This window comes from Streptomyces sp. NPDC004542, from assembly GCF_040610035.1.
GTDB lineage: Bacteria > Actinomycetota > Actinomycetes > Streptomycetales > Streptomycetaceae > Streptomyces.
In genome coordinates this window covers 1-56,422 of record NZ_JBEXLP010000040.1, presented here as the reverse complement: position 1 = coordinate 56,422, position 56,422 = coordinate 1, and the positions used below count along the sequence as shown (strand labels likewise).

Sequence of the window (56,422 nt, the reverse complement as noted above, 5' to 3'; positions counted from 1 at the left end):
TCGCCTTGTCGGTGTCGAAGGTGACCCGGGTCCTGGCGTCGTCGAACCAGGTGCCGCCGAGCTGGGTGTAGAAGGCGACGAAGAACCACCACTGGACGTTCTGGTCGCTGTGCCACATGCCGATGGTCTGCAGGCCCTTCTTGGTGGCCTTCCTGGCCTCCTTGAGGACGTCGAACCACTCCTCGGTGGAGGTGATGGGCACCATCCTGCCGTCGTCGCCGAGCAGGCCCGCCCGCTTCAGTACGTCCTTGCGGTAGTAGCAGAGCTGGACGTGGATGTCGAGCGGCAGGGCGTAGAGCGTGCCGTCGATGACCGCCCGCTTCCACAGCGCGGGGTTGAAGTCCTCCTTCCGCACACCGTACTTGGCGAGCAGGTCCAGGTCCCAGGGGTCCAGCAGGCGGCCGGGCGAGAAGCCGGCGACCCGCCCCAGGTGCATGACCCCGAGTTCCGGGGCGCGGCCGCCCGCCGCGGCCATGGCGAGCTTGGTGTAGAAGGGGCTGCCCCACTGGAGGGTCGAGTCCTTCACGTCGATGCCGGGATGCGCCTTACGGAAGGCATCCAGTATGGCGATCATGTTGTAACCGTCGCCGCCGCTGAAGAGGTTCCAGTACCGCACCCGGGTCCGCGTGCCTGCGGCGAGCGCGTCGGCGCCCGTGCCGAGGGCCGCGAAGCCGAAGCTGCCCACGACCGCCGAGCCGCCGGCGGCGGCGAGAAGTTGCCTGCGGTTCAGGCCAGGTTGTCCCATACCCCGCCCTAACTGTTCGATATGTCGAATAGCGCTCGTAACTTCGAACGGACCGTAAAATCGAAGCGCGCCCGCGTCAATGGGTCCGGCAGGAACTCACCACGTCGACTTCCGGTCGTTCCCGGTTGAACTACGGTCGCGCGAGCGCATGACGCGGACACATCCGAACGCGTAATCTCGGACGGGCCACCGTCCGTCGGCGAGGAGGGGGAGCGATGGACATCGCGGGCGTGCTCCGGCGCTTCCGGCCCCGTTCGGCGATGCGCGGCCTCGCCGCCGACCTCGCCCGCGCGGTCCGCGAACGGCCGCACGCCCCTTCCGGCGTGCGCGAGTTGTGCCAGGTGCTGTGCGAGGTGATGAGCGCGCGGCGCTCCGGGCGGCCCGTCGAGCTGCGCTTCGAGCGCTTCCCCGACGAGATCGAGGTCACCGGCCTGTGGGTGGAGTTCCAGGACTTCGACCTGGTCATCGTGGAGGAACGGGCCGAGGCGGTGCAGCAACTGGTCATCCTGGGGCACGAGTTGTGGCACATGCACGCCGGACACCGGCACCACCACCGGGTGGGCGCGGCGGCGGCCCGCGCCCTGGCCGACGGGCCGGGCTGGCGCGACGTCGCCCTCACGGTCGCGGCCCGCAACGGCTCCCGGGAGGCCGACGAGGCCGAGGCCGACGACTTCGGGCACCGGCTGGCGGCCCTCTTCCGCCCCTACCTCTCCGGCAGGGGCCCGAGCACCCCGGTCGACCCCGTCCAGCGCACCCTGGGCTACCGGGGGCACGGAGGAACCGCCCGGTGACCCTGCTGGCCCTGGACCCCTCCGGACTCCTGGGGGAGCTGTACATCTCCTTCTGGATCCCCACCGCGGTGCTCACCGCCGCCCTGGTGATCAAACTGCCCACGATCATCCGGCTGTGGCGGGACCCGCTGCTGCGCGCGGTCGGCGGACTGCTGCTGCTCGCCTGCGCGGTGTTCGTGTTCTGCACGCCGTCGACGATCGCCCGGGTCAACCGGCTGGTGGGCGTGCCCAACATCTCGGCGCCCTGGTGCTACTCGCTGCTCACCGCGTTCTGCGGCTCCTGCCTGCTGCTGATCATCGCCTGGCGCAACGGGCTGTCCGACCGCACGGCGGAGACCCGGCGCGCGATGCGCTGGGTCATCTGCGTCTACTCGGGGGTGATCGTCGCGCTGTGGGTGCTGTTCGCGCTCGCCGACGCGCCCGTGGAGCGGCTGCGGGACCTGGACACGTACTACGCCAACACCCCCTTCATGCGCGAGGAGATCCTGCTCTACCTCGTCGCGCACGCCGTGGCCTGCGTGATCACGTCCAAGCTCATCTGGAACTGGGCCCGCGCCGACGGCCTCGACGCCTGGCTGCGCTGGGGCCTGAGGTCGCTGGGCGCCGGCTACGTGACGAACCTGGTCTTCGACAGCTCCAAGCTGATCGCCGTCACCGCCCGCTGGACCGGTCACGACCTGGACTGGCTGAGCACCAACCTGGCCCCGCCCGTCGCCGCCCTGTCCGCCATCCTGATCGCGGTCGGCTTCATCCTGCCGCACGCCGGCCAGTACCTGCACGACCGCTGGCGGGTCCGGCTCGCCCACCGCGAACTGCGGCCGCTGTACCAGCTGATGCGGACCGTGAGCGGCGAGGGCGTGCCCTTCGTGCTGCGCGCCACGCCCGAGCTGCGGCTGACCCGCCGGGAGACGTTCATCCGGGACGCGCTGCTGTCGCTGGCCCGGCGCGTCGACACCGACCTCGGCAGACGGTCGTACGACGCGGCGCTCCGCCTCGGGCACCCGCCGGACCGGGCGCGGGCGCTGGCCGCCGCGGTGGTCGTCCTGGACGCCGTGGAGGCCCGCGGCCACACCCCGGAACCGGCCGATCCGGCGGGCTCCCCCGACACGACGAACCTGCTCCAGGAGATCGGGGCCGTGTCCCGAGCCCTCCGCCGTCCCGACGCCGTCGAGGCGGTCCGCGCGCACGCGGCCGCCCCAGCAGAGAGCGTGCCCGTACATGAGTGACCGCACCACCACCGCCGTCGTCCTCGGCGGCTCCCTGGCCGGCCTGCTCGCCGCCAGGGCGCTCGCCGGCCCCGCCGACCGGGTGGTCGTCGTCGAGCGGGACGCGCTGCCGGACGGGCCCGCACCGCGCCAGGGGCTGCCGCAGGCCCGGCACGTGCACCAGCTGTGGTCGGGCGGGGCGCGGGCGCTGGAACAGCTGGTGCCCGGGGTGATCGGGCGGCTGCGGGCGGCCGGGGTGACGCGGCTGCCGGTGACGACGGACATGGTGGCGCTGTCGCCGCACGGCTGGTTCCGCCGCTGGGGCGAGTCCGCGTTCATGCTGCCGTCGAGCCGGGACCTGCTGGACTCGGTGGTCCGGCAGCAGGTGCTGGCCGACGGCCGGATCGAGCTGGTGCAGCGGACGGAGGCGCTCGGACCGGCCGGCACCGGCAAGGCGGTGACCGGGGTACGGGTCCGGGCGGACGACGGCTCCGAGCGGACGCTGCCGGCCGACCTGGTGGTCGACGCCACGGGACGCGCGTCCCGCGCCCCGCGGTGGCTCGCCTCGCTCGGCCTGCCCGCGCCCGAGCGGCGCGAGGTCGACTCCGGCATCGTCTACGCCAGCCGGCTGTTCCGGGCACCGGACCAGGCACGGGACGGCTTTCCCGTCGTCCACGTGCAGGCGGACCCGCGGGACGGGCGGCCCGGGCGCGGCGGCGTCCTGATGCCCATCGAGGACGGCAGGTGGATGGTCACCCTGTACGGCAGCCGGGGCGGTGAACCGGCCGCCGACGCCGCCGGCTTCCTCCGGTACGCCCGCGAGGAGCTGAGCCATCCGATCGTCGCCGACCTGCTGGCGAACGCGGAACCGCTGAGCGAGGTGGCACTCACCAGGACGACCGCCAACCGCCGCTGGTTCTACGAACGGATGCCCGCCTGGCCGGAGGGTTTCGTGGTGCTCGGGGACGCGGTGTGCGCGCTCAACCCGGTGTACGGGCACGGCATGTCGGTGGCGGCGCAGTCGGCGGTGGTGCTGCGGGACGTGGTGCGGCGCCACGGAATGCGGTCGCCCGGCCTGTCCCGGCGGATCCAGAAGGCGGTCGGCCGGCCCGTCCGGGCCGCCTGGGACCTGTCGACCGGGGTGGACGTCTTCTACCCCGGGGCGACGGAGGGCGGCCCCACGCTCCGCGAGCGGGTCACGGCGGCGTACGTACGGCGGCTGCTGCACACCGCCACCGGGAACGGGCGCATCGCCCGCCGGGTGACCGACGTGACGGCCCTGGAACGGGGGGCGGAGGTGCTGCTGGCGCCGAGCGTGGTCCTGGCGGCGGCGGTGGGCCCGCTGCGGCCGCCGCTGGCGGGCCCACCGCTGACCACGGAGGAACGGAAGGCGGCCGGGCTCTGAGGACCCGGCCGCGGCCCCCGAGGGGGCGGCCCGGTTCAGCCGCCGAACGCCGGCTGCGCCAGGCCCTTGCCCGCCCCCGGCACCACCAGCACCGACCCCGACAGCGGATGCGGCGCCGCCAGCCCGACCCGGGCCGTCGTGATGTACAGGTCGCTCAGATCGGCGCCCCCGAAGGCACAGGCGGTCGTCCGGGGAGCCGGTACCCGGATCACCCGGTCCAGCTCACCGCCCGGCGTGTACCGCCGTACCGCCCCGCCGTCCCACAGCGCCACCCACACGCAGCCGTCGGCATCCACCGTGAGCCCGTCCGGATAACCGGCGCCGTCCTCGATCTCCACCAGCGGCCGCCGCCCGGACACCCGCTCCCCGTCGACGTCGAAGACGTCGATCCGCCGCGTGGGGGTGTCGATGTAGTACATGAGGCGGCCGTCCGGGCTCCACCCCGTGCCGTTGCTCACGGTCACGTCCGGCAGCACGGTCGTCACGGCACCGTCCGCCGCGACCCGGGCCAGCGTGCCGCCGCCCGTGGCCTCGTCGTAGCGCATGGTGCCCGCCCACAGGGACCCGTCGGGCGCGACCGCCGCGTCGTTGCCGCGCCGGCCGGGGACCGGTTCGTGGTGCAGCCAGCGGAAGGTGTCGTCGGGGTCGAGCAGACCCACGCCGTCCCGGAGGTTGAGCACCAGGCCGCCGCCCGCCCGGGGCTTGACGGCGCCGACGTGCTGGGGGGCCGTGCGGACCGTGCGCCGGCCCGACGCGGGGTCGTAGGTGTGCACCCGGGACTGCAGGATGTCGATCCAGATCAGCCGGCCGGTCACCGCGTCCCACGTCGGCCCTTCGCCGAGCTCCGCCTCGGCCCGTACCGCGACCTCGTACGCCGTCATGCCACGCTCCTGTGTCCGAGCCGCTCCGACAGTTCCGCCGCACCCTTCGCCGCGAGCTGCTCCAGCTCGTCCCGGCGGTCCTCGCTCCAGCGGATCATAGGCACGGAGATGGACAGGGCCGCCACCACCTGCCCGGTGCGGTCGCGCACCGGTGCGGCGACGCAGGACACGTCCGGGTTGGACTCACGGTTCTCCACCGCGATCCCCCGCTGCCGGATCCCGGCGAGGGCCTCGCGCAGGGCGCCCGGATCGGTGATGCTGTTGGGGGTCATCGCGGCCAGCTCGGCGTCGTCCGGGATCCGCGCGGCCAGCTCCGGCTCGGGCAGCGAGGCCAGCAGCATCTTGCCGACCGAGGTGCAGTGGGCGGGCAGCCGGCGCCCGGCGGCCGACACCATGCGCACCGCGTGCGTGGAGTCGACCTTGGCGATGTAGATGACGTCGGTGCCCTCGAGGATCGCCACGTGGACGGTCTCGTCGCAGGTCTCGGCGACCGAGCGGGCCACCTGCTGGCCCTCGGCGGCGAGGTCGAGCTGCTCGGCGTAGCGGCTGCCGAGCTGGTACGGGCGTACGCCGAGCCGGTAACGTCCGGGCTGGCCGGTCACGGGAACGATGTACTGCCGGGCGGCGAGCGTGGTCACCAGCTCGTGCACGGTGGTGCGCGGCAGCTGGAGCTTGCGCACTATGTCGGGGGCGGAGAGCGTCCCGTCCCCGTCGAGGAAGAGCTCGAGAATGTCGAGAGCCCGGGTCACGGCAGGTACGAGGCGTCCCATGTCCGGCCCCCTCCCTTGGGTTTCAGCGCCCGTTCGAGTCCCGGCGTTCGAGATATCAACAGGCGATCGGCATGACGAACACAGGCTACGCATGGACACTTGCCCGGGCAATGGGCGGGAACGGGTACGCGGCACCATGGGCCGCATGGACCTCGACTTCCAGCTGGTACTGCTGCGCCGCATGGCCGACCACAACCCGGACCTGGTGGAGGACGCCCGCCGTGAGCTGGGCGCCTCGGTCGCCCAGATGCGGGAGACCAACCGGCGGTGGCAGGCGATGGTCCGGTCACCCCGGTCCCGCTCGGCGTCCTCCCGGTACCGGTCCGTCCTCGGCCCCCCGGAGTCGGAGGGCAAGCGCGCCCTCGGCGACCTGGAGTGCCGGGTCTGGCAGTGGCCGCTCCCCCTCTGGCCCGGCCTGCGCTTCGAGGTGACGGTCTCGCCCGAGGGCGCCGTCTGGAACGAGTGGCTGGTGCGCGCCCCCGGAGCCGAGGGCCCCGCCCTGCGGACCGTCGAGGACCTCGTCCCCTGGTCCTGCACGGTCGACGAGGCGGCCCGCGCCTTCGCGCCCGCCCGTCCCCTGGAGGGCACCGCCCCCACGCGCTGGGGCCTGGCCTTCGAGGCCCCGGACGGGCGGGGCGTACCGCGGGCGGTGGTCGCCGAGTTCACCTGGGGGCTGCTGCAGCGGACGGCGGTCGCCGGCGCGGACCGCTGAGCGAAAGCGGGGGCACGAGCGGGAGCGGGAGCACTCCAGCCCGCCGCCGTCAGGACGCCGCCGCCAGGATCGTCTCGACCACCCTCGGCAGGGACCGCGGGTGCAGGAAGAGGAACAGGTTCGGCTCGACCAGTTCCAGCTCCATCACCCGGGGCTCCCCGTCCGCCCCGTCGGCCAGGTCCACGCGCGCGTACAGCAGCTCCGGCCCGCCCGGTACGGCGGCCAGCGCCCGCTCGGCGACCGACAGTTCGGCCGGGGTCGGGGTCCACGGCTCCAGGGCGGGGTGGGCCACCTTGTCCGCGTCGTAGGCCGTGCCGGGCGCCAGCACCGCCCGCTTGCGGCTGGCGTGCAGCAGCCGGCCGCCGAAGAACTGCAGCGCCCGCTCGCCGCTGACGTCGATGTGGGTCAGGTAGGGCTGCACCATCGCGGTCAGCCCCTCCTTGTGCATCCGGGCGAGCTGCCGCAGGGCCGTGGTCCGCTCGGCGGGCGTGTACCGGGCGGCGAACCTGGCGCCGGCCCCGAAGGTGGGCTTCACCACGAAGTCGTGGTCGCCGGGGAGGCTGTCCGCGGTCACCGCGTCGCCGGGTGCGAGGTACCGGGTGGGGACCACGGGCACGCCCGCCGCCGCGAGGTCGCCGAGGTAGCGCTTGTCGGTGTTCCAGCGCACCACCGGCACCGGGTTGGCCAGGCGGGTCACCTTCGCGCACCGCTCGGCCCAGGCCGTGAACTCCGCCGTCCGCCAGCTGTAGTCCCAGGTCGAGCGGATGACGACCAGGTCGAAGCCGCCCCAGTCGGTGCCGGGGTCGTCCCAGGTCACGGCGACCGCGTCGGCCCCGGCCGCGCGCAGGCCCCGCACCAGCCCCGGCAGATCGCGGTCCTTGCTCGGCTCCGCTCCGGGGTCGTAGGTGGCGAGTGCGATGCGGGGCACGGTGGCTCCTTCGGTGCCGTAGGGGACGATCGCCCCGCAGGCTAACAACCCCGGCCGCGCCCGGGACAGGCGGTCGGCCCTCCCCCTCGGTGAAGCCCCGGGCGTCGGTGGCGGGAACCGCAGTGACCGACGGCGCGGACCCGGACCGCGCCGCGCACGCCCTGACCGGCGCGGCGGGCGCCTGGTGCGGGAGACGGGGCCGCCTGGTGCGGGAAGGGGGCGTTGGTGCCGAGCGCCCCCGACAGCCGAGCCGTGCCCCGGGGGATCCGGGGCATCGCGGACCGCGGAAGCGGGGACATCGCCAGTCCTCCTGCGCCACAATGGAGCTGACACCGGATCAGCGCACGGGGGAGCGATCGGCGCCATGAACAGACTGGTGGAGTTCAGGACCGAGGAAGGCGCCCTCGTCGTCGTGGAGACCGCGGAAGCGGCGACCGGATCCCGGCTCGTGTCCCGCGGCGAGGGACCGGCCGCGCAGACCGCCCGCACCTTCGAGAGCGCCCTGGACGGGGTGCGCGCGGCGGCCCGGTCCGCGCTGCGGGTCTTCCGGGACGGCACCCTGCGGCCCGACTCCGTGGAGCTGGAGTTCGGCGTGAAGCTGAGCGCGGAGGCCGGCGCGGTGATCGCCAAGGGCACGGCGGAGGGCCAACTGGTGGTCCGGCTGAGCTGGTCACCGGGCGAGGGAGCAGCGGAGCGGCCGGCCACGGTCCCGCCGGCCCCAGGACAACCCGCCCGGCCCTGAGGGCGCGCTGCCTGGCGCGCGACGGCCCAGCGCCCTCGCACCCCCCACCCGGCCCCCTCCAGAAGGCGCCCACCCCCCGTGTCCCCGCAGGATGCTCAGAGGAAGCCCGCGCACCCGGAAGGATCTGCCGTGAGCGTCAGTCTGGAGCAGTTGCGCCGCTGCCATTTCGCCGTGGACATGGGAGCGGCCCGGACCCGCGTGTACGTGAAGGGGCCGGGGCTCGTCGTCGACGAGCCGTCCGTCGCCGCCGTGAACACCCGTACCGGCTCCCTGATAGCCGTGGGCGAGTTCGCGGAGCAGATGACGGGGCGGACGCCGGACTACATCCGGGTGGTGCGGCCCGTCTCCGGCGGCACGGTCGTCGACATCGAGATGGCCCAGCGCATGCTGCGCCATCTGCTCGGCGACAGGATGCGCCGCAGCCTGCGCCGCCGGCCCCGGCTGCGGGCGGCGGCCTGCACGCCGCACGACGCCGACCCACTGGCCCGGCGGGCGACGGTCGAGACGCTGGTCGGATTCGGCGCCCGGCGCGTGGAGCTGGTCGACACACTGATCGCCGCGGCCGTGGGGTGCGGTCTGCCGCTGGAGCGGCCCGAGGCGACCATGATCATGGTGTGCGGGGCCGCCGCGACGCAGGTCGCCGTCCTGTCCCTGGGGTCGATCGTCACGGCCCAGCGGATCCCGGTGGGCGGTGAGGCCGTCGACCAGGCGATCCTGCAGCACCTGCGGCACGCGCACGCGCTGATGCTGCCCAGCCAGTCCGTACGGCCCCTCCAGCTCGCCCTGTCCGGCCACGGTCTGACCCCGCGCGGCCCGGCGTCCACCGAGATCCACGGCCGGGACGTGGTCACCGGCCTCGCCCGCAGTGTGCGGGTCGACACCGCCACGGTGCGAGAGGCCATCCGGAGCCCGCTGACCGCCGTGCTCGACGGTATCGGCAAGGTGCTGCGGGAGTGCCCGCCCGACCTGGTCGCCGACCTGGCCGACCGGGGGATCATGATGGTCGGCGGCTCCGCGCTGCTCCCCGGCCTCGACCGGATGCTGATCGAGGCGACCGGTATGCCGGTGCACATCGCCGAACGGCCCGAACTGTGCGCCGTCGAGGGCATCGGCGCCATGCTGGAGGGCAGCGTCCCTCCGCTGGTGCTGGATCCGCTGGCCGCCTGAGAGGGCCGCCGGGATGTGGTCGGGGTGCCGCTGCGGGGCCGCCTACGGAGCCAGGTAGCAGCGGATCGTGGTGCCGTCCTCCCCCGTGTGCAGGCGTACCAGGTCGGCCAGCAGGTTGACCAGCAGCAGGCCGCGGCCGCCGCGCTGGTCGCGGCTCGCGGGCCGGCGGCCGGCCAGCGGATCGGTCAGCCGGCCCTTGTCCCGCACCTCGCAGACCACGTACCCGTGCTCCGCCCAGACCCGCAGACGGCCCGAACCGCCGCCGTGCACCACACTGTTGGTGGTCAGCTCGGCCGTGATCAGCGCCAGGTCCTCCAGGCGGATGCCGGTGAGACCGAGCCGGCCGCCCTCGGCGGTGGCGGTGTGCCGGGCCTCGGCGAGGGTCTCCTCGCCGAAGTCGGAGGACAGCCCGTCGGCGACGGCCGGCAGCGGCTCGTTGTAGCGGGCGACGACGGCTTCGGGGGCGTAGGCGTCGCTGTCGCGGCCGTCGGTGGCGCCGGCCGGGATGACGACCGGGTGGGTGGCGCAGGCGTCCGCGAGGACCTGCTCGCCGAGGCGCACGGTGTCGTACGGGCACACGATGGTGGCCTCGCGGCCCTGGAACGCCGCGTTGATCAGTGCCTCGTGCTGGACACAGGCGGGGTACTCGGTGGCGCTGCGGCCCGCCCAGACCGGCTCGCCGATGATCCGGACCCGCCGGCCGGGCGGCTGGGCATCGGCGAACGCGTGCAGCACGCCGGGGATGATGCGGCCGGGGTTGCGCCCGGCCTCGCGCATGTCCAGGAACCGCACGGACTCCGCGTCGGCGCCCAGCTCGTCCTGGATGAGCCGCAGGTTCTCGCCGGGGACGGCCACCGCGACCGGTTCGCCGCCGGCGAGTCCGTCCCGGATGAAGGGGACCGTGCCCGCGAGGTACTGCTGTTCGTCCGCGTAGAACAGCGCGTGATGCCCGAAGGGTTCGGCCTCGGCGGTCATGTGTTCGACACCTCGATCGTCCGGAGGCCGGGCCAGAACAGTTCCAGGAGGCGCGGCAGGGTGGGCGGCGGCCGGTCGACGACGAGCCGACAGCCGTCACGGAGCCGCTGGGCGGCGCCCGCGAGCGCGTCGACACCCGCGACGTCCACGAACGTCACCTCCGAGAGCTCGAAGCAGTACACTTCCTCGTCCTCGCGCACGGCTTGCTCCAGCGTGTGTTCCCAGACCCCGCGCGTGGCCCAGCTGACCTCGCCGGTCGCCTGGACGCCGGCCCTTCCGGACAGCGGACGCACCCGCAACTGCGGCACCTGTACCTTCGGCGCGACACTGCCCTGCGGGGCGGGTCGCGCGGGCTCGGGGATGCTCACGCCGTCTCCTCGGTACTCAGGACCACGGGCCCCCAGTATGCGCCGTCGTCGGCGCCCCGGTTCCCCGGACCGCCGGTAATCACCGGTTACCTCCGTTTCTTCTCCATTCTTCTCTCCGTATCCGAGTACTCCGCGGCACGGGGGGCACGCGCACAGTGGCTTGCGCTTCGACACGGCACGCACGCGGCGCTCGCGCAGGAGCACCGTCCGCGACGAACAGGGACCCAGACATGACCTCGGCGGCACGCGCACCTCTTTACCGGCGGCCGGCCACGCTGGTCATAGACGCCCGTACGGAGACGGGCCGGGCCCTGCTGTCCCCGCGGGGCGAGCTCGTCCGCGGCTGCGTCGACACCCTCGCCACGACGCTGGCGGCCCTGCCGGCGGGCGTGGTCCGGGTGGAGCTGGACATGTCGGCGGTGCACTTCATGGACAGCACCGGGCTGGAGTTCCTCGAGCTCCTGAACGAGTACGGCTGGGACCATGGCCTCCCCGTCTCGGCCACCGCCTGGGACGGCCAGCCGCGCCGGATCCTGGAACTGGCGGGTCTGGACAGCGCGGACCCGCTGCACACAGGCCCTCAGGACCCGGGCCCCGCCCCGGGCCCGGAGCCGCCCGCCCCTTCCCCCTCCCTCAGTTCCTCGGCGGTGTCGCGGGAGCGCGCGGAGCGGATCCGCGTCCTGGAGGAGGAGATGGACCAGTTGCGCCGGGCGATCGCGTCCCGCCCGCTGATCGACCAGGCCCGGGGCGTCCTCATGGCCGTCCACGCCTGCACGTCCGACCAGGCATGGGACATCCTGCGGGAGACCTCCCAACGGTCCAACACCAAGCTGCACACCGTCGCGGAGGCGGTCACCGCCAGCATCACGGCCGACGGCCCGCCGTTGCCTCAGTGCCTGCGCGGCGCCCTGCGCGCGGCGCTCCTGCGCCACCGCGCCCACCGTTGACCAGCAGGCCGGCGGCTCGGCGGGCCACGGATCAGTACGGCAGGATCCGTCCCGACGGCGTCCTGCGGTCGATCTCCTGGCCCCGGGGCGCTGCGGGCCGGCGGCTGACACGCACACGGATCCGGCGCTCCATGACGCCCTCCCTGCTGTCTCTTCACTGCCTCGGACGTGCTGTTCCAAGCCTCGTCCTCGCGCCCGCCGGGCACATCGCCCGCGCGGGCACCCGCCCTGGTCCCGGAGGATGAGCCGTGGGCGTCCGGCTACTCCGCGGGAAGGAGGGCGGGGCGCCTGGATCCGTGCCGTGCTCACCGGCTCGTGAGCAGCTGCGGTGACAGGATCTTGATCATGGAGTCGGCCCAGCGGATCTGCCGGAGTGTCCGGGGGTGGCAGGCGGAGACCAGTTCGAGGAGCCCGTTGTCCCTGGTGGCCCGTGCGGCCTGGGCGAGCATCTCCCAGTAGAGGGAGTTGCCGGAGGCGGTCAGGCAGAGGTCGTGCAGGTCGTGCAGGAGCAGCAGTCCGGTCTCGGGACGGCGCGTGAGGGTGTCGGCGGCCACTTCGCGGAGGGTGGCCATGATGCCGTACGCCGGCCGGCCGGGCGTCTTCGACAGGTCCAGGCCGTAGTTGCGGCCGGTCTCGGCGATCCGGGCCCGGTGCTGGTGGGACCAGCCGGCCAGGTCGACGGCGACGTGGTGGAACTCGTGCTCGGTGTGGTGCCGTTCGGCGGCGGCCAGCAGGTCCTTCTCCAGCTTGCGCTCGCCGTGGTCCAGGGCGCGCAGGGTGAGCGTGATGCCGTTCACGGGCGGTCCTCCTGCCGGTCCCCGGTGTGGGTGGCGTGGGCCTGGGGTCCCCCCTCGGTCGGCGGGATGCCGTTCGGGTGGAGCGGTGCGGAGGCGGTGGTGGTCGGGGCGGGCGCGGGTGTGCCGTCGCCGTGCGCGAACAGGCGGACGCGGGCGGCGGCCGTCTTGAACAGCGGCTGTTTGGAGACCGGGTCCCAGTCGGTGATCGTGGTCTCGTTGGCGGCCCGGCCGGTGACCCGGTCCGGTGGCCGGTGGCCCGCCGGGGTGTCCCAGTAGCCGTAGTGGAAGGGCAGGAACACCGTGCCGTCGCGGATGGCGGTGACGCGCAGCCGGGCGCGGACCGCGCCGCGGGGCGTGGTGACCTCGACCAGGTCGCCTTCCGCGAGCCCTCGGGCGGCGGCTTCCGCGGCGGACAGCTCGGCCCACATCTCGGGCGCGGCGGCGTTGAGTTGGGGGACGCGGCCGGTCTTGGTGCGGGTGTGGAAGTGGTAGAGCGTGCGGCCGGTGGTGAGCTGGAGCGGGTAGTCGTGCGTGGTGATCTCGTGCGGGGGGAGGTACTCGGCGGGTTTGAGGACCGCCTTGCCGTCGGGGTTGAGGGAGCGGTACTCCACCGGTTCGGCGGTGGCTCCGGTGACCAGGTCCCTGCCGTAGCTCTCGCAGTGGTCGGGGTGGGCCCAGGTGATGCCGTCGGTGTAGAGGCGTTCGGTGCCGTCGGGGGCGTCGGGGGTGCAGGGCCACTGGATGCCGGACGCGCCGCGGAGGCGGTCGTGGCTGAGGCCGGTGTAGTCGCAGGGCCGTCCGGCGCTGCACCGCTGCCAGGCCTCGAACGCCGTCCGCGGGTCCCGCCAGGTGATCAGGGGGCCGCCGTCCTTGTCGCGGAAGTCCATCCTGGCGGCGTAGTCGAGGAGGATGTCCAGGTCGGGGCGGGCCTCGCCGGGCGGCTCGACCGCCTTTTCCGCCAGGTGCACGGTGCGGTCGGTGTTGGTGAAGGTGCCGGTCTTCTCGCCCCAGGTGGCCGCGGGCAGCACGACGTCGGCGAGTTGGGCCGTCTCCGTGAGGTACAGGTCCTGTACGACGGTGAACAGCCGCTCCTGTTCGAGGACGGACCGGATGCGGTTCAGGTCGGGCAGGGAGACGGCCGGGTTGGTGCCGGTGATCCACAGCATGCGGACGGAGCCCTGCTCGGCGTAGCGGAAGATCTGCAGGGCGTGGGTGGGCGGGGCGTAGTGCGGGATGGTCTCGGGTGTGACGTTCCACAGGCGGGCGAGTTCGGCGACGTGCTCCTCGTTCTGCCAGTTCCTGAAGCCCGGCAGGTCTCCGTCGGCGCCGCACTCGCGGGTGTTCTGCGCGGTGGGCTGCCCGTTCATCTGGAGCAGCCCGGCGCCGGGGCGGCCCAGCATGCCGCGGATCAGGTGCAGGTTGTTGACCTGGACGGCGGCGGCGGTGGCCTGGTGGGACTGGTAGACGCCCTGGAGCACGGTGGACAGCAGCCGCTCGGCACCGCCGAGGATCTCGCCGGCCTCCTCGATCGCGGCGGCCGGCAGGTCGCAGATCCGCGCGGCCCACCGCGGGGTGCAGTCCCTCACCCGGGCGGCGAGTTCCTCGTATCCGACGGTGTGGTCCCGTACGTAGTCGTGGTCGACCCGCTCGGTCCGGATGACCTCGTGCAGCAGGGCGTTGAGCAGGGCCACGTTCGTACCGGGCCGGGGCGCGAGGTGCACGGCGGCGCGGCGGGCCACGGGCGTGGGCCGTGGGTCCACGCAGATCAGCCGGGGCGGCTCGGGCCCCTCCAGCCGGTCCAGCATGCGCATCCACAGCACGGGCTGGGTCTCGGCGACGTTGTGCCCGAAGAGGGCGAGGACGTCGGCGTGGTCCACGTCCGTGCAGGACCCGGGCTGCCCGTCGCAGCCGAACGTCTCCTTCAGCGCCTCGGCGGCGGTCGAGGTGCACAGCCGGGTGTTGCCGTCCAGGTGAGGGGTGCCGATGCCGGCCCGGGCGATGACGGCGAGGGTGTAGTACTCCTCCAGGAACAGCTGCCCGGTGGTGTAGAAGCCGATGGACCCGGGTCCGCGCTCCCGGAGCAGTCGCCTGCTGTGGCTCACGATCCGCTCCATGGCGTGGTCCCAGTCGGTCTCCACCGGTCGCCCGCCCTCGCGGACCAGCGGCCGGGTGAGCCGGTCCGGGGAGGCGCCCGCCTGCCAGCCGAAGAGGTCCTGGGGCCCGAGCCGCCCTCTGTTGACCCGGTCCACGGCCCGCCCCCGCACCCCGACGATCCGCCCGCCGCGCACCGCGATGTCCATGGCGTCCCCGTGGGAGTGCAGCAGCGAGGCCGCCTGCACCCACCGCTCCACGTCGTCCTCGCCGACCCCGGCGGCCAGGTGGGTGTCGGTGCGTACGGGCCAGTCCGCGCCCGGCCCGTACGGCGTACGCACACCCCAGGGCTCGGCGATCCGGTCCACGGACCCGTCCATCACGCACCTCCGGCACCATCCGTAGGCGCCCCGAGTACCCGGCGGCACGCGTTCGGTACCGCCCTCGCACGAGACCGACGCCGTCCTCCCGCGCGCCGGCCGGCCCGGCTCGTCCAGGTGCGGATGTGCGCGGTGCGCAGGCCGGGCGGGGCCTGCGGCGAGAACGCGCCGGCCACGAAGGCGGCGGCCGCGCGGGCCCCGTGCCGCTCGTACTCGGCGAGCCGGGCCGGGATCTGCTGGGCCTCGGCCCCGGTCGCGCCGTGGGCCGGGCCGAGGCCGATCACCGACCGGACGGCGTGCGGGTGGCGGACGGCGAGCAGGTTGACCACCTGGAGAGGATGCCCGTGAGGATGCCGCCGCGCCAGTGCTTCTGGAGCGAGAACAGGAAGACCGCGAGCGGCATGGTGGACAGCGGGGCCCCGGTCAGTGCGCGCAGCGCGGCGACGGACACCCCAGACCGGTCTTCCGCCGTCAGGGCAGCACGGCGGCTTCCGCGCGCGACACAGCGACCTGCAGAGCGGCCAGCAGCGCGTCGCGGACCGAGCCCGTCTTCCGCGCGTCGAAGACGACCAGTGGTACGTGTTCGGCGATGTCCAGCGCCCACCGCACCTCCTTGAGGTCGTGCTCGACCTTCCCGTCGAAGGCGTTGACGGCGACCGCGAAGGGGACGTCCCGGTGCTCGAAGTAGTCCACCGCCGCATAGCAGTCGTCGAGTCGACGGGTGTCCACGATCACCAGGCTGGCGAGGGCGCCCTCCACCAGGTCGTCCCACATGAAGCCGAACCGGTCCTGGCCCGGGGTGCCGAACAGGTACAGCTTCAGTGTCGGGTCGATGGTCACGCGGCCGAAGTCCATCGCGACCGTGGTGGTGGTTTTGCCCGGGGTGTGGGTGAGGTCGTCCACTCCTGCCGCGACCTCGGTGATCGCGGCCTCCGTGGTCAGCGGTCGTATCTCGGATATCGAGGCGACGGCCGTGGTCTTGCCGACTCCGAAGCCGCCGGCGATGACCAGCTTGACCGGTGTCGGAGGCTGTTCAACTGGTGTCACGGAGTGTTCCCCGTGAGTCGGGAACGGCACGGAGACCATCGATAACCCTTCGCAGTACGGAGAGATCCTGGGCGATCGCGGCATTCGGCCGATGGACCGCGAGGTGCCCGGCGACACGCAGGTCCTCGACCAGCACGCGCACCACGTTGAGGTGCAGCCGTAGCCCGGCGGCGAGTTCCGCCACCGACAGCGGTCGTCGGCCGGCCGCGACGATGTCGTGGCGTTCGAAAGTGAGCGAGTTCAGGGCCAGGAGCCCGGCCGAGGTCGACACGATCTGGGTCTCCACCGGCATCGGCGGAAAGTCGCCGCCCGCCGACACCCGGCCGGTGGTCAGGAGGAACGGCCGGATCGCGGGGGCGCGGCGCCGCGGCTCCGCCGGGTCCTCGGGATTCTCTGCCGCCTCGTGCGATGGTCCGACGACGGACATCACGGTCCCTTCACGATGTGCCTGCACCCGTGCTCGGCCCGGGAAAGGTCAGCGGGCCGACGCCGTGCCGACACTGTTCTTCAGCTCCAGCACCAGTTGGGGGGTGAGCGCGGCCCCGGCCCGTTTGGCGAAAAGGGTCATGGCGTAGGCGATGTTGCCCAGCTTCGCGGCCTCGGAGGAGGTCACGATGCCGAGGACGGCACCTGCTCCGATGGCCGACACCAGCACATGGCCGTGCTCCAGGTCGAGGATGACCTTGTTGAGGGCGCCGAGACCGTAGTTTCCGGATGCGCCCGCGGCGAGGCTCGTCAGACCGGCCACGATCGCGGCGAGCCGTTCGGAGTCGGCCTGCTCACACTGCCGGGAGGTAGCGATCAGCAGACCGTCCGACGACACCGCGATGGCGTCGGACACACCGGCGGTGTCTGCGGCAAAACGTTCCAGCAGCCAGGTGAAATCGGCCGCGGCGGTCCGCAGGTCGGTCGGTTCCGGCTTCTCGGAACTCATGTCAGCTGTCGACGTGGGCACTGCCCGGCTCCTTCTGGGATTCCTGGTGCTGAGATGGTGCGGACCCCGTCGGAGCATGGTCGTAGTCCTGCTCCGCCCGGAGTACCGCGGCTTCGAACGCGTCGAGTTCCGAACGGACGGCCTCGGCGTCCAGGGGCTGCCGTGCGGCCGACGGTGTCCGGTCGACCGGGGTGGCGGTCCGGGCGAGTGTCGCTCCCCGCTGCCGCCGACGCAGCGGCCGGGAGGTACTCGGTGATGACGGTGTGTCCGGCGTGGCGTTCCGCTCCGCCTCGGTCCGCGCGGCGGGCTGTTCCACAGTGGCCGGCCCCGCGTCGGCGGGGGGCCTGACGCGCCGGGGCAGCTCACCGCGCGGCGACGGGGCCCCCTGCCGGTGCGGGCGGACGGTGGAAACAGCGGCCGGCGGGGGCGACGGGGCCGGCCCGGTGGTCTTCTCCTTCTCCGCCCTCGCCGACAACGGCGTCACGTTCGCGATCGGGCCCGCGGTCACGGGCTCCGGGGTGTCTGCGGGGCTCATGACCGACAGGAGCGCCGCGGGTACCCACACGGTGGCGGTGACGCCGCCGCCCGGTGTGCGGGTCAGGGTCACCCGCACACCCCAGCGCCGGGCGAGGCTCCCGACCACGAAGAGACCGAGTACCTCGGTCGGTGCGAGATCGAGCCGTTCCCGGCGGATCAGCCGGGCGTTCTCCTCGGCGAGGCGTCCGGGGTCCATGCCGAGGCCGTGGTCGATGATCTCGATCAGAGCGCCGCCGTCCTCGGCGATGTCGGCGCCGGGGCGGACCACCACCTCGACGGGAGTGTCGGAGGGGGAGAACGCGACCGCGTTCTCCAGCAGTTCGGCGAACATCAAGGTCAGGTCACCGATGACGTCGGGCACGACGGCGGACTCCGTCCCGGACCGCAGGGACACCCGCTCATAGCCCTCGATCTGGGCGAGCGAGGCCCGGACGACGTCGGCCAGCGGGATCGGCCGGGACTCGAAGCCGCTCTCCCGGACGCCGGCGAGCAGCATCAGACTGTCGGCGTTGCGCTGGAGGCGTACGGCGATGTGGTCGATGCGGTACAGCTGTTCGAGGAGTTGAAGGTCGGTCTCCTCCCTCTCCATCGCATCGATCAGAAACAGCTGGCGGGTCGTCAGGATGCTCACTCTGCGGCCGACGTTGCCGAACATCTCGGCCACGTTGCGGCGGCTCAGTACCTGTCGCTCCAGCAGCTGGGCCGCGGTCGTCTGTACCTGGTTGAACACCTCGGCCAGCCCACCGATCTCGTCGCGCACAGGGACGGGGATGGGCCGCGGCTGCAACCGGCTGATGTCGTCGGATTCGTCGTCCGCGACCCGGGCCAGTTCCTCGCCCGCCACGTCGACCACCTGCTGGGCGGCGTCGGTCAGGGCCACCAGGGGACGTACGACCGAGCGCCGGACCAGGACGGAGAAGGTCAGCCAGGCGACAAAGCCGAGTACGGCCAGACCGAGCAGGTACAGCGCGCCTCGCAGGGCGTTGGCGGAGTCGCTGTCGGCCTCGGCGGCGGTCTGCTCGATCAGTGACCGGGTGATGCCGAGGCGGGTCGCGGACTGGCGCGTCCCGTCGGCGATCGCACTGCGCAACTGCGCCGGTGTCTTGCCCTGCAGGGCCTCGGGATCGATCTGCAGCTGCGCGAAGGCGGCCTCGATGCCGTTCTGCTCGGCGCTGCGCTCGATGCCGTCCATGGCCAGCGCCTGAGCGGGTTCGGCGATCCGCTGGAACCGGCGGGACTGCTGGTCGTAGAGGGCGCGGGAGGCGACCGCGCGGTTGTACTCGTCGAGGGCGTTGGCGTCCCGGGTCTGCGCGGAGAACACCGCGCTCTCGAAGGACGCGTGGGCGGCGTCGGCGCGCAGCACCGTGTCGAGAAGTGCCGTGACCGTGGACGACGAGGTGCCGGAGTAACGGTCCAGACCGATGCCGTCGATCAGGTAGCCGACAGCGGAGGCGTAGGCGGGGTCGATGTCGGCGACGGCGACATAGCCGCGTTCGAGCCTGTCGCGCAGGACACCGAGGCCGCGGATGTAGTCGAGCGCCTGCACCTCCTCGCGCGGCAGGCCCGCGCCGAACGCCGAACGCACGGCGGTGACCTGCTTATCGGTGTTCCGCTCCGCCCGGCGGTAGTCGACGGTCGACGGCAGGGGGGCTCCGGGGCGGGCCGTTTCGTACTGCACGGAGAGCAGGAGCGCCTGCCGGTGTTCGGCCTGTACCTCGTTGATGAGCCGCGCGACCTGTTCGCTGTCGCGCACCAGGTCCGCTATTCGGCCCGCGTCCCGGGCCTGCCGGGCCTGGCTGTAGGCGCCGACTCCGAGAAGCACACCGACGGCCGCGATCGGAGCGATCACCAGGACGTTGAGCTTGCGGCGGAAGGGCCACCGGTCGAGGACGTTCGCCGCCTTGCGACCCGACCGCGAGTGCCGGTCGGTCGTCCCCGGTGGTTCGGGGGCGAGCGGCGGGTTCCGTCTGCTGGTGGACACCCGGGTCTCCTTCGACGATGAAATCACGCCAGTGTCTGAAAATCTGTGGCGTGAGCGTATCCGCAGGCGCAGCGACATCACAGGCTTATGATCATCAAAAATTGATTACGGATTTTTCACGTCCGATCGACACACCGTGATGTCCCGTCCACGATGGCCGTCGTGGCACCGCGCGCCGCCGACGAAAGTACTGCGCCGGGCGGAGGAATTGACGCGAACCGACCCGTTGAGCATGATTCCTCGGCAGCAAGCGTGCCGCCGCCCCTCCCACCCCGGGCCACCGCTCGGGACCGCCGCCACGCCGTGGTCCGCAGACCTGTCCGTACGAGGCGAAGCGGGCCCTTGTCACGGTGCCGCGCGCCGGAGCTGTCGCCCGCCCCGAAGTCCCTCCCCCCTCGCCCAGCCTCACCGCACCCTCATGCCCCGTGTTGGAGATCCCGTGCACCCCACCCGCAAGGCAGCCCTGACGGCGACCGCCCTCCTGGCCACCGTCACACTCGTCGCCGGCTGCGACAGCGGCACCGCGACCGCCGGATCCGTCGCCGCGGGCTCCGGTGACTCGGCCAAACCCGGCTGCCCCGGCACCCTCGCCCGGGTCAAGCAAGGCGTCAAGGCGGCCGAGGACGTCGACGCACCCTGGTCCGGACCGACCAACGGACCCGCGGTCGTCCCCGACCGGAACATCGTCTACATCGCGCAAACGCTCACCAATCCCGGTGTCGAGGGCGTCGCCAAAGGCGTCCAGGAAGCCGCCGGCATCATCGGCTGGCACGTCCGCACCATCAACGGCCAGGGCACGCCGGCAGGGCTCAAGAACGCCTTCGACCAGGCCCTCGCCCTCAAACCCGACGGCATAGTCATCGGCGGCTTCGATCCTTCCTCCACCGCCGAGCAGGTGGCACGGGCGGACGCCGCCCGCATCCCGCTGATCGGCTGGCACGCCGTCACCGCCCCCGGCCCCAGCAAGAACCCGAAGCTGTTCACCAACATCACCACACGGGTCGAGGACGTGGCGAGGCTCAGCGCCGACTGGATCATCGCGCAGTCCAACGGCCGTGCGGGCGTCGTGCTGTTCACCGACGCCACGATCCCGTTCGCGAAGCACAAGTCCGACCTGATCAAGAAGGAACTCGCCACCTGCTCCGGCGTGACGCTGCTGAGCTACGAGAACATCCCGATCCCCCGGGCCAACAGCCTTACCATCGACCGGGTCTCCTCCCTCGCCTCCCGCTTCGGCAACAGATGGACCTACTCCGCCGCCATCAACGACCTGTACTTCGGCTATGCGAGCTCCGCCCTGCGTGCGGCCGGAAAGGACGGTGCGGGAGCCCCATTCAACATCGGGGCCGGTGACGGCGCCCCGTCGGCCTTCGAGCGCATCAACGGCAGGGAGTTCCAGGCCGCCACCGTCCCCGAACCGCTGTCCGAGCAGGGCTGGCAGATCATCGACGAGTTCAACCGCGCCTTCGCGGGCAAACCGTCCAGCGGGTACGTGGCCCCCGTCCACATCACCACCACGGCCAACAGCGGCGGTGCGCCGTCCTGGGACTCCGAGGGCTACCGCGAGGCCTACCGCAAGATGTGGGACAAGTAGCCAGGCGCCGAATTCCGTCACCGCCTCCGGCAGTAGCGCTGCGACGCGTACGACGATGTCGCCGAGTGAGGCAACGCCGCCGGTATCGGTGCGGTCCTCGTCGAGTGCGCGGCGGCGGGCGGTTGCCGCGTCGAACAGGGCGCGGCCGTCGATGTCGTCGGCCAGGAAGCGGGGCGGGCGCTGGGTGACCCAGGTCAGCTCGGCGTCGTAGGCGAGGTCAGCGGCGATCTGTGCACCGGAGTTGCCACCGCCCACCACGATCACGCGACGGCCGGCGAAGTCCTGCGCTCGCCGGTATCCGACGGTGTGCAGCTGCCGACCGCCGAAGTCCCTGCGGCCGGGGACGGCGGGGAAGGGGCGCCACCAGGTGCCGGTCGCGCTGATCACCGCGCGGGCGGTCCAGGTGCCGGAGTCGGTCTCCACACGCAGGAGTTGGCCGTCTCTGTGGACGCCGCGGACACGCACGCCTCGCTCGACGGGAAGCTCGTATCGCTTCTCGTAGTCGGCGAGGTAGTCCACCACATGCTGCGCGTCGGGGTACGTCTTGCCGTTCTGAGATGGCATGAGGCGGCCGGGCAGTGAGGAGTACGCGGCCGGTGAGAACAGGGACAGGGAGTCCCAGGTGTGCTGCCAGGCGCCGCCCGGAGCGGCCTGGGCGTCGAGGATGACGAAGTCGAGACCTAGGCGGCGCAGGTGGTAGCCGGCGGCGAGGCCGGACTGGCCGCCGCCGATCACCACCACCTGGGAAGTACGCGTCACTCGGCGGCTTTGCGACCGGGCATGAAGATGAGGGCGACCAGTGCCAGCCCGACCACGGCGCCGACGAGTTGCATGCCGACGAACCCGACGAGCGAGCCGGGTGCGATGCCCGCGAAGGTGTCGGTGAAGGCTCGGCCGATGGTCACCGCCGGGTTGGCGAAGGACGTGGACGAGGTGAACCAGTAGGCGGCGCCGATGTAGGAGGCGACCGCGATGGGGGCGAAGCGCAGGCGGTCGGTGCGGGCCAGGCCGAAGATCAGCAGGATCAGCCCGGCCGTGGCGACGACCTCGCCGAGCAGCAGGTGGCCGGCGGAGCGGTCGTGGGTGGACCACTTCACCAGCGGCTCGCCGAACATCGCATCCGCCAGGACCGCACCCGCGATCGCGCCCATGATCTGGGCAGGGACGTACACGGCAGCCTCGCGCGAGGTGACGCCGGCGCCGCCGCGACGGGCGGTGAACCACTCGGCCAGGGTGACCACGGGGTTGAAGTGGGCGCCGGAGACCGGGCCGAGCAGGGCGATCAGCACGCCGAGGCCGAAGACGGTGGCCGTGGAGTTGGCCAGCAGCTGCAGGCCGACGTCCTTGGTCAGTTCGGTGGCCTGGATGCCGGAGCCGACCACGACCGCGACGAGCGCAGCCGTGCCGACCAGTTCGGCTGCGGCCCTGGCGAGCAGCGGAGGAGTCTGGGGCGGTGTGGCACCCGGGGCGGGCTGCGGCGCGGCGGCCGGGGCCATGGCGCCCTCTGTTCTGTCGTGCTCGGTGGCCTCGGTGGCCTCGGTGGCGGTCAACAGGACTCCTCGGTGCAGGTGGAACGGCGACAGGACGCGGCGATGGACGGGCGCCGGGGAAATCAGGGACAGGACCGCTTGACGTTGTTCTCGGCGGTGGCGCGCGCGGTCGCCGCGAGGTCGGCGAACTGACCGGCAAGCGAGGCGATGACGTCGGGCTTGAGCCGGTAGTAGGTGAACCGGCCGCATGGCTCCGTCTCCACGATCCCCGCCTCGCGCAGCACCTTCAGGTGGTTGGAGATGTTGGTCTGTCTGGCCCCCGTCTCCTCGATCAGGTGCGTGGAGCAGAGCGTCTCCTTGGCCAGCAAGGTGACGATCTGGAGGCGGAGCGGGTCGGCCAGGACCCGCAACAGATCAGTGTCGACTGACGTCAGCATGGACTGATACTCTCACATCACTCCCAGCTGATACCAGCATGGAGTGATCCTTGGGACCCGCATCCCAGCACGAGTGGGGACCCACGCCCGAAGGGGGGTTCCCATGACCGCATCCCCGCCCCCCGTCCTGCCCGACGAACGCCTCGCGACGGGTACCGCCCGGCTCGCGGTGCGCTGTCGCGGGCACTTCTCCCCGGAGACCATCCAGCGCCTGATCATCGACTCCTACGAGCGCCTCGCCGAGCACGCCCGCGTCCGCACGCACCTGGTTGTGCTGGCCGAGCACCTCGCCACAGAACGGCTGGATGCGCTGGCTCACATCGAGGGTGCGCCGGGCAGCGGCCTGCCGCGGGTGCTGTTCGTGTGCAGCCACGACGCCGGCCGCTCGCAGATGGCCGCCGCACTCCTCGCTCACCGGGCCGGCGGCCACGTGGTCGTGTCGTCCGCCGGTACACAACCGGCCGGTGAGGTCGAGCCGGTTGTCGCGCAGGTGCTGACCGAGGCGGGTGTCGACCTGGCGGAGGCGTTTTTGAAGCCGCTGACCGACGAGGCCGTGCAGGCAGCCGACATCGTCATCACGAGGGGCCGCGGCGACGCCTGTCCCGTGCTGCCGGGCCGCCGCTACCTGGACTGGCCGGTCACGGACCCCGAGGGCGCCCCGGTCGCCGTCGTACACGGCATCCGCGACGAGATCGACCCCCACATCACCGAACTGCTCGCCTGCCTGCCGAGCACCTGAAGCCACCCCCCTGCAACCTCTTGATCCGCTTACGAAGGAAGAACCGATGTCCTCCAGCCCGCTCGCCTCCGTGCTGTTCGTCTGCGTCCACAACGCCGGCCGCTCGCAGATGGCCGCCGGATTCCTCTCCCACCTCGCGGGCGACCGGATCGAGGTCCGCTCCGCCGGCTCCATCCCGGGCGACCAGGTCAACCCGGCCGCGGTCGAGGCCATGAAGGAAGTCGGCGTCGACATCTCCGCTGCCAAGCCGAAGATCCTCACCACGGAGGCTGTCCAGGCGTCCGACTACGTCATCACCATGGGCTGCGGCGACGCCTGCCCGATCTTCCCCGGCAAGAAGTACCTCGACTGGGCGCTGGAAGACCCGGCCGGCAAGGGCGTCGAGGCCGTCCGCCCCATCCGCGACGAGATCAGGACCCGCATCGAGGCCCTGATCGCCGAGATCGAAGCCCAGCAAGAGGCGTGACCTCAGCGACCGATACCGGCATACGCGAGGTCATCGTCGTTGGCGGCCACCGGGTTCGCGTGCGCGGGGCTGGTGGCGCGGCTGCACCGGGCCGGGTACCTCGCGGTGCCCAGCCCGGTTCCGGTGCCGGGGTGAGGCGGTAGGCGTCAGTGGTGGGCCCCGTGCAGCGGGTCGTGCCGGTGGTCGTGGCTGTGCCACCAACTGGTTCCGACTCGCGTGGCATCGGCGAGACGGGGGTGGTCGTCGTCGAGGTCGGCGTGTTCGTGCTCGACGACGACCACCGCCTGACAGCCGGTCGCGGCGAACGGCCCCGTGCTCCGGAGGTTACGGAGTACCCCCGGTCTGCCGCCCCCCTCGCCTGCCTCCGTCCCCGCAGGGCAGCGTCGACAAGACACCTCCGAGGCGGCCACTTCCGTTTCCCTGCGTCCCATCAGCGTCCCGACTCGGGCACTCAGCCCTCGGGAAGACGCCACCCGCCAATGACCTCTCCGGCATCAATGGAGCGCATCCGTATCCGCCCTGTCAGCCGAGGACGTAGGTCTCGTCACCGAAATCAGCGACGATCTTCAACTTGCCGCCGAGTGCCTTGACGTAGGCGGCGAGGGTGTCGACCTCGCTGCGCTCCAGCTGGCCCTTCTCGATGCGTGAGACGCGGGCCTGGGTGACACCCATGGCTTCGGCAACCTGAACCTGTGTGGTGTGCTGCCGCTTCCGCGACTCGGCGAGGCGGTGCACACGGGAGGCCAGGACCATCGCCTGCGCCCCCTTCTGAATCTGGTCCTTTTCGGCATCGGTGAAGGCGAAACCCTCGGTCAGTTCTCCCCAGGAGACAGCCTGCGGGTCCTTGAGGTGATCAGTCATCGCGCCCCGTCCTCTCCATCGATTCGCTTCAGATGCTCCGCGTACGCCTGCTCCGCCTGAGGCACCGCGACGCGATACCAGCCGGACCAGTTGCCCGCCTTGTCACCACCGACCAGGATCACTGCCTGGCGAAGAGGCCGATGACGACCCCCGCAGGGCCGTTTCCTCGTCAGGTAGTTCCCGAGCCCCCCGGACCGCGAACCAGACGTACCGGCGGCCGTGCCGCCCTCGCTGCCGGCCCGGTATTCGACTGGCCGCGAGGGGATGTCGATCCCTTGTCCACACGACAGGTGTATGCAGACAGCGAACCGCCTCAGAGACACCGTCGGCCAAGACCCGGCTACGCCGCCCCGGCCCCTGTACGGCCCCTGGGTTTCGTCATCAACCTCAAGGCAGCGACCCGGACGCCGAGCGACACCTTGGACCATCTACTCCGTCGCAGGCCAGAAGGGCTACAGCTCCCCGGCCACCACCCGACTCCAAACCCACGAGCAGCGGATTCAGTCCGTTCAGGCCAAGTTGGCGATCCGACGGGACAAATTGAACGTTTCCGCAGGTCAGGGGCCTACACAAGTGGGGCGGGTGGGACTCGAACCCACGACCGACGGATTATGAGTCCTTTGAAGATCTTGGCGACCCTTGTCAACGAGTGCCAATCTTGGCCGTTTTCGCAGGTCAGGCGCGTTTTGGCGCCTCAGTCATTATCGGCCCTTGCCGGTCTTTTCCGATCCTTGTGTCCAACCTGCGTCCAGAACGCGTCCCGGATGAACACCCTCCACCCCATCCCATGGACCCTTTCCCCCGAGATTCAGACCTCACCTGACACCCGGTCGAGCAGCTCGGCTGCGAGGCGTACGTCCACGTCCAGCGGGCGGTCGGGGTCGATCGGAAGGAGTGCGTCGGTCAGCCGGGAAAGAAACGCGGCGCAGGCCGGAGCCTTGGGGCGACGGGCGCCGACGTACGCGGCCTGGCGTAGTGCGAGGGCCAGTGAACCCTGCACGAGCCGAAGCAGCTCAGCCTGGTCCAGGGCGTTGAGCGCCGCCTGGGTACCGAAGGGGACGATGTCCTGATTGTGCCCGTTGGTCGGCAGGCTCTGAACCGACGCCGGCGTCGCGGTGCGCCGCATCTGGGCGATCATCGCGGTGGCCGCCAACTGCACACCCTGCACAGCATGCTGACGGCCTGGATCAGGGGCCAGCATGGGGGGCAGGCCACCATTTCGCTGGGGATCGACCAGCAGGTCGAGTTGACGCTCGGCCAGGTTTCCGACCTGGACGGCGACCAAAGTGAGCAGGTCTGCCGCAAAGGCGACAGGCTGGCCGAAGAAGTTGCCCCCGTGCGCTATTTCCCCCGTTTCCGGGAAACACAACGGGTTGTCGCTGATCCCGCCCAGATCGTCGCCGATCATTTCCCCGGCGTGCCGCAGGGCGGCGCCGGCGGCACCCAGCAGCTGTGGGGCGCAGCGGATGCTGTACGGCTCCTGCAGGGGGCGCTGCCCGGTCGGTACGGTTCCGCCGAGCAGATCACGCAAGGTGGCTCCGACGCGTACAGCGTCGGGGTGGCCGTAGACGTCCAGCATGGCTGGTGACCCCGCTCGCACCCACGGAGCCGAGTCGGGGTACAGCGGGTGAGAAGTCCGTACGCAGGACCGTGGCGAGGAAGTCCAGGACCCCGGGGGTGACCGCCGAGTGCCCGCGAGAGTGAGGCCAGGCGCACCAGCAGCATGGCCCGCACTACGGGCGACGGCAGATCATCGCCCTGACCGCAGGTGAGGTGGGCGAGCACGTTGTCGCACTGGTCGGCCGCCTCTGTCCGGCCTTTGTATCCGACGAGGGGCCCGAACCCGGTACTGGCTCCGTAGACCACCGCTCCGGAGTCGAGGCGCTGGGCGAGGAAAGCGTGGCACTCGGCGACGCGGACACGCGCCTCGGAGGCCACGACGACGTCGATCGGTCCCGCGGCACGTTCGAGGTCGGCGGGTGTGAGTCGAGTGGGGAGGGTGAGAACGCGAGCGGCCTGTTCGTTGCGCGGCATCATGTGACCGTCCGTCGAGTCGGGGTGCGGTCCGGTCGACCGTACAAGCGGGTCCCGCCTGGCACTGGCGTGTCGGAAAGCGCGACACAAACCCGCAATGTCAGCCCGTTTTGCCCGTGTTTACAAGGTCATTTGTTGATCAAAAATGAAGTTTTCATTGCTCCGCATTTCAACCACATGTGATCCATTCACAGGATCGCTGCCCCATGCAAGGATTCTTTCGTCCGGGGGTCGCCTGCCTGCCCGAAGGGAATCATCCCCTTGATACATTCAGGCCTGGAAGAAACATTCCATTTATCCGAGGCGCATGCGGAAAGATTGCGCCTGACTGATGGAAAGTTCACCGATGAGTTAGTCTCTGAAAGCCAGCAGAGAAAACTGGCGAGCCTGTGGGAGCGTGCTACACAGAGCCCTTACTACTCGTCACAAAAAGCGGTCGGAGAAAAGTCACTGGAAGCTCTCCCGGTGACGCCGAAGGCCGCGCTCAAGAAGGACCCGTCGAATTTCCTGCGACGCACCGATACCCCGTACCACAAGTATTACGAGACCTCGGGTTCCACTGGTGTTCCGACCCCTACTCCCCGGTTGGTGGAGGACTCGATATGGAACACCGTCTCGGTCGCCACGCTCTGGAGTCGGGTGCTGAGCCCGGGTGACCGGGTCGCCGCGCTGCTGCCGTCCGATGTGGCGCCCGTGTGCGACCTGGTGTCCGGCGCGGCGGAGTATCTGGGGTGCACCATGCTGCGGGCCTACCCCTTCACGCAGGGCATCTGCGACTGGGACCGACTGGAATCTCTGTTCGACGGCTATCGGCCCCAGCATGTGTTCGCGGCCCCCGGCGTGATCCTTCAGTGGACGCGCCTGCTGAAGCGGCGCGGAAGACTCGCCCAGGTCCGAGCCGGCGTCGAGTCGCTGATGTTGCTCGGCGAAGTGAGCAGCCGGTCACTGCGGGCGCGCCTCGCCGAGATCTGGGACGCGCGGGTGATCGACGTGTCGTACGGCAGCACGGAGACCGGGACCATCGCCGCCGGCTGTGAACAGGACCGGCTGCACCTGCTGTTGCAGAGCCACGTGGTGGAAGTGCTGGACGGCGACCGCCTGTCGGCAGCCGAGCCGGGTTGCACCGGAGAGTTGGTGGTCACCACACTCAACAACTACGCCCGGCCGCTGCTCAGGTACGCGACCGGCGACCTGATCACGGTGGGCAGCGGACAGGACTGCGGATGCGGACTGGGCCTGCCCGTGGTGACCGTCCACGGCCGGAACACGGAGGGCGTGACGGTCAGCGGTGTTCCACTGTCCGCGGGCGCCATCGAGGAGATCGTCTATTCGGCGGTCGGCGTGACGGGTTACCTGGTGCAGCTCAAGCGCCCCGAGGGCATCTCCGCCCGGCTGGTCCTGGAGCAGGACGTCGACTTCTCCGGCGATCCGGAAGAACTCCACGAGACACTCCGGAAAGAATTCGCCGGAATAGGCATCGAATGGACACAGATCGTCTCCGTGGAGGAGCTTCCGTCAGTGAACAAGTCCGGCGGCAGCCAGAAGAACTGGAAACGCACCAATATCCAGTGGGTGGGGTAGGAAATTGCTTTTCGACGCGTTACGGACATCTGACGGCGGGGCTCGGCAGGGCGGTGCGGACCTGTGGTGCACCTATGCGGCCGTCCGTACCCTGACATGGCTCGGCGAAAAGCCGACGGATCCAGAGGGAACAGCACGTTTCCTTCTCTCCGCACAGAACTCGGACGGCGGATACGCCTGGCAAAAGGGTCTGGCGTCGGACGTCTGGGCCACCTACTACTGCACGCAGGCGCTCACCGACCTCGGTACTGGTATTCCGTCCCGGCCCGAGCTGGAACAGTGGCTCGCCACCGCCCGGGACGCGTCCGGCGGCTTCGCGATGACCCCCGGACAACGGGCCGATGTATGGGCCACCTACTACGCCGCCCGCACCTATGCCGAGATCCTCGGCACCGACATCCCCCAGCGGGACGAGTTGCGGAGCTGGCTCGCCGGACTGCAGCGGCCCGACGGCGGTCTCGGCTGGTATCCGGGATCTACGGACTCGGATGTACGCGCGTGCTACTACGCGGCGACCGCCTGGAGGGCCGGCTTCGGTGACGCCCCACCACCATGGGATCTGCCCGCGCTGGTCGGCTGGCTCAACGGCCGTCAGACACCCACGGGCGGGTTCGTCTTCCACGAGTCGGCCCATGCGGACGACCTATGGGCGACGTTCCGAGGCGTGCGCGCCCTGGCGGCGCTCGGGACAAGTCCCGGCCGGGAGGCGGACTGCGTCGACTGGATCACCGCTCGGCAGTCCCCGGGTGGGTCCTTCACTCGCTGGGACGACTACCCCGATGCCGACGTGTGGGCGGCGTTCAGCGCGGTCGGTGCTCTGCAGACGCTCGGTCGCGGCCCGCGCGACAGCGGCGCGGTGGTCGCCTTCCTGAAGGAATGCGAGCTGCCGGAAGGCGGCTTCACCTACCGTCCTGTTTCCTCCGCCGGGGACAGCCTGGCCACCTCCGCGCTCTTGCTGGCGCAGTCGGCAACGGGGGTGGACGAACCGTCGGAGGCTCCGGCGCACTGGCTGCACGCGGCCCATCTGCCGTACGAGGACGGCGTGATGTACATGCCTGGGCGGGGAGCGGAGGTCCGTTGCACCCTGTGGGCGGTGTCCGCGCTCGCCACGGCGGATCAGAAACAGCTCGACGCGGAGCGGCTGGTGTCCTGGCTGCGGCAGTTGCAGAACAGCGACGGAGGCTTCGGTTACTGGCACGGCCGTGCGTCGGACATGGTGGCGACAGTGTCGGCCGTCGACATCCTTGCGGGCCTCGGCCGCCGCACTGACGAACTGGACGCCTCCGCCTTGCGCGCCTTCCTCGATTCGTGCCGGGCCGAAACCGGCTATCGCTACTCCCCGGGCGCCGCCGTGACCGCCTCGACCACCGCGCAGGGACTGAGACTGCTGCACCGGCTGAACGGCACGACCGGCGGCACGGCGGAAGACCCACGCAAGGCAGCCGACCTTCTGCTGTCGCCATACGCCTCGCGGCTGGGGGGCTACGGCGCGACGTCACGTTCCGTCCCGGACCTGGTCTCCACCTACCAGGTCGTCCTGACGCAGCAGACCCTCGGCCTCGCCGTGGACCAGCCCGCGCTGGACCGTTTCCTGGACCGAGTACGGCTGGCCGACGGGGGCTACGCCTGGAGCCCGCTCGGCAATCGCAGTGGCGGCCCGCTCGCCACAGCCCTCGGAACGCTGCTGGTGAGGGACACCCCACTCCCTGCGCTCAACCTGTGAACCTCCCGCCCGCCCCGAGCGACCTTGGCCCCGCGCCCGTTTCGAAGGACAGTCATGCCCACTATCGCGGTCGACACCTCCGTGGACGATCCCGCTCTGCGCAAGCACTTCACCAAGAGCATCAGCCTCTGGCTACGTGCGCAGGACGTCGACATCAACCACGTCATCACCCGATTCACCCACGCACAGGAAGGTGACCTCTTCAGCGGCCCGTTCCCTCTGGCAGCGGATTTCGCGTTCGTACGCCTCACTGTCGACCACTCCCGCAGCGAAACGTTCCGGCAGGAACTCGCACGCCGCGTCGTACAGGAACTTCGTCCGCGTATCAGGCCCGACCGCATCTTCGTTCAGTTCGATCTGGTCGACCCCCGACTCCACGTCACCGGTGCGTCCCTCGTCGAAACAGCCGAAGGAGCAGTCCATGAGTAACCCCGACCAGGCTCTGCGCGCGGAGGTGAGGACAGCCGTCGGGGAGATCCTGAAGGTCACCCTCGACCCGTCCCAGGACGACCAGCCCCTCAGCGTCCTTTACGAGCACTACGACAGCCTCGCAGTCATCGACTCCGTCGGCGTGGTCGAGCAGCGCACAGCAGTCTCCATCGACCTCGTCGAGGACGACCTCAGAGTGACCTTCGCCAGCGTCACGTCGATCGTCGGCCTGGTCAGCCGCAAGCGGGCGGCTGCCTCGGTCTTGGAGAGCGGGTTCTGATGGCCGCCCCTCCCGCGGCCCGGCCCGCCCCGCAGCCTGCCCGGTTGGACCCTCAGGAGTGCCTCGACGGGGTGCTGTCGGCTCAGGAGACGCCGGTGGGCGCGGTGGTCGACTGGTCACGGCTGCGTGTCCTCGACCCCGGGGACCTGCTCGCGCTGCTCCCGGCCGAGGTCCCCTTCGCCACCTCCGGGTCGACCGGGCCGCCGGCTGTGTGGCTGCGCGGGCGGGGCCAACTCGTGGCCGAGACCGCCGAGCTGGCCCGCGCGCTCGCCGGTGCCGAACCGGACGCACTCGTCGTCCACGCACCGCTGCACCACCTCTACGGCATGCTTTTCGGAGCCCTGCTGCCGACACTGCTGGGCCGTCCTGCCTACTACACGCACACCACCGATCCGCTCCCGCGCTCGGCTCGACGGCTGCTCGTCGTCGGGGTCCCGTCGTCGTGGTGGCGCTTCGACCGCGCCCCCGCGGAACTGTCACGCTACGAGCGACTGACGGTCACCCACAGCACTGGACCGCTGCCATCGGCGGCCCACCGGGTGAGAGACCGCCGGCCCGAGCTCGGACTGTTCGAAGTGCACGGCTCGACCGAGACCGGAATGGTCGGACGACGTACGCACGAGCACGACGACTGGACGCTCGCCCCGGACGTGTCCCTGGCCGACCCCTCGGTGCCGGGCCAACAGGCGCTGCTGGCGGTGCGCAGCCCTCGGCTGGCCAGGCCGGCGGGCGGCGACTTTCCCTCGGAGCACGTCCTGGACGACGTGGTGGAGACGGTCGACGCCCGTACCTACCGGCTCGTCGGACGAGGCGGCAAGACCGTGAACATCAATGGCCGGAGAGCCGACCTGCGCGCCATTGAGGCCACTCTGCGGACAGCGGTGCCCACAGCGGCACCCGTCTGTCTCCTCGTCGACGATCCGGTGCGTGGCGAGTGGTACGAGGTTCGCACACACGGTGGGCCCCCGGAGCGGCAAGCCGTCGAGGAGGCCGCCCTCCGGCTGCTGCCTCCGTGGCAAGCACCACGCGCCGTCCTCATGACAGCCCGACCCTCGGCTACCTGACGCACCGGCACGACACCCGCCTCTGGCACTCCCCGAGCGCAACCCCCACGACCCCGTCCGGGAGGGACCCCCGATGCCCCCTGCCACCGCCGCCCTGCCCTCGGCGACACTGCGCGATGTCCTCGCCAGAGTCGTGGAGATACCCGAACTGCGCGCCACCTACGAGAAATTCCTGGACCTGGACTCCGTGACGCTCACGGACCTGCCCGTACTGACAAAGGAAACGCTGGCCGGTGCCCTGGACGGAGTGGTCCAGCAGGCCCGGTCCCGCCCGCACGGCGCGTACGTGTACGGCAGCGGCGGGACCACAGGTACCCCCCGGCTCAGCCTGGTGCCGACCGGCATGTTCGTCGAGGACATCGCCCGGCACTGGCAGCCGCTCGCCTCCGACGACATCCTCGTCAACTTCAACACGCCCGGCCGGATGTGGTCGTCGCACAACTTCTTCAACGCGGTCGCTCACCACGCGGGTGCCGTCACCATCCCCCTGGGAGCGGTCGCCAACGACGAACTCGCGGACTGGTTGGACTTCGTCGACCAGCTGGGCGCCACCGCCCTGGACGCCACACCCAGCCAGATAGCCCGGATTCTGGAGTTCTGCGACTCCACCGGCCGTCCGCTGCCCGCCTTCCGCAAACTGCTGTGGACGGGCGAGGGCTACAGCAAGCGGGCTGCCGAGATCACGCGCCGACTGATGCCCGACGGCCGGCTCTACGGCGTGTACGGCTCCACGGAGAGCTGGGTGATCGGGGTCAACGAGCCCGACTGTCCCACCGACACCTTCCACGTGGTGCCCTACCAGCACGTGGAGATCGAGGACGGGGCGGTGCTGGTCACCAACACCCATCCAGAAAGCGTCAACCCCATCCTGCGCTACCGGATCGGCGACCTGGGCCGGTTCGTCGACTGCCCCTGCGGACGCCCCGACCGCGCCCTGCAGATACTGGGCCGGGACGATCCGCAGCTGAAATTCGCCAGCATCCTGCTGCTGCCGACCGACGTCACCGACGTGGCGCGCGCTGTTTCCGGTGTCCGTGACGTGCAGTTGGTGCTTTTCCGCCACGGTCAGCCGGACGAGCGGATGGAGGTACGGCTCCTGGTCGAGTCGGAGACGCCCCGCGGGGACATCGAACACCTCGTCCACCAGCGCATCGTCACCCAGGTCTACAAGCTCGGCTTCGCCGTGGGTTCCTCCCCGAACCGCCTGGTCGTCCAGGTTGTGGACGAGCTCGTCACCAGCGTCCAGACGCAGAAGACACCCCTGGTCGTCCACGCGGAGAAGGCGGGCGTCGCGCCCGGTGTGCCCGCCGGGGACCAGGACTGACGTACCAGCAGTACAACACCCACTCACCCGAGAACACGGAGAAGAGACTCACATGGCACGTCTGATCGTGGTCAGCGGAGGCGGCACCGGTATCGGCCGGGCCGTCGCCGAAAAGTTCGCCCAGGACGGGGACGAGGTCGTCATCCTGGGCCGCCGGGCCGAGGTACTCGACCGTACGGCGGCGCAGATCACCGACGGGGGGGCCGCCGTCAAGGTGGTGCCGCTGGCGGCGGACCTGGCCGAGCCCGCCGAGGCCGACCGGGTCCGGGACGTCCTGGGCCGACAGTACGGCCGTGTCGACGTACTCGTGCACAGCGCGGGCGGCAACACCGCGCTGGGCGCCCCGCCCGCCGAGGGCAGCCCGGCCGCACAGGCGGCAGCGCACTGGACCGGCAACTTCCGCGCCAACGCGCTGACCACCGTGCTGCTCACCGAGGCTGTTCGGGACCTGCTCGTGTCACCCGGCGGGAGGGTCGTCCTGCTCAGCTCGATCGCCGCTTACCGCGGCTCGGGTTCCGGCTCGTACGGCGGGGCCAAGGCCGCGCTCCACCCGTACGCGTATGATCTCGCCGCCGCGCTGGGCGGGCAGGGCATCACCGTCAACGTGGTCGCGCCCGGCTACATCGCCGAGACGGAGTTCTTCCAGGGCGCCTTGTCTCCGGAGCGTGAGCGCACCCTGGTCGGCCAGACGCTCAACGGGCGGGCCGGCACCCCGCAGGACGTCGCCGAGACGGTCCACTGGCTGGCGTCCTCGGCAGCCGGCCACGTCACCGGCCAGATCGTCCAGGTCAACGGCGGCGCGGAGCGGGGCCGGTGACCATCACACCCCCTCCCGTCGTCGCCGACATCTCAGGCCCGGCGGCGCAAGCGTCCACCGGCGCCGGGGGACCGCCGCCTGATCCCGGCGGTCTGCCCGACCGGCCCCCGGCGGGATTGCGTCTGTCTCTGGCCGAGCGAGCACGATTCCTCACCACCGGAGAACTCAACCCGGTCACCTGGCGGGCCGAGGCACACCGGTGGGCCACCACCGCCGACGGGGTGTACAGGGCCACGACCGAACTGCGCGCGCTCCCGGCGACGGGCCACGAGCTGCGTATCGGCGTCAAGGACACCGTGGACGTGGCCGGCTTCGCCACCCGGCTGGGGCTGCGCCGCTACCGGCACCATCCCGCCCGCTCCGGCGCGCCGTTGCGTGCCCTGCGCGGCGCGTCGGTCGTCGCCAAACTCGTGACACCGGAACTGAGCATCGGCCAGGACCATGGATGCGCCAACCCTCTTTTTCCGGCCGTCGACCCCTCCGGGTCGAGCACAGGCAGCGCCGTGGCGGTCGCGGCGCACATCTGCGACATCGCGCTGGGCACCGACACGGTCGCGTCCGTGCGATACCCGGCCGCGGCTTGCGGGGTCGTCGGACTGCGACTGACCCACGACCCCCGGCTGCTCGACGGAGTGTTCCAGCTCTCCCCGCTGCTGGACGCACCCGGCTGGCTGGCCCGGACCGCCGACGACCTGGCCTACTTCTGGAACCGCGCGGGTCTGAGCGGACTCGGCCCGGCCCACGACAGCCCACCCGACCCCCCGGGACTGCGGATCGGCATCGTGCGCGAGGCCCTGGACAGCGCACTCGCCCCTGCTGTCCGCTCGGGGCTCGACCACCTGCGCGCCACTCTGGAACAGGCGGGCCACTCGGTGGTGACAGTCCGGCTGGACAAACTGTGGCACCACCGGGCCACGACATACGAACTGTGCGCGCGGACCGCGTGGGACCGCTACCAAGCCGTCCGCCAACGCCTCAACGACCACCTGGACGACTCCACCTTGCTGGCTCTGGAAGCCGGCGCCGAGATCGGGGACGAGCGGTACACCGAGATCCTCGACGCACTGCGGCTCACCCGAGAGGGGGTGCCGGCGCTCTTCACCGAGCAAGGCGTGGACCTGTGGCTGCTCCCGGTGGACCCCCGGCTGCCCCGGGCTCCTCATGAGTCCTCGGCCTCCGCCTCCACCATTCCGCGCCCGGACGACCCCGACTTCGACCAGCGGGTCGGGTTCTCCCCGGTGGCAAGCTTCGCGGGACTCCCGGCGATCACCTTCCCCGTCGCCGTGACCTCTGCGCCGCGTATCCCCGTACCGCTGCAGGCAGTCGGACCGGCGGGCAGCGAACCGCTGCTGATCCGCTTCGCTCAACTCGTCTCGAGGGCCGTCGGGGACCTGGGGATCTGGCCCGCTCCGGCAGACGCGCCGGGCAGCCCGGAGAGGAAGGTGCTGTGAGCCACCCTCAGGAACAGGCCCCGGCCACGTCGCCCGGTGTGCCGGTTGTCGCTCTCCGCCCGCCCGGTGCCGGACCTTTCGTCGGTGTGTGGGTGCCGAGCGTGGTCACGGTCATCGGGACCGGCCTCGCCGTCTTCGGACTGAGCTGGTGGATCAGCAGGGCACCGGACGGTGGCGCCCACCTGGGCGTCGTTGTCGCCGTCGCCAGTGCCGTCTCCCTCCTCAGCGTCCTGTTGCTTGCCGGGGTGATCGACTCCGCAGACCGCCGTCGTACCGTCATCACCCTTCTGTTGGTGCTGGTGGCCCCGCTGACGGTGCTCCTGCACCTGTTCGGGCTGAGCCCGGGCGGGACCTTCGCTCTCCTGGCCGCCGGCCTGTGCTACGTACTCGTCTATTCCTTGCAACAGATCTACATGGCCGCGGTCGAGAACATCGGCGCCGACTTGGCCCCGCCCTCCTGGCCCCCGGCTCGCACCGCGCTGCTCACCCAGATCCATCCTCAGGTCGCCCGTGTCATCGCCCCGTTGGCGGCGGGCGCGCTACTCACCTACGGCAGTCTGCGTTGGGTCTCCCTGGCCGCGCTGGTCTGCACGCTGCTCGCCCTGGCCGCCGTTCCGCTGCTCGGCCGGGCGGTGGCCGCCGCAGAGCTGACGGGCGGACCTGAGGCGAGCGGGGTCACCAGGGGGAATCCGCTGACGCTGCTGCGGGGCGTGTGGCGGGACGCGGCCGGATCGGTGCGGCTGATCCGCAGCCATCCGGAGCTGGTCTTCCTCGTCTTCTTCGGCGCCCTCGGCAACTTGATCGTGTTCCCCTTCTACTCCGTCCTGCCGGCCTTCAATGCCGAGTACCACATCTCCACCACCGCCCAGGCCGCTCTCTACAGCACCGCGTCGTCCGCCTACGGTGTCGGCATGCTGGTCGGCTGCCTGGTCCTGGTCCGCATACCGCCGCCGGCCGGCGCCCGAGCAAGCCTCAGGCTGGCCAGCATCGCCTTCGCCCTCATCCTGGCGGTACTGCTCGGCACCACCATCGCGCCCTGGCCCGCCACGGTCGTCGTCGCGATGGCGGCCACCGGCGGACTGTTCTCCATCCTCGTCGCCGTCGGCGGAGCCGTATGGCTGCGGCTGACGCCCGCCGCGATCCGCGTTCGCGTCTTCAGCCTGCGGCGCCTGACGGTGTTCTCCACCATTCCGCTCGGCTCGATGCTCATGGGCATCGGCGGCTCGGTCATCGGATACCGCGTGTTTATCCGAGGCATGGTCGTCTTCACCCTCATCGCGCTGGCCGTGGTCTGGACGCAGTACCGCCGCGCCGTATCCACCCCCCAGTCCACCGTCTGAGGAGAGCAGCACATGCAGACCTTGCTGGATTCGCAGGGCGGAGACCTCCGCAGCCTGCCGGCCGGCCCCTATCTGGACCTGGGGACCTGCGTCAACCGGTACGGCCCGCCGCCCTCGGTCGAAAGGGCGCTGCGCGGCATCGATCCCAAACAGATCCTGGCCCATCCCTACGGTTCCGAGGAAGCCTTCACCGAGGCTTACGCGACCTTCATGGGAGCCGAACCGCACCAGCTGATACCCGGCCGCGGAATCACCGAGTTCATCCGCGTTCTGGGCCAGTTGCTGCCGACCGAGCGGGTCGCCGTCATCACCCCCGACTACACGGACACCATCCGCTGGTTCCCCACCCACCTGGACCCGCCCCGAGGCGTCACGGAAACCGTCGAGACCCGCCTGGAACGACTCGAACAGGCGCTCGCGACCCACCCGTACGTCTTCCTGTCCAATCCCAACAACCCGCTCGGCCTCTACCTGCACCGCGACCGCCTGGAAGCACTGGCCCGTGCCCATCCGCAGTCCGTGCTGATCGTCGACGAGGCCTACATCGAGCTCATCCCCGAACACCGGGAACTGTCCATGGTCCGCAGCGGCCTGACCAACGTGGTCGTCCTCAGATCGCCCAACAAGCTGTTCGGCATAGCGGGCACCCGCACCGGCGCCCTGTGGACGCTCAACGCGGATATCGCGGCACGGGTACGGGAACGCAAGCTGAACTGGACGCTATCGCACGTCGACAGCGTCCTGGCCACCGCCGCGCTGGCCGACGGCGTCTGGGTGGAGAACACCCGCGCGGCCCTGCTGCGCGACTCCGCCGAGCTGGAGGAGATCCTCGCCGAACGGTTCGACGGCGTGGTGCGCGGCGTGCCGATCCACTACCGATTCGTCGCGGCCGACGACCCGCTCGAAGCACAGCGGTACTTCCTGGACCACGGCGTCGTCGTCCGCGCCTTCGACGGCGCGCACCCCGGACGCGTGTCAGGTCTGCGGATCACCGCCCCCACCAGCGCGGAGCTGGCGGAACTGCGCAGCTCCCTGCACTCCGGCTGACCGACTGTCCCGCACGGGAAAACCCCGCACCTCTGAAAGAAAAGGGAAACTGGTGCCCCAATCCGCCCTCACGCTGGACGACGTCCTGCGCCTTCTCACCGAGCACGAGGAGGACGCCGCCCGCACCCTGAACATGGTGCCCTCCGAGAACGCGACATCCGGCCTCGCGAAGCTCCCGCTCTTACTGGACCCATATCACCGCTACTTCTTCAACGAGAGCGGCGACGAGGCCCGCTGGCACTTCCGGGGCGCCGAACGGCTGCGCAGCCTGGAGACGGCACTCACCGTGCCCCTGCTGGAGGAACTGGGACGTGCCCGCTACGTCTCCACCAAACCGCTCAGCGGACTGAACGCCATGACACTGGCCCTCGGCACACTCGGCGGAGAACCGGGCTCGACGGTGGCCACCATCGCTCCTGAGAACGGCGGGCACTACGCCACTCCCAGCGTGGCGCAGCGACTCGGACTGCAAGTGGAGTACCTGCGCGGCCCCGACCCTCACAGCCTGGACCTGGACCACGCCGCCCAGGTGCTGAGCCGGGTGCGGCCCGCACTGGTCTACGTCGACCAGTCGCACTGCCTCTTCCCCCTCGATGTCCGCAGTCTCGTCGCCACGGTGCGGGCAGCCTCACCGGAAACGGTGGTACACGTGGACGCCAGTCACTGGTTCGGCCTGATCCTCGCCGGGATTCTCCCCAACCCCCTCGACGAGGGCGCGGACAGTTTCGGCGGCTCGACGCACAAGACGTTCCCCGGCCCCCAGAAGGCGGTGCTGCTCACCCGGGACCCGGCCATCGAGAAGCGGATCCGGGACACGCAGGACTACCTGATCAGCAGCCACCACTTCGCGGCCACCATCAGCCTCGGCATCGCTCTGCTGGAGTTCCGCGACTTCGGCGGCACCGAGTACGCGCATGCCGTGGTGGCCAACACCAAGGAGTTCGGCCGACTGCTCACCGAGCGCGGCCTGACCGTCGTGGCGGCCGACCGTGGCTATTCGGCCGGCCACCAGCTGTGGCTCGATACCGCAGCAGACGGCATCGCCCCCAGGACAGCGGCCGACCGCCTCGCCACAGCCGGCATCAAGGTCAACTTCCTGGACGGACTGCCCGGCTTCACCGGCCAGGGCCTGCGGATCGGCCTCAACGAGCCTACCTACCACGGCCTTTCGGGAACCGACCTGGTGGAACTGGCCGACTTGTTCGTCAGCGCCGTACAAAACGATGGCCCATACGAGGAGTTGGCCGACCGCACCGCCCTGCTGCGCCGCCGGCCCCGGATCGGCGCCCGCCTCGACGAGACCTCGCCGCTCTGGCGGACGGCCGTGGCTCTCGCCACCAACTCCCTGCGCACGGTGCCCGGGTCGGGGCTGAACTCCGTGGAGGCGGCATGAGCAGCCGCCCGGTGATCGGCATCGCCGCCTATCACGAGCAGGCTCGCTGGAACATCTGGAACACCGACGCCACCATCATCCAGCAGTCCTTCGTCCGTGGCGTGACCCGAGCTGGAGGGAGAGCCGTCGTGCTGCCCCCGGACGAGCGCGACGCCGACGTCCTGGACCGGCTCGACGGCCTGCTCCTGCCCGGTGGGGCGGACATCGACCCGGCGTACTTCGGACAGGACCGCCACCCGGCCACCGACCAGCCCAGCCAGGACAGGGACGCCGGTGAACTCCTGCTTCTGCGCGCGGCCCTGGAGCGTGACCTGCCCGTGCTCGGCGTCTGCCGGGGCCTGCAGTTACTCGTCCTCCAGTACGGCGGTACCCTGCACCAACACCTGCCCGACGTGCTCGGGCATTCCGGGCACCTTCCTCAGGAAGGCGTCCTGGGCGAGCACGAGGTGGTGTTCACCGCGGGCAGCCGAGTCGCCGCGGTGTACGGTCGCTCCGCCCGGGTCAACTCCCATCACCACCAAGGCGTCGCCGACCCCGGTCGACTACGTGTGTCGGGCCGCAGTCCCGACGGTCTGCCCGAGGCGATCGAGGACGCCGCCAGGCGTTTCGTCCTCGGGGTGCAGTGGCATCCGGAGATATCCGACGACGAGGCGCTCTTCACGGCCTTCGTCGCCGCGTGCCAGGACATACCGCTTCGGGCCGGGTCCGGTGGTCCCGCGGGCACGCCGACCCCTGCGCGGTCCGGATGATCATTCCACGCAGGCCCACGGAATACTGGATCCGCCTCATCGCGGTCGACGAAAGCAGTCGCGTGCTCCTGATCAGAGAGGACGTCGGGGAGGAGTACCCGGCGTCGGCTCCGGCGTGGAGCCTGCCAGGCATGCGGCATGATCCGAAGATGGCCGCCGAGGATGCGGCGGAGGTGCTCCTCGCGCGGCTGGCTCTGCCGCCGGCGAAACCACAGCGGCTGCGGCAGCGGACGGTCTCCGCGATCATTGCGGGCGAGGTCGCCCGGAGGGAAGAGATTCTCTTCCTGGTCAGGTCGGACGGGTCAGGATCACCCGGGGAGGGGCTGTGCTGGCATCCGCTCCCGGAAATCCGTACGCCTGCCGACCGGCCGCTCCCGTCGGATGTGGCCGACCTGCTCTCGGACATCCTCACCGCATCGCTCCCCCAGGGACCGATCTCGGACGGTCCGTGAAGCGTTGGGAGAACGAGGGTCGCCACTCACTGTGGCGGCCCTCGTTCGCAGAGTCTCGTCGCTGGCCCGCCGAAGCTGATGAGGATCCTTGAAGTTCGCAGCCCGTGTTCGGACCGGTCCCCACACCCGCTCTTGTTCCCACCCGGCGAAGACCTCTCAGTTGTCACGCCGACCCGGGTCTTCGGGGCAACTCGTAGGCGAAGCTGACCGGGTCGGTGAGCCGACCATCGGCCGTATTGGGGCCCAGCTCGGGGGAGAACTCGGCGGCGTGCTCCGCGAGAACCGAGAGCGGCAGGAACGACGTCGATCGGATGTGCCCCGTGAGTTCACGGATCGTCCAGTGGTGCTCAACAGAGAAATCGTGGCGTCCGGCGAACTCGAACCCGGCACGGGACAACATCACATGATCGGGATCCTCCTGCCGTGCCTGATTCCAGTCAGGCGGGACGCGACCCGACGAGGGCGTTCTGCCATCTGCGGAGCAGGCTGTCGAGCGCGTGCTGCCAGTCGTTGGGGCCTGCCCACGGGGACGTCGACCAGCACAGCGCCAGGCAGCCGCCGGGCCTGAGCCAGGCATGGGCGAGCCCGGCGACCACCATGCGGCGGAGCCGGTGGAAGGCATTGCCGATGACGATCAGCTGGAAGCTGCCTGGCTCGGCGCGCAGATCCTCGGCGCCGGCGGTGACCGTCAAGTATGAGGTCTGCGTGGGCGGCGATCTCCTCGGCGCGGACTACCTGGGTCATATCGGGTTCGGCATCCACGACCCACACGTCCGCGAACGGTCGCGGAGCGGGAACGCGCACTGGCCGGTGCCGCACGCGAGGTCGAGCATACGTCCGCCCCCGGACGGGGCTGCCTGCTCTAGGAGACGGTCGATCACCGCGCCGGGGTAGGGGAGCCGGAACCGTGTCGACGATCACGAAATTACGTGATCGTTCACAAACCGTCCGTAGTAGCCGACGGTGCCCTGGTACAGGCTGCGCTCGAACCTCACCGCGTCGGTCATACAGCCACCATCGCATGAACCGGAGGAGGCCCCTGCCAAGCTGGTTGGCCAGCAACTCCCAGTCGCTGCCCATTTACGTCCGGCACCCCGCCCGTCGCCTGGGCCGCAACAAGTGGCGGCGAAGAGCGCGGCGGTGGACTCACAGTAGCCTCACCGAGAACCCGACAACGCCACACATGCCGACATGATCTCCATATCTGACTTAACCGGAATCGGCGTCCAGAATGCGTCCAGACGATCATGGAATCATGATCACGACAGGGTCGCCAGGACCCTCACGCCCTCGCCCCGACCAGGAAAGTGCCTGGTCAGAAGGTTTCTCCTCGCGTAGCGAGTGGTGGGGCGGGTGGGACTCGAACCCACGACCGACGGATTATGAGTCCGCTGCTCTAACCGGCTGAGCTACCGCCCCATAGCGGCGTGTCGCGTACATCTGTGCGCGCCGTCTGCCGCAGCATAGCCGCTCATACGATCTCCTGCCTCGGATGGTCGGCTTCCGCGGCCCTTCATGACCTTGAGGACTCGGGCGCGGGCGCGGCGGTTCCCCCGGGCATGAGACCGGACATGAAAAAGGACCCCTGAGGGGCCCTCGTTCAGCATGCTCCCCCGACTGGACTCGAACCAGTAACCTGCCGGTTAACAGCCGGCTGCTCTGCCAATTGAGCTACGGAGGACCGAGCTCCCCCGACTGGACTCGAACCAGTAACCTGCCGGTTAACAGCCGGCTGCTCTGCCAATTGAGCTACGGAGGAATGCCTCGTTGCATCGAACGTACCTACCTGGGTATCCGCCAGGGGGCGCCCGCTCGCTGCGACACATACATTAGCGCAAGCAGGGGGGTGCTCCGCCAATCGGTACTCCTCGGCACCGTCGGCGCACCAGAGAGCTACGCATGGGAAGGGTGGTCGTCATGCGCTACCGGCTGACGTTCGTCGCCGGACTCGCCCTGGGTTACGTCCTGGGTACGAGGGCCGGACGCGAACGCTACGAGACGCTGAAGAAGTCCGCGCGGCAGATCGCGCAGAACCCGGCCGTCCGCAACACCGCCGAGACAGCCGCCCAGCAGGGCCGCCAGTTCGCCGGCAAGGCCCTGCACTCGGTGAGCGACAAGGTCGGCGACCTCGGCGACCGCGTCCCCGAGTCGGTGGCCCAACGAGTCCGCTCCCTGCGCAGTCACAACGGCCACGGCACCACGACGACCGAGGACGACTGGGGCACCAGCACCACCTAGCCGCGCTCGCCGGCGCCACCGCGTGGGCGAGACGGGCCACGGCGCGCCCGCACCCGGTGCGGCACGGTCACCCCTACGGCGCCCACGGCCGAAGCAGGCGCGGCGCTACGGCAGAATTTGAGGCATGGGGATAGTCGCCGGGTTGGACAGCTCGCCCGATTTCACTCGCATCGTGGTCTGCGACACGGACACGGGCGCCGTGCTGCGCCAGGGCTACGCGCCGCATCCGGTCGACACGCCGGAAGGCGGGCGGCGGCCCAGCGACGTGGACCCGCAGGCCTGGCTGCTGTCCCTGGGGGAGGCCGCGGGCGGCGGGCTGCTCGAGGGCGTGCAGGCCATCGGCGTGTCCGCCCAGCAGAACGCGCTGATCCCCCTGGACGCGCAGGGCGCCACCGTGCGCCCGGCGATGGTGGGCGGGGACAAGCGGGCGCAGGTCGCGGCGGCCGATCTGATCGACGCGCTGGGCGGGCGCGAGGCGTGGGCGCAGGCGGTGGGGAGCGTTCCGCAGGCCGCGCACCCCGTCACCAAGCTGCGCTGGCTCGCCAAGAGCGAGCCGGAGAACGCGCGGCGGACCGCCATGCTGCTCCAGGCCCACGACTGGCTGGTGTGGCAGCTGCTCGGGCGGCCGGTGCGCCGGACCACCGATCGCGGCGGGGCCTCTGGCACCGGGTACTGGTCCGCGGCCACCGGCGGCTACCGGCCCGACCTGGTCGAGCTGGCCCTCGGCCACCAGGCGATGCTGCCCGAGGTGATCGGCCCGTCCGCCGCGGCCGGTACGACGCCGGAGGGGCTGCTGATTTCCGCCGGGACGGGTGAGACGATGGCCGCCGCCTTCGGTCTCGGGCTGGGGCTGGGCGACGCCGTGGTGTCCCTGGGGGCTTCGGGGTCGGTGATGGCCGTCCACCCGGAGGCGCTCGTCGACCAGAGCGGGATGATCACCTCGCTCGCCGACGCCACCGGCATGCACCTGCCGGTCGTGACCACCCTGAACGCGGTACGGACCCTGCGCGGAACGACCGAGCTGCTCGGCGTGCCGGACCTGGAGAGCCTGTCCGAGCTGGCGATGAAGTCGACGCCGGGGTCCCACGGTCTGGTGTTCCTGCCCTATCTGGAGGGCGAGCGGACGCCCAGCCTCCCGCACACCGCCGGCACCCTGGCCGGGCTGCGGCGCGAGTCGATGCGGCCCCAGCACCTGGCGCGGGCCGCGTTCGAGGGCATGCTGTGCGGGCTCGCGGACGCGCTCGACGTGCTGCGCGGCCGGGGCGTGGACGTACGGCGGATCTTCCTGCTCGGGCCGGCCGCCGAACTGCCCGCCGTGCAGTCCGCCGCGCCCTCGCTGTTCGGCGCGCAGGTCGTCGTACCGCAGCCCGCCGACTACGCGGCGATCGGCGCCGCGCGGCAGGCCGCGTGGGCGCTCGGCGTGACGCAGGGCGCCCTGGACCCGCGGACCCCGCCGGCCTGGCAGGGCGCGGCGGCGCAAGTGCTGGATCCGGGTGAGGACTTGGCGGTGGGGCAGGCCGTGCGGCAGCAGTTCGTGTCGGTACGGGAGCAGACCCATCCCGGGGCATTTCGCCCATAAGGGTGACAACTTCCCCCACTCGTAAGGCTGCTGGAGCCCGCCGTTGGGTTAATCGGTTGAGGTAACGCGGGTGGAGTGTTCGACGATAGGGGCCAAGGGCGACCGAACGCCCCCTCGCCGACTCCGAGAGACCTAGCGTGCTCATACGACTTCTTCGGGCCTTTCTCAGGCCTTACAAGAAACCCATAGCCGTACTGGTGCTGCTGCAGTTCCTGCAGACCTGCGCCACCCTCTACCTGCCCACCCTGAACGCCGACATCATCGACAAGGGTGTCGTGAAGGGGGACACCGGTTACATCCTCTCCTTCGGCGCCCTGATGATCGGCATCTCGCTGACGCAGGTCGTGTGCAACATCGGGGCCGTGTACTACGGCGCCCGGACCGCGGCGGCGCTCGGCCGGGACGTGCGGGCCGCCGTCTTCGACCGCGTGCAGTCGTTCTCCGCGCGTGAGGTGGGCCACTTCGGGGCACCCTCCCTCATCACGCGTACGACCAATGACGTACAGCAGGTCCAGATGCTGGCCCTGATGACGTTCACCCTGATGGTGTCGGCGCCCATCATGTGTGTCGGCGGTATCGTGCTGGCGCTCGGACTGGATGTACCGCTGTCCGGGGTGCTGGTGGCGGTCGTGCCGGTGCTGGGCATCAGCGTCACGCTGATCGTGCGGCGGCTGCGCCCGCTGTTCCGGTCCATGCAGGTGCGCCTGGACACGGTGAACCGGGTGCTGCGCGAGCAGATCACCGGCAACCGGGTCATCCGCGCCTTCGTCCGCGACGAGTACGAGGAGGGCCGCTTCCGGAAGGCGAACGGCGACCTCACCGACATGCAGCTGGCCACCGGCCGCATGCTCGCACTGATGTTCCCGATCGTGATGACCGTGGTGAACCTGTCCTCGATCGCGGTGGTGTGGTTCGGCGCGCACCGCATCAACAGCGGCGGGATGGCGATCGGCGACCTGACCGCGTTCCTCGCCTACCTGATGCAGATCGTCATGTCCGTGATGATGGCCACCTTCATGTTCATGATGGTGCCCCGCGCGGAGGTGTGTGCCGAGCGCATCCAGGAGGTCCTCGACACCGACTCCAGCGTGGTGCCGCCCACGGCCCCCGTCGTGGAGCTGCGCCGGCACGGCCACCTGGAGATCCGAGCGGCGGGCTTCCGCTACCCGGGTGCCGAGGAGCCGGTACTCAAGGCGGTCGAGCTGGTGGCCCGGCCGGGTGAGGTCACCGCCGTGATCGGCTCCACCGGCAGCGGCAAGTCGACGCTGCTCGGGCTGGTCCCGCGGCTGTTCGACGCGACCGAGGGCGAGGTGCTCGTCGACGGTGTGAGCGTCCAGGAGATCGACCCCCGGCTGCTGGCCAGGACGGTGGGCCTGGTCCCGCAGAAGCCGTACCTGTTCGCCGGAACCGTGGCCACCAACCTGCGGTACGGCAACCCGGACGCCACCGACGAGGAACTGTGGCACGCGCTGGAGGTCGCGCAGGCGAAGGACTTCGTGTCGAAGCTGGAGGGCGGGCTGAACGCGCCCATCGCGCAGGGCGGCACGAACGTCTCCGGCGGCCAGCGCCAGCGGCTCGCCATCGCCCGTACGCTCGTGCAGCGCCCGGAGATCTACCTCTTCGACGACTCCTTCTCCGCGCTCGACTACGCCACCGACGCGGCGTTGCGCAAGGCTCTGGCCGCCGAGACCGCCGAGGCGACCGTCGTCATCGTCGCCCAGCGCGTGGCGACCATCCGGGACGCCGACCGGATCGTGGTCCTCGACGAGGGCCGGGTGGTCGGCACGGGCCGGCACCACGAGCTCATGGCGGACAACGAGACCTACCGGGAGATCGTGCTCTCCCAGCTGACGGAAGCGGAGGCCGCCTGATGGCAGGGCCCATGGGACGCATGATGGCCGGGGGCGGCCCCGACCAGCGCTCGATGGACTTCAAGGGCTCGGGCAAACGGCTCGTCGCCCGGTTCGCCCCGGAACGGCTCACCATCTACGGGCTGCTGCTGTGCGTGGTGGTCAGCGTCGGCCTCAACGTGGTCGGCCCGAAGATCCTCGGCAAGGCCACCGACCTGGTCTTCGCGGGCATCATCGGGCGGCGGATGCCGGCCGGGGCCACCAAGGAGCAGGTGCTCGACTCCATGCGCGAACGGGGTCAGGGCTCCGTCGCGGACATGCTCAAGAGCACCGACTTCACCCCGGGCAAGGGCATCGACTTCGACGCCGTCGGCAACGTCCTGCTGCTCGCGCTCGGTACGTTCCTCGTGGCCGGCCTGCTGATGGCGGTGGCCACCCGGCTGGTCAACCGGGCCGTCAACCGCACGATGTACCGGATGCGCGAGGACGTGCAGACGAAGCTGGCCCGGCTGCCGCTGTCGTACTTCGACAAGCGCCAGCGCGGCGAGGTGCTCTCCCGCGCCACCAACGACATCGACAACATCGGCCAGACGCTCCAGCAGTCGATGGGCCAGCTGATCAACTCGCTGCTGACCATCATCGGCGTGCTCGCGATGATGTTCTGGGTGTCCTGGCTGCTCGCCCTGGTCGCCCTGGTCACCGTGCCGCTGTCGTTCGTCGTCGCCACCCGGGTCGGCAAGCGGTCGCAGCCGCACTTCGTGCAGCAGTGGCGCTCGACCGGCAAGCTGAACGCGCACATCGAGGAGATGTACACCGGGCACACCCTGGTGAAGGTGTTCGGGCGGCAGGACGAGTCGGCGCAGCAGTTCGCCGAGCAGAACGACGCGCTGTACGAGGCCTCGTTCAAGGCGCAGTTCAACAGCGGGGTGATGCAGCCGCTGATGATGTTCGTGTCGAACCTGAACTACGTGCTCGTCGCCGTGGTCGGCGGTCTGCGGGTGGCGTCCGGCGCGCTGTCCATCGGTGACGTGCAGGCCTTCATCCAGTACTCCCGGCAGTTCTCGATGCCGCTGACCCAGGTCGCCTCGATGGCCAACCTGGTGCAGTCGGGCGTCGCCTCGGCCGAGCGGATCTTCGAACTCCTGGACGCGGAGGAGCAGGAGCCGGATCCGGTGGCGGCCGAGAAGCCCGCGGAGCCGCACGGACGGGTGGCGCTCGAGCACGTGTCGTTCCGGTACGAGCCCGAGAAGCCGCTGATCGAGGATCTGTCCCTGAAGGTGGAACCCGGGCAGACCGTCGCGATCGTCGGCCCCACGGGAGCGGGCAAGACCACCCTGGTCAATCTGCTCATGCGGTTCTACGACGTCACCGGCGGGCGCATCACCCTCGACGGTGTGGACATCCGCAGGATGTCCCGGGACGAACTGCGCGCCCAGATCGGCATGGTGCTCCAGGACACCTGGCTGTTCGGCGGCACCATCGCGGAGAACATCGCGTACGGCGCCTCGCGCGAGGTCACCCGCGGCGAGATCGAGGAGGCGGCGCGCGCGGCCCACGCGGACCGGTTCGTCCGCACCCTCCCCGACGGCTACGACACCGTGATCGACGACGAGGGCACGGGGGTCAGCGCCGGTGAGAAGCAGCTCATCACCATCGCGCGGGCGTTCCTGTCCGACCCGGTGATCCTGGTGCTCGACGAGGCGACGAGCTCCGTCGACACCCGCACCGAGGTGCTGATCCAGAAGGCCATGGCCAAGCTGGCGCACGGCAGGACGTCGTTCGTGATCGCGCACCGGCTGTCGACGATCCGGGACGCGGACACGATCCTCGTCATGGAGAACGGCGCGATCGTCGAACAGGGCGCGCACACGGAGCTGCTCGCCGCGGACGGTGCCTACGCACGGCTGTACAAGGCGCAGTTCGCGCAGGCCGTGGCCGAGGTGGACTGACCACGGGCGGCCCCGCCTCAGGGTCTTTCGTTCGGATCATGAGCCATGATCCGAACGAGAGGCCCCAGAGGCCCGCTGAAGATCTTGCTCCGGCCGCCCGGCTCGCCCAGGATTGCCGGTCAATGCCAATCGCCGTGAACCGGTGCAAGCCGGGCGCGATTTCAAGATCTTCAGGACGCTTCTAGTCCAGGTAGCCCCGCAACTGGTCGGCGAACGCGTGGTCCCGCAGCTTGTTCAGGGTCTTGGACTCGATCTGCCGGATGCGTTCCCGGGTCACGCCGAAGATGCGCCCGATCTCCTCCAGGGTGCGGGGACGGCCGTCGGCGAGGCCGTAGCGCAGCTGTACGACCTTCCGCTCGCGCTCGCCGAGGGTGGACAGGACGGCCTCCAAGTGCTCCCTGAGCAGCAGGAACGCCGCCGACTCCACGGGTGAGGCGGCGTCGCCGTCCTCGATCAGGTCACCGAGCGCGACATCGTCCTCCTCCCCCACCGGCGCGTGCAGCGACACCGGCTCCTGGGCGAGGCGGAGCACCTCGCCGACCCGCTCGGGCGGCAGGTCGAGGTGGGCGGCGACCTCTTCGGGGGTCGGCTCGTACCCGCGCTCCTGGAGCATCCGCCGCTGCACCCGCACGACCCGGTTGATGAGCTCGACCACGTGCACGGGGACCCGGATGGTGCGGGCCTGGTCGGCGAGGGCGCGGGACATGGCCTGGCGGATCCACCAGGTGGCATACGTGGAGAACTTGTAGCCTCGGGCGTAGTCGAACTTCTCCACGGCCCGGATCAGCCCGAGGTTGCCCTCCTGGACCAGGTCCAGCATGGTCAGCCCGCGGCCGACGTACCGCTTGGCGACGGACACGACGAGCCGCAGGTTGGCCTCGATGAGCCGACGCTTGGCCATCCGGCCCATCACGACCAGCCGGTCCAGGTCGAGGGCGAGCCGTTCGTCCAGGCCGGGGCTGCCGCTCAGCTTCTCCTCGGCGAACAGTCCGGCCTCCACCCGGCGGGCCAGCTCGACCTCCTCGGCCGCGGTGAGCAGCGGGATGCGGCCGATCTCGCGCAGGTACTGGCGGAACAGGTCCGAGGAGGGGCCGCTGGTGTCCGCGCGGGCGGCCGCGGCCGGGGCTTCGACGGGCTCCGGCGCCTCAGTGGGCTCGTGCTCGTCGGTCAGCGCCTCGACGGGCGGCTCCGCAGGCTCGGCCGGCTCGGCCGGCTCGGCCGTGTCCTCCGGCTCCGTCTCCGGGTGGTGCGCGGCACGGCTCTGCGGCGGAACGACCGTGTCGGTCTGTGTGAGGGTCCGGGTCTGCACGGGGGGCGACCTCCAGGGTGATCACTGCTGAGTGGAACCGCGGTGGGGGTGCGATCCGCGGGGGGACGGATCAGCCGCGCTCGGAGGACTCAGGCACCGCACCCCAGTGTGGGGTAAGACACATCACCGCCACGAGGGGCGTGCGGTGACTTTTTGCAGCCGGGTCGTGACGGGATGGTTATCCAGGTCGTTTCCCGGGTGAACGGCGGGCGTGGTGCGGCGGGAGGGGCACATCGGGAGAACGCCGGCAGTAGCCCGGAGCCGTCCCTCAGAGCGCCGCCGCGCCCTTCTCCCGCAGCGCCTGGCCGTACTGCTGGAGGACCCACAGCTCGTTCTGCACGGCCGCCAGGTGGGCGGGGTCGCCGCCGGTGCCGAGGCGGGCGAGGCTGCTCTGGATGTCCTGGATGCGGCGGTCGACGGCCCGGCGGCGGACCCAGACGAGCTGTTCACCCGCGTAGGGCTCGTCGACCGTGCGGCGCATGATCGCTTCCACGGCCAGCTCGGTCACCATCGCGCGGACCGTGTCGTCGGGGGCCGCCTCACGGACGCGGACCAGGTACTCCTGGGGGTCCCGCGTGCCGGACTCGGCGCCGCCCGCCTCCATGATGGCCTGGCGTACGGCCGCGTAGGGCGGGGCGGTGAACTCGTCGATCCCGTAGGCGTCGAAGGCCGGGGAGACCAGCTCCGGGCGCTGGAGGGCGAGTTTCAGCAGCTCGCGTTCCGTGGCGTACACCGGGTTGCGGAGGTTCAGCGCGGGACCGGAGGCCGTGGGGCGCGGGGCGGCCGCCGCGTACGGCTGCTGGGGCGTCCGCGCAGGCGCCGGCCCCCTGCCGCCGCGGTCGCGGGCCCACCGGGCCAGCTGTGCCACCCGCTTGACCACGAACTGGGTGTCGAGGATGCCGAGCATCCCGGCCAGCTCGACGGCGACCTCGTGCTGGGCGCCGCTGTTCTTGATGCGGGCCACGATGGGGGCGGCCTCGTCCAGCGCGGCGGCACGGCCCGCGGGGGTGTTCAGGTCGTAGCGGACGACGATCTGGCGGAGGGCGAACTCGAAGAGCGGGGTGCGCGGTTCGACCAGGTCGGCCACCGCCTCGTCGCCCTTGGCCAGCCGCAGGTCGCAGGGGTCCATGCCGTCGGGAGCGATCGCGATGTACGTCTCCGCGGCGAACTTCTGGTCGTCCTCGAAGGCGCGCAGCGCCGCCTTCTGACCGGCCGCGTCGCCGTCGAAGGTGAAGATCACCCGGGCGCTGCCGTTGTCCATCAGCAGACGGCGCAGGATCTTGATGTGCTCGCCGCCGAAAGCGGTGCCGCAGGTCGCGATCGCCGTGGTCACCCCGGCGAGGTGGCAGGCCATGACGTCGGTGTAGCCCTCGACCACCACCGCGCGGGAGGTCTTGGCGATCTCCTTCTTCGCCAGGTCGATGCCGTACAGCACCTGTGACTTCTTGTAGATCGCCGTCTCGGGCGTGTTGAGGTACTTGGGGCCGTTGTCCGTCTCGTACAGCTTGCGCGCGCCGAAGCCGACCACCTCGCCGCCGATGTCCCGGATGGGCCACATCAGGCGGCCCCGGAAGCGGTCGATGGGACCGCGGCGGCCCTCCTGGGAGAGGCCGGAGAGCAGCAGTTCCTTGTCCGTGAAGCCCTTGCCGCGCAGGTAGCGGGTGAGGTGGTCCCAGCCCTGGGGGCTGTAGCCCACGCCGAAGTGGACGGCGGCGGCCTGGTCGAAGCCGCGTTCGGCGAGGAAGAGGCGGCCGGTCTCGGCCTCGGGGCTGGTGGCGAGCTGCTCCGCGTACCACTGCGCGGCGATCTTGTGGGCCTCGACCAGGCGGATCCGCTCGCCGCGCTGGTGGGCCGGGTTGTACCCGCCCTCCTCGTAGCGCAGGGTGATGCCGGCCTGTGCGGCGAGGCGCTCGACCGCCTCCGAGAAGGAGAGGTGGTCGACCTTCATCACGAACGTGATGGTGTCGCCGCCTTCCTGGCAGCCGAAGCAGTGGAAGAGTCCCTTGCTGGGGCTGACCTGGAAGGACGGCGACTTCTCGTCGTGGAACGGGCACAGGCCCTTGAGGTTGCCGCCGCCCGCGTTGCGCAGCTGGAGGTACTCGGACACGACGGAGTCGATCGGGACCGCGTCCCGTACCGCCTTCACGTCCTCGTCGTTGATCCGTCCTGCCACGCGTGAATTGTACGGGGGCGGTGTGACAGCGCCGGCTCCGAGAGAGATCAGGGGACGAGGCTGTCGAGAGGGACGTGGGGGTCGGCCAGCGCCTCGGTGTCGACGGGTGCCGCGGAGCGGATCAGGTTCTGGACCGGCTCTGTGACATCCCACACGTTCACGTTCATCCCGGCCAGGACGCGCCCCTCCTTGACCCAGAAGGCGATGAACTCCCGCTTGCCCGCGTCGCCCCGGATCACCACCTGGTCGTACGAGCCCGGCGGCGCCCAGCCGCTGTACTCCATCCCGAGGTCGTACTGGTCGGAGAAGAAGTAGGGGACGCGGTCGTAGGTGACGTCCCTGCCGAGCATCGCGCGGGCCGCCGCCGGACCGCCGCCCAGGGCGTTGGCCCAGTGCTCGACCCGCAGCCGGGTGCCGAACAGGGCGTGCGGGAAGGCGGCGACGTCGCCGGCCGCGAAGATGTCGGGGTCGGAGGTGCGCAGCCGCTCGTCCACCGCGATGCCGCCGCCGTGGGCGCGGGCGGCGATCTCCAGCCCCGCCGCCTCCGCCAGTCCGACGCGCGGTGCGGCGCCGATGGCCGCCAGCACGTCGTGCGCCGGGTGCTCCTCGCCGTCGTCGGTGCGGGCGGCCAGCACCATGCCGTCCTGTCCGACGATCTCGGTGAGCCGGGCCCCGAAGTGGAAGCGCACGCCGTGCCGGCGGTGCAGTTCGGTGAAGAGGGTGCCGAGCTCGGGGCCGAGGACGCCGTGCAGCGGGGTCTGCTCGGGTTCGATGACGGTGACCTCCGCGCCGTACTCCCGGGCCGCCGCCGCCACCTCCAGGCCGATCCAGCCCGCGCCCGCGATCACGAGGTGTCCGTTGTCCCGGCCGAGCGAGGACAGCACGCCCTTGAGCCGCTCGGCGTGGGCGAGGCGACGCAGGTGGTGGACGCCGGCGAGGTCGGTGCCGGGGACGTCGAGGCGGCGGGGCTCCGCGCCGGTGGCGAGGAGCAGCTTGTCGTAGTGCACGAGGGTGCCGTCGTCACCGAACCGGACCGTCTTCGCCGTACGGTCGATCGCGTCGACGGTCTGGCCGAGGTGCAGTTCGATGTCGTTCTGGGCGTACCAGGCGAGTTCGTGCACGAAGACGCTGTCGCGTTCCTCCTTGCCCAGCAGGTAGCCCTTGGACAGCGGCGGGCGTTCGTAGGGGTGGTCGCGTTCGTCGCAGATCAGTATCACCCGGCCGGTGAAGCCCTCCGCCCGGAGCGTCTCGGCCGCCTTGGCGCCGGCCAGTCCTCCTCCGACGATGACGAACGTCTGGTCCGCGTCGACCACTTGATGCCTCCTCGTAAAGATGCCGCCACAGGGGAGCCTCCCGCACCACGTGTGCCGCGGGAAGGGGGAGTGACCCGATCAGGCCACGGAGGGTCACATTCTTCTCACCGGCGCCCCGTCAGTCTCGCGTGCGACGAACGGGCCGACGCGTCGGTCAGGGAAGCGATCTGGTCGACGATCACCCGCTTGCGGGCGTGGTCGTCGTCCGCCGCGTCGAACAGCGAGCGGAACTGCGGGTCCAGGCCGTCGGGGGCGCGGGCGGTGAGCGCCTCGGCGAGTTCGGCGACGACGACCCGCTGGTCGGCGCGGAGCCGCTCCTGCTCGGCGCGCCGCATCACGTACTGGTCGGCGACCGCCTTGAGGACCGCGCACTCCAGGCGTGCGGAGCGCGGCACGACGAGTTCGGCGCCGTACCGGGTGAGGCGGCCGCTGCCGTACGCCTCCCGGGTGGCGCCCTCGGCGGCCAGGCAGAAGCGGCCGATGAGCTGGCTGGTGGCGTCCTTCAGACGGGCCTGGGCGACCGCGCTGCCGTCGTAGCCGTGCGGCCACCACTCCTGGGCCAGCAGGCGGTCGAGGGCCTCGGCGAGTTCGGCGGGGTCGGTGCCGGCCGGGACGTACCGCCCGTCGGCGACCGCGAAGACCGCCTGCCGTTCGGGTTCGGCGCGCAGGCAGCCGGGGTCGATGTGCCCGGCGTGCAGGCCGTCCTCGACGTCGTGCACCGAGTACGCCACGTCGTCCGACCAGTCCATGACCTGGGCCTCGAAGCAGGTGCGGGTGCCGGGGGCCTCCTTGCGGACCCAGTCGAAGACCGGCCGGTCGTCCTCGTACACCCCGAACTTCCCCGAAGCCGGGTCGGTGGGGTGGGCGCCGCGCGGCCAGGGGTATTTGGTGGCGGCGTCGAGGGCGGCGCGGGTGAGGTTGAGGCCGACGGAGCCCTCGGGGGTGAAGCGCTTGGGCTCGATGCGGGTGAGGAGTCTGAGCGACTGGGCGTTGCCCTCGAAACCGCCGCAGTCGTCCGCGAACTCGTTCAGCGCCTGCTCGCCGTTGTGGCCGAAGGGAGGGTGGCCCAGGTCGTGCGAGAGACAGGCCGCCTCGACCAGGTCGGGGTCGCAGCCGAGGGCCGCGCCGAGTTCCCGGCCGACCTGGGCGCACTCCAGGGAGTGGGTGAGGCGGGTGCGGGGGCTGGCGTCCCAGGCCGGGTGGTTGGGCTCGCCCGGCGTGACGACCTGGGTCTTGCCGGCCAGCCGCCTCAGCGCCGCGCTGTGCAGGATGCGGGCGCGGTCTCGCTGGAAGGCGGTGCGGCCGGGGCGCTTGTCGGGCTCGGGGGCCCATCGTTCGACTGACGCCGGGTCGTAGCTGACGGTGAGCGCGGTGCCGTCGCCTGCGGTGCCGTTGCCTGCGGTGCCTTCCATGATTCGACAGTACGGGGCGGCGGTGACAATCGGGGGGTTACGGGTGCCTGCTCGTCCGTCGAGTCTTCTTCGTCCGGCGGGTGCGGGCGCGTCGTGGTCGATCGCGCCCACGCGGCGGAGCCGCATGGGGACACAGCCCCGCGCCCCCGGTGCGGGGACTGCCCTGGCTTCCTTTTCAAGCCGACGCCGGCGTCCGGTTCCTCAGCGTCGCCGGGGTCGACACGGCCTGGTCGTAGCGGTGCAGGATCAGGCGGGCCATGGCCTGGTGGGCGCCCAGGGGGGCCGAGGACATCCAGGGGGCCGCCTCGGCGCACTGGGTGGCGAAACGGCCGGGAGCGGTGAAGCAGGAGGCGACCGCGACCCGGTGGCGGCCCCGGGCGGTGAGGGCGCGTACCGCCGTCCGGACGGTGGGGGTCGCGGCGGTGGCGTAGGCGGGGACCACGGGTACGCCGAGGCGGTCGGCGAGGAGCCGGGCCGTGCGGCGGGTGTCGGCCGCGGAGTCGGGGTCGCGGGAACCGGCGGCGGCGAGTACGACACCGCTCGCGCGGCGGACGGCGTCGTCGGGGGCGGTGGGCCAGCCGGCCTCCAGCAGGCGGTCGTACAGGGTCTCCACGAGGAGCGGGTGGGGGCCGAGCGGTGCGGCCACGCGCGTGTGTGCGGTGGCGCCGGCGGCCATCTCGGGGATGTCCCGCTTGACGTGGTAGCCGCGGCTGAGCAGCAGCGGTACCAGCACGGCCGGCGCGTCGCCGAGGCCGGCGAGGGTGTCGGGGAGCAGCGGCTCGTTCAGCTCGATGTGGCCGAGGCGCACCGACAGGCCGGGGCGCAGTTCCCGTACCCGCTCCATGAGGGCGAGGACGGTCCGCAGCGCGCGCGGGTCGCGGCTGCCGTGTCCGACCAGGACGAGGGCGGGCGGGCCGGGGCGGCGCCTGCCGTCCAGGGCGACGATGCCGCGCCGGCCGCTGGTGTCCGCCGTGGTGTCGAGGTCCGTCATGGGACGATCCTGCCGGCAGGAGGTTGCGCCCCCGTTGCCTGGCCGTCACGGGTGTTTTCCGTGGGTTCACGGCGTGCGCCCCGGCGGTGTGAGGCGAACCGGATCACCGTGCGGCGCGTCCTCCTCGTCGGAACGGAGAAGGGGGACCCGCGTGGAGATCCGTCGACCCCGCCTGCCGGGGACGCGTGCCGGACGGCGGCGGCTGGTGCAGGGCGTGATGGCCGGGTGCGTGCTGGCGCTGCTCCCGGCGACCTGGCTGTACGTGTCGACGGCCGACCGGCTGCGCGGTACGGCGGACGTGCCGCGCACCGATGTCGCCGTCGTGTTCGGGGCGGGGCTGTGGGGCGGGGAGCCGTCGCCGTACCTCGCGCACCGGCTGGACGCGGCGGTGAGGCTGTACCGCGCGGGGCGGGTGAAGGTGGTGCTGGTCACCGGTGACAACAGCCGGAAGGACTACGACGAGCCGGACGCCATGCGTGCCTACCTGACCCGGCGCGGCGTCCCCGGCTCCCGGGTCGTCAGCGACTACGCCGGTTTCGACACCTGGGACTCCTGCGTCCGCGCGAAGAAGATCTTCGGCGTCGACCGGGCCGTCCTGATCAGCCAGGGCTTCCACATCCGTCGCGCGGTCGCCCTCTGCGAGGCGGCGGGCATCGACTCCTACGGCGTCGGCGTCGACGCCAAGCACGACGTCACCTGGTACTACGGCGGCACCCGCGAGATCTTCGCCGCCGGCAAGGCGGCCCTGGACGCGGTGTTCGAGCCGGATCCCCGGTTCCTCGGGCCGAAGGAGCAGGGGGTGGAGCGGGCGCTGGCGAGCGGGCGGTGACACGGCGTCGAGGCGGCGGCGCGTCCGCCGGGCCGTCGTGGTGGACGGCCCGACCGCCTTGCCGTCCCGCCGGGCCACGGCCTTCAGCTCGCCGGGCGCGTACGG

The 56,422-nt window shown here is 71.1% G+C and carries 52 protein-coding genes, 3 tRNA genes and 3 pseudogenes (1 of these 58 cut by a window edge); 28 read left to right on the top strand and 30 right to left on the bottom strand.

The features are described 5' to 3' along the window. Window positions 1-745, bottom strand: partial view of an extracellular solute-binding protein gene (locus ABZX30_RS22145; RefSeq protein WP_355935885.1) — the 5' portion only. The gene continues 614 nt to the left of window position 1, outside the view; 745 of the gene's 1,359 nt are visible here — the first part of the coding sequence; its start codon is at window positions 743-745; the stop codon falls past the left edge of the window. Window positions 746-960: 215 nt separating this feature from the next. Here ABZX30_RS22145 and ABZX30_RS22140 point away from each other — a divergent pair, with 215 nt between their 5' ends. From ABZX30_RS22140 to ABZX30_RS22130, 3 genes are read left to right on the top strand one after another with little or no spacing between them, the layout of a single operon-like run. Further along, complete coding sequence (locus tag ABZX30_RS22140; RefSeq protein WP_355935882.1) at window positions 961-1,536, top strand: toxin-antitoxin system, toxin component family protein; 576 nt, start codon at window positions 961-963, stop codon at window positions 1,534-1,536. Beyond that, on the top strand, window positions 1,533-2,762 hold the full coding sequence (locus ABZX30_RS22135; protein WP_355935879.1) for an MAB_1171c family putative transporter: 1,230 nt from the start codon (window positions 1,533-1,535) through the stop codon (window positions 2,760-2,762). Before ABZX30_RS22140 ends, ABZX30_RS22135 begins: the two co-directional genes overlap by 4 nt. Beyond that, the gene (locus ABZX30_RS22130; RefSeq protein ID WP_355935876.1) at window positions 2,755-4,146 is read left to right on the top strand and encodes an FAD-dependent oxidoreductase; all 1,392 of its coding nucleotides are present in this window, start codon (window positions 2,755-2,757) and stop codon (window positions 4,144-4,146) included. The genes ABZX30_RS22135 and ABZX30_RS22130 overlap by 8 nt, the downstream gene beginning before the upstream one ends. Before the next feature lie 35 nt (window positions 4,147-4,181). On the opposite strand, the gene ABZX30_RS22125 is transcribed toward ABZX30_RS22130, so the two are convergent. After that, window positions 4,182-5,027 (bottom strand): SMP-30/gluconolactonase/LRE family protein, encoded by an 846-nt coding sequence (locus ABZX30_RS22125; RefSeq protein WP_355935873.1) that lies wholly within the window; start codon window positions 5,025-5,027, stop codon window positions 4,182-4,184. Beyond that, window positions 5,024-5,797, bottom strand: a complete 774-nt coding sequence (locus ABZX30_RS22120; RefSeq protein WP_355935870.1) for an IclR family transcriptional regulator — start codon at window positions 5,795-5,797, stop codon at window positions 5,024-5,026. Before ABZX30_RS22120 ends, ABZX30_RS22125 begins: the two co-directional genes overlap by 4 nt. 145 nt (window positions 5,798-5,942) lie before the next feature. Between ABZX30_RS22120 and ABZX30_RS22115 the strand changes: the two genes are divergently transcribed. Continuing rightward, the gene (locus tag ABZX30_RS22115; RefSeq protein ID WP_355935868.1) at window positions 5,943-6,509 is read left to right on the top strand and encodes a hypothetical protein; all 567 of its coding nucleotides are present in this window, start codon (window positions 5,943-5,945) and stop codon (window positions 6,507-6,509) included. A 49-nt stretch (window positions 6,510-6,558) separates the two neighbouring features. On the opposite strand, the gene ABZX30_RS22110 is transcribed toward ABZX30_RS22115, so the two are convergent. Then, window positions 6,559-7,437 carry a hypothetical protein gene (locus tag ABZX30_RS22110; protein ID WP_355935865.1) on the bottom strand — a complete coding sequence of 293 codons (879 nt, stop codon included), beginning with the start codon at window positions 7,435-7,437 and terminating at the stop codon, window positions 6,559-6,561. Window positions 7,438-7,801: 364 nt separating this feature from the next. Here ABZX30_RS22110 and ABZX30_RS22105 point away from each other — a divergent pair, with 364 nt between their 5' ends. Beyond that, window positions 7,802-8,179, top strand: a complete 378-nt coding sequence (locus tag ABZX30_RS22105; RefSeq protein ID WP_355935862.1) for a CU044_2847 family protein — start codon at window positions 7,802-7,804, stop codon at window positions 8,177-8,179. Between the two features lie 129 nt (window positions 8,180-8,308). Then, window positions 8,309-9,346 carry a rod shape-determining protein gene (locus tag ABZX30_RS22100; RefSeq protein ID WP_355935859.1) on the top strand — a complete coding sequence of 346 codons (1,038 nt, stop codon included), beginning with the start codon at window positions 8,309-8,311 and terminating at the stop codon, window positions 9,344-9,346. Between the two features lie 42 nt (window positions 9,347-9,388). Here ABZX30_RS22100 and ABZX30_RS22095 read toward each other — a convergent pair whose 3' ends face one another. Both ABZX30_RS22095 and ABZX30_RS22090 read right to left on the bottom strand, forming a co-directional pair. Continuing rightward, entirely contained in the window at window positions 9,389-10,321 is a 933-nt protein-coding gene (locus ABZX30_RS22095; protein WP_355935856.1) for an anti-sigma factor RsbA family regulatory protein, read from the bottom strand. Beyond that, on the bottom strand, window positions 10,318-10,683 hold the full coding sequence (locus ABZX30_RS22090; RefSeq protein ID WP_355935914.1) for an STAS domain-containing protein: 366 nt from the start codon (window positions 10,681-10,683) through the stop codon (window positions 10,318-10,320). The genes ABZX30_RS22095 and ABZX30_RS22090 overlap by 4 nt, the downstream gene beginning before the upstream one ends. Window positions 10,684-10,919: 236 nt before the next feature. Between ABZX30_RS22090 and ABZX30_RS22085 the strand changes: the two genes are divergently transcribed. Further along, entirely contained in the window at window positions 10,920-11,636 is a 717-nt protein-coding gene (locus ABZX30_RS22085) for an ANTAR domain-containing protein (protein WP_355935853.1), read from the top strand. 305 nt (window positions 11,637-11,941) lie between these two features. On the opposite strand, the gene ABZX30_RS22080 is transcribed toward ABZX30_RS22085, so the two are convergent. The 7 genes from ABZX30_RS22080 to ABZX30_RS22050 form a co-directional block, all read right to left on the bottom strand. Then, window positions 11,942-12,433: a hypothetical protein gene (locus ABZX30_RS22080; protein WP_355935851.1), complete on the bottom strand. Its 492-nt coding sequence runs from the start codon at window positions 12,431-12,433 to the stop codon at window positions 11,942-11,944. Then, window positions 12,430-14,904, bottom strand: coding sequence for a nitrate reductase (locus ABZX30_RS22075; protein WP_355935849.1), 2,475 nt, complete (start codon window positions 14,902-14,904; stop codon window positions 12,430-12,432). The genes ABZX30_RS22080 and ABZX30_RS22075 overlap by 4 nt, the downstream gene beginning before the upstream one ends. Beyond that, window positions 14,904-15,233 (bottom strand): hypothetical protein, encoded by a 330-nt coding sequence (locus ABZX30_RS22070; RefSeq protein WP_355935846.1) that lies wholly within the window; start codon window positions 15,231-15,233, stop codon window positions 14,904-14,906. Before ABZX30_RS22070 ends, ABZX30_RS22075 begins: the two co-directional genes overlap by 1 nt. A 142-nt stretch (window positions 15,234-15,375) precedes the next feature. Next, window positions 15,376-15,990: an ATP/GTP-binding protein gene (locus ABZX30_RS22065; RefSeq protein ID WP_355935843.1), complete on the bottom strand. Its 615-nt coding sequence runs from the start codon at window positions 15,988-15,990 to the stop codon at window positions 15,376-15,378. Continuing rightward, window positions 15,938-16,378 carry a DUF742 domain-containing protein gene (locus ABZX30_RS22060; RefSeq protein ID WP_355935841.1) on the bottom strand — a complete coding sequence of 147 codons (441 nt, stop codon included), beginning with the start codon at window positions 16,376-16,378 and terminating at the stop codon, window positions 15,938-15,940. Before ABZX30_RS22060 ends, ABZX30_RS22065 begins: the two co-directional genes overlap by 53 nt. A gap of 48 nt (window positions 16,379-16,426) precedes the next feature. After that, window positions 16,427-16,885, bottom strand: a complete 459-nt coding sequence (locus ABZX30_RS22055; RefSeq protein ID WP_355935839.1) for a roadblock/LC7 domain-containing protein — start codon at window positions 16,883-16,885, stop codon at window positions 16,427-16,429. A 1-nt stretch (window position 16,886) separates the two neighbouring features. Next, window positions 16,887-19,403 carry an ATP-binding protein gene (locus tag ABZX30_RS22050; protein ID WP_355935836.1) on the bottom strand — a complete coding sequence of 839 codons (2,517 nt, stop codon included), beginning with the start codon at window positions 19,401-19,403 and terminating at the stop codon, window positions 16,887-16,889. A gap of 439 nt (window positions 19,404-19,842) precedes the next feature. Between ABZX30_RS22050 and ABZX30_RS22045 the strand changes: the two genes are divergently transcribed. Beyond that, the gene (locus tag ABZX30_RS22045; protein WP_355935834.1) at window positions 19,843-20,997 is read left to right on the top strand and encodes a substrate-binding domain-containing protein; all 1,155 of its coding nucleotides are present in this window, start codon (window positions 19,843-19,845) and stop codon (window positions 20,995-20,997) included. A 51-nt stretch (window positions 20,998-21,048) separates the two neighbouring features. Here the strand turns inward: ABZX30_RS22045 and ABZX30_RS22040 are convergent. The 3 genes and pseudogenes from ABZX30_RS22040 to ABZX30_RS22030 form a co-directional block, all read right to left on the bottom strand. Beyond that, a pseudogene (locus ABZX30_RS22040) lies at window positions 21,049-21,756 on the bottom strand (FAD-dependent oxidoreductase); the annotation flags it as partial. Beyond that, window positions 21,753-22,493, bottom strand: coding sequence for an MIP/aquaporin family protein (locus ABZX30_RS22035; RefSeq protein WP_355935911.1), 741 nt, complete (start codon window positions 22,491-22,493; stop codon window positions 21,753-21,755). The pseudogene ABZX30_RS22040 and the gene ABZX30_RS22035, both read right to left, overlap by 4 nt. A 116-nt stretch (window positions 22,494-22,609) precedes the next feature. Beyond that, complete coding sequence (locus tag ABZX30_RS22030) at window positions 22,610-22,924, bottom strand: metalloregulator ArsR/SmtB family transcription factor (protein ID WP_355935831.1); 315 nt, start codon at window positions 22,922-22,924, stop codon at window positions 22,610-22,612. Between the two features lie 103 nt (window positions 22,925-23,027). Here ABZX30_RS22030 and ABZX30_RS22025 point away from each other — a divergent pair, with 103 nt between their 5' ends. Then, on the top strand, window positions 23,028-23,663 hold the full coding sequence (locus tag ABZX30_RS22025) for a three-helix bundle dimerization domain-containing protein (RefSeq protein ID WP_355935829.1): 636 nt from the start codon (window positions 23,028-23,030) through the stop codon (window positions 23,661-23,663). A 46-nt stretch (window positions 23,664-23,709) separates the two neighbouring features. Further along, entirely contained in the window at window positions 23,710-24,129 is a 420-nt protein-coding gene (locus ABZX30_RS22020) for an arsenate reductase ArsC (RefSeq protein ID WP_355935826.1), read from the top strand. 146 nt (window positions 24,130-24,275) lie between these two features. On the opposite strand, the gene ABZX30_RS22015 is transcribed toward ABZX30_RS22020, so the two are convergent. From ABZX30_RS22015 to ABZX30_RS22000, 4 genes and pseudogenes are all read right to left on the bottom strand, one after another. Continuing rightward, the gene (locus ABZX30_RS22015) at window positions 24,276-24,410 is read right to left on the bottom strand and encodes a hypothetical protein (protein ID WP_355935823.1); all 135 of its coding nucleotides are present in this window, start codon (window positions 24,408-24,410) and stop codon (window positions 24,276-24,278) included. A gap of 241 nt (window positions 24,411-24,651) precedes the next feature. Continuing rightward, window positions 24,652-24,990 carry an XRE family transcriptional regulator gene (locus tag ABZX30_RS22010; RefSeq protein WP_355935821.1) on the bottom strand — a complete coding sequence of 113 codons (339 nt, stop codon included), beginning with the start codon at window positions 24,988-24,990 and terminating at the stop codon, window positions 24,652-24,654. 808 nt (window positions 24,991-25,798) lie between these two features. Then, a complete protein-coding gene (locus tag ABZX30_RS22005) occupies window positions 25,799-26,569 on the bottom strand; it encodes an aromatic amino acid lyase (protein WP_355935818.1) in 771 nt (256 codons plus the stop codon). Beyond that, window positions 26,514-27,024 (bottom strand): annotated as a pseudogene (locus tag ABZX30_RS22000) (aromatic amino acid lyase). The gene ABZX30_RS22005 and the pseudogene ABZX30_RS22000 overlap by 56 nt, the downstream one beginning before the upstream one ends. Before the next feature lie 318 nt (window positions 27,025-27,342). Between ABZX30_RS22000 and ABZX30_RS21995 the strand changes: the two are divergent. From ABZX30_RS21995 to ABZX30_RS21935, 13 genes are all read left to right on the top strand, one after another. Next, window positions 27,343-28,605: an AMP-binding protein gene (locus tag ABZX30_RS21995; RefSeq protein ID WP_355935815.1), complete on the top strand. Its 1,263-nt coding sequence runs from the start codon at window positions 27,343-27,345 to the stop codon at window positions 28,603-28,605. 4 nt (window positions 28,606-28,609) lie between these two features. After that, window positions 28,610-30,328 (top strand): prenyltransferase/squalene oxidase repeat-containing protein, encoded by a 1,719-nt coding sequence (locus tag ABZX30_RS21990; protein WP_355935812.1) that lies wholly within the window; start codon window positions 28,610-28,612, stop codon window positions 30,326-30,328. A 54-nt stretch (window positions 30,329-30,382) separates the two neighbouring features. Continuing rightward, entirely contained in the window at window positions 30,383-30,757 is a 375-nt protein-coding gene (locus ABZX30_RS21985; RefSeq protein WP_355935809.1) for a hypothetical protein, read from the top strand. Further along, window positions 30,750-31,037, top strand: a complete 288-nt coding sequence (locus ABZX30_RS21980) for a hypothetical protein (RefSeq protein WP_355935807.1) — start codon at window positions 30,750-30,752, stop codon at window positions 31,035-31,037. Before ABZX30_RS21985 ends, ABZX30_RS21980 begins: the two co-directional genes overlap by 8 nt. Further along, window positions 31,037-32,101, top strand: a complete 1,065-nt coding sequence (locus ABZX30_RS21975) for a class I adenylate-forming enzyme family protein (protein ID WP_355935805.1) — start codon at window positions 31,037-31,039, stop codon at window positions 32,099-32,101. Before ABZX30_RS21980 ends, ABZX30_RS21975 begins: the two co-directional genes overlap by 1 nt. A 73-nt stretch (window positions 32,102-32,174) precedes the next feature. After that, entirely contained in the window at window positions 32,175-33,425 is a 1,251-nt protein-coding gene (locus ABZX30_RS21970; protein WP_355935802.1) for an AMP-binding protein, read from the top strand. A 52-nt stretch (window positions 33,426-33,477) separates the two neighbouring features. After that, window positions 33,478-34,242, top strand: a complete 765-nt coding sequence (locus tag ABZX30_RS21965) for an SDR family oxidoreductase (protein ID WP_355935799.1) — start codon at window positions 33,478-33,480, stop codon at window positions 34,240-34,242. Further along, window positions 34,239-35,693: an amidase gene (locus ABZX30_RS21960; protein ID WP_355935796.1), complete on the top strand. Its 1,455-nt coding sequence runs from the start codon at window positions 34,239-34,241 to the stop codon at window positions 35,691-35,693. The genes ABZX30_RS21965 and ABZX30_RS21960 overlap by 4 nt, the downstream gene beginning before the upstream one ends. A 101-nt stretch (window positions 35,694-35,794) precedes the next feature. Then, window positions 35,795-37,033, top strand: a complete 1,239-nt coding sequence (locus ABZX30_RS21955; protein ID WP_355935793.1) for a hypothetical protein — start codon at window positions 35,795-35,797, stop codon at window positions 37,031-37,033. 12 nt (window positions 37,034-37,045) lie between these two features. Further along, complete coding sequence (locus ABZX30_RS21950; RefSeq protein ID WP_355935790.1) at window positions 37,046-38,080, top strand: aminotransferase class I/II-fold pyridoxal phosphate-dependent enzyme; 1,035 nt, start codon at window positions 37,046-37,048, stop codon at window positions 38,078-38,080. Between the two features lie 52 nt (window positions 38,081-38,132). Continuing rightward, on the top strand, window positions 38,133-39,473 hold the full coding sequence (locus ABZX30_RS21945; RefSeq protein ID WP_355935787.1) for a hypothetical protein: 1,341 nt from the start codon (window positions 38,133-38,135) through the stop codon (window positions 39,471-39,473). After that, entirely contained in the window at window positions 39,470-40,222 is a 753-nt protein-coding gene (locus tag ABZX30_RS21940; protein ID WP_355935785.1) for a gamma-glutamyl-gamma-aminobutyrate hydrolase family protein, read from the top strand. Before ABZX30_RS21945 ends, ABZX30_RS21940 begins: the two co-directional genes overlap by 4 nt. Beyond that, window positions 40,219-40,674, top strand: a complete 456-nt coding sequence (locus tag ABZX30_RS21935; RefSeq protein WP_355935782.1) for a hypothetical protein — start codon at window positions 40,219-40,221, stop codon at window positions 40,672-40,674. The genes ABZX30_RS21940 and ABZX30_RS21935 overlap by 4 nt, the downstream gene beginning before the upstream one ends. 163 nt (window positions 40,675-40,837) lie before the next feature. Here the strand turns inward: ABZX30_RS21935 and ABZX30_RS21930 are convergent, their stop codons facing one another. The 5 genes from ABZX30_RS21930 to ABZX30_RS21910 all read right to left on the bottom strand — a co-directional run bounded on the left by ABZX30_RS21930 (window position 40,838) and on the right by ABZX30_RS21910 (window position 42,433). Next, window positions 40,838-41,077 (bottom strand): hypothetical protein, encoded by a 240-nt coding sequence (locus tag ABZX30_RS21930; RefSeq protein ID WP_355935779.1) that lies wholly within the window; start codon window positions 41,075-41,077, stop codon window positions 40,838-40,840. A 34-nt stretch (window positions 41,078-41,111) separates the two neighbouring features. Next, complete coding sequence (locus tag ABZX30_RS21925) at window positions 41,112-41,366, bottom strand: class I SAM-dependent methyltransferase (RefSeq protein ID WP_355935776.1); 255 nt, start codon at window positions 41,364-41,366, stop codon at window positions 41,112-41,114. Between the two features lie 650 nt (window positions 41,367-42,016). Further along, window positions 42,017-42,093 (bottom strand) — tRNA-Ile (locus ABZX30_RS21920). Between the two features lie 189 nt (window positions 42,094-42,282). Continuing rightward, a tRNA-Asn gene (locus ABZX30_RS21915) sits at window positions 42,283-42,355 on the bottom strand. A gap of 5 nt (window positions 42,356-42,360) precedes the next feature. Continuing rightward, window positions 42,361-42,433: transfer RNA gene (locus ABZX30_RS21910), tRNA-Asn, on the bottom strand. A 158-nt stretch (window positions 42,434-42,591) separates the two neighbouring features. Here ABZX30_RS21910 and ABZX30_RS21905 point away from each other — a divergent pair. The 4 genes from ABZX30_RS21905 (at window position 42,592) to ABZX30_RS21890 (ending at window position 48,290) form a co-directional block, all read left to right on the top strand. After that, window positions 42,592-42,912, top strand: coding sequence for a YtxH domain-containing protein (locus tag ABZX30_RS21905; RefSeq protein WP_355935908.1), 321 nt, complete (start codon window positions 42,592-42,594; stop codon window positions 42,910-42,912). A 124-nt stretch (window positions 42,913-43,036) separates the two neighbouring features. Further along, complete coding sequence (locus ABZX30_RS21900) at window positions 43,037-44,491, top strand: FGGY family carbohydrate kinase (RefSeq protein WP_355935773.1); 1,455 nt, start codon at window positions 43,037-43,039, stop codon at window positions 44,489-44,491. Between the two features lie 137 nt (window positions 44,492-44,628). Beyond that, window positions 44,629-46,362 (top strand): ABC transporter ATP-binding protein, encoded by a 1,734-nt coding sequence (locus ABZX30_RS21895; RefSeq protein WP_355935771.1) that lies wholly within the window; start codon window positions 44,629-44,631, stop codon window positions 46,360-46,362. Further along, on the top strand, window positions 46,362-48,290 hold the full coding sequence (locus ABZX30_RS21890; protein WP_355935768.1) for an ABC transporter ATP-binding protein: 1,929 nt from the start codon (window positions 46,362-46,364) through the stop codon (window positions 48,288-48,290). The genes ABZX30_RS21895 and ABZX30_RS21890 overlap by 1 nt, the downstream gene beginning before the upstream one ends. A gap of 181 nt (window positions 48,291-48,471) precedes the next feature. Here the strand turns inward: ABZX30_RS21890 and ABZX30_RS21885 are convergent. The 5 genes and pseudogenes from ABZX30_RS21885 to ABZX30_RS21865 form a co-directional block, all read right to left on the bottom strand. After that, a pseudogene (locus ABZX30_RS21885) lies at window positions 48,472-49,654 on the bottom strand (RNA polymerase sigma factor). A gap of 213 nt (window positions 49,655-49,867) precedes the next feature. After that, complete coding sequence (dnaG, locus tag ABZX30_RS21880; RefSeq protein ID WP_355935766.1) at window positions 49,868-51,772, bottom strand: DNA primase; 1,905 nt, start codon at window positions 51,770-51,772, stop codon at window positions 49,868-49,870. A 47-nt stretch (window positions 51,773-51,819) separates the two neighbouring features. Then, complete coding sequence (locus ABZX30_RS21875; RefSeq protein ID WP_355935763.1) at window positions 51,820-53,085, bottom strand: FAD-dependent oxidoreductase; 1,266 nt, start codon at window positions 53,083-53,085, stop codon at window positions 51,820-51,822. Between the two features lie 104 nt (window positions 53,086-53,189). Then, window positions 53,190-54,497, bottom strand: coding sequence for a deoxyguanosinetriphosphate triphosphohydrolase (locus ABZX30_RS21870; protein ID WP_355935760.1), 1,308 nt, complete (start codon window positions 54,495-54,497; stop codon window positions 53,190-53,192). Between the two features lie 175 nt (window positions 54,498-54,672). Continuing rightward, window positions 54,673-55,488 (bottom strand): sirohydrochlorin chelatase, encoded by an 816-nt coding sequence (locus ABZX30_RS21865; protein WP_355935757.1) that lies wholly within the window; start codon window positions 55,486-55,488, stop codon window positions 54,673-54,675. A gap of 151 nt (window positions 55,489-55,639) precedes the next feature. Between ABZX30_RS21865 and ABZX30_RS21860 the strand changes: the two genes are divergently transcribed. Further along, window positions 55,640-56,317, top strand: a complete 678-nt coding sequence (locus tag ABZX30_RS21860) for an ElyC/SanA/YdcF family protein (RefSeq protein ID WP_355935755.1) — start codon at window positions 55,640-55,642, stop codon at window positions 56,315-56,317. Window positions 56,318-56,422: the final 105 nt, after the last annotated feature.

Coding starts and splice junctions, on each gene's coding strand:
- ABZX30_RS21940 (WP_355935785.1), top strand. CDS start 39,470: ATGAGCAGCCGCCCGGTGATCGGCATCGCCGCCTATCACGAGCAGGCT.
- ABZX30_RS22125 (WP_355935873.1), bottom strand. CDS start 5,027: ATGACGGCGTACGAGGTCGCGGTACGGGCCGAGGCGGAGCTCGGCGAA.
- ABZX30_RS21890 (WP_355935768.1), top strand. CDS start 46,362: ATGGCAGGGCCCATGGGACGCATGATGGCCGGGGGCGGCCCCGACCAG.
- ABZX30_RS21905 (WP_355935908.1), top strand. CDS start 42,592: ATGCGCTACCGGCTGACGTTCGTCGCCGGACTCGCCCTGGGTTACGTC.
- ABZX30_RS22140 (WP_355935882.1), top strand. CDS start 961: ATGGACATCGCGGGCGTGCTCCGGCGCTTCCGGCCCCGTTCGGCGATG.
- ABZX30_RS22030 (WP_355935831.1), bottom strand. CDS start 22,924: ATGCTGACGTCAGTCGACACTGATCTGTTGCGGGTCCTGGCCGACCCG.
- ABZX30_RS22115 (WP_355935868.1), top strand. CDS start 5,943: ATGGACCTCGACTTCCAGCTGGTACTGCTGCGCCGCATGGCCGACCAC.
- ABZX30_RS21950 (WP_355935790.1), top strand. CDS start 37,046: ATGCAGACCTTGCTGGATTCGCAGGGCGGAGACCTCCGCAGCCTGCCG.
- ABZX30_RS22035 (WP_355935911.1), bottom strand. CDS start 22,493: ATGGCCCCGGCCGCCGCGCCGCAGCCCGCCCCGGGTGCCACACCGCCC.
- ABZX30_RS22120 (WP_355935870.1), bottom strand. CDS start 5,797: ATGGGACGCCTCGTACCTGCCGTGACCCGGGCTCTCGACATTCTCGAG.
- ABZX30_RS21900 (WP_355935773.1), top strand. CDS start 43,037: ATGGGGATAGTCGCCGGGTTGGACAGCTCGCCCGATTTCACTCGCATC.
- ABZX30_RS21985 (WP_355935809.1), top strand. CDS start 30,383: ATGCCCACTATCGCGGTCGACACCTCCGTGGACGATCCCGCTCTGCGC.
- ABZX30_RS22010 (WP_355935821.1), bottom strand. CDS start 24,990: ATGACTGATCACCTCAAGGACCCGCAGGCTGTCTCCTGGGGAGAACTG.
- ABZX30_RS22095 (WP_355935856.1), bottom strand. CDS start 10,321: ATGACCGCCGAGGCCGAACCCTTCGGGCATCACGCGCTGTTCTACGCG.
- ABZX30_RS21970 (WP_355935802.1), top strand. CDS start 32,175: ATGCCCCCTGCCACCGCCGCCCTGCCCTCGGCGACACTGCGCGATGTC.
- ABZX30_RS21865 (WP_355935757.1), bottom strand. CDS start 55,488: ATGACGGACCTCGACACCACGGCGGACACCAGCGGCCGGCGCGGCATC.
- ABZX30_RS22055 (WP_355935839.1), bottom strand. CDS start 16,885: ATGAGTTCCGAGAAGCCGGAACCGACCGACCTGCGGACCGCCGCGGCC.
- ABZX30_RS22105 (WP_355935862.1), top strand. CDS start 7,802: ATGAACAGACTGGTGGAGTTCAGGACCGAGGAAGGCGCCCTCGTCGTC.
- ABZX30_RS21965 (WP_355935799.1), top strand. CDS start 33,478: ATGGCACGTCTGATCGTGGTCAGCGGAGGCGGCACCGGTATCGGCCGG.
- ABZX30_RS22005 (WP_355935818.1), bottom strand. CDS start 26,569: ATGCTGGACGTCTACGGCCACCCCGACGCTGTACGCGTCGGAGCCACC.
- ABZX30_RS21870 (WP_355935760.1), bottom strand. CDS start 54,497: ATGGAAGGCACCGCAGGCAACGGCACCGCAGGCGACGGCACCGCGCTC.
- ABZX30_RS22085 (WP_355935853.1), top strand. CDS start 10,920: ATGACCTCGGCGGCACGCGCACCTCTTTACCGGCGGCCGGCCACGCTG.
- ABZX30_RS22130 (WP_355935876.1), top strand. CDS start 2,755: ATGAGTGACCGCACCACCACCGCCGTCGTCCTCGGCGGCTCCCTGGCC.
- ABZX30_RS22075 (WP_355935849.1), bottom strand. CDS start 14,904: ATGGACGGGTCCGTGGACCGGATCGCCGAGCCCTGGGGTGTGCGTACG.
- ABZX30_RS21935 (WP_355935782.1), top strand. CDS start 40,219: ATGATCATTCCACGCAGGCCCACGGAATACTGGATCCGCCTCATCGCG.
- ABZX30_RS21975 (WP_355935805.1), top strand. CDS start 31,037: ATGGCCGCCCCTCCCGCGGCCCGGCCCGCCCCGCAGCCTGCCCGGTTG.
- ABZX30_RS21980 (WP_355935807.1), top strand. CDS start 30,750: ATGAGTAACCCCGACCAGGCTCTGCGCGCGGAGGTGAGGACAGCCGTC.
- ABZX30_RS22020 (WP_355935826.1), top strand. CDS start 23,710: ATGTCCTCCAGCCCGCTCGCCTCCGTGCTGTTCGTCTGCGTCCACAAC.
- ABZX30_RS22025 (WP_355935829.1), top strand. CDS start 23,028: ATGACCGCATCCCCGCCCCCCGTCCTGCCCGACGAACGCCTCGCGACG.
- ABZX30_RS22060 (WP_355935841.1), bottom strand. CDS start 16,378: ATGTCCGTCGTCGGACCATCGCACGAGGCGGCAGAGAATCCCGAGGAC.
- ABZX30_RS22065 (WP_355935843.1), bottom strand. CDS start 15,990: ATGGTCTCCGTGCCGTTCCCGACTCACGGGGAACACTCCGTGACACCA.